Here is a 57,671-nt window from a genome sequence, read left to right on the forward strand (position 1 = left end):
GCACTGCGTCAGATAGACCTGAGACAGCGGGCAACATGATCATCAACCTGTTACCCATGTCTCCCGACAGGTGTTTACCATGTCCCCCGGCTGAACATTACGCGCACCAGACGGTTTCTCTCGAGGCCGCAACGGTGCGCATAGCACACCCTACCAGGAGCGTTTTAAGCACCTTGAGTCATATAGGTGCATTAGAAAAGCCGTAAATGATTTAAAAACAGCCCTTTACAGCACAATGATCTGACTATGCTTCAACAGGAGCGGCTAACCCTGCTCCCGGTGGGGCCTTTTCGAAATTCTCCGTTTACCCGCTGCCAGGCGCCAAGGCCCCCACCGGTTACCTATTTCGAGGTTTCTATGGGCATCGCCGCCAGTGAGTTATGCCAACACGTTATCCGCCCTACCCTCCTCTACCTGGATCGTCATAGCCCCTGCGCCGAGTCTTTTCTGCTCTGTGCTGCCGCTTGTCAGTCCGCACTCGGCTCAGCGCTGGATGACCAAAGCGGTCACGGCCTGTACCGAATCGCCGATTTGCGTCACCAAATGTTCTGGGACCAGCATTTGGCGCTCGACCCGGAACTGGCCAGCCGGGTTCGGGGGTTGGCCAGCCAGCATGCGTTTTTGGCCGCGCCGCACATCGAGTTGACCGTCAACCTGCGCTACGCCACCGCTATTGCCTGGCTCATGGTGGAGGCGCAACGCCCCGATTTGCCTGAGGTTGAGGACATAATGGGCATGGCCCAGGTGTGGCAGCAGGTGTTCCAACCTCAGGGGCGCCTTCGCGATTTCAGCCGTGCCTGGCATCACTACGTCGGCAAAGCCCAACAAGCCGCTTAAGATTTTTCCTGAACCAAAGCGGCACAGTACGCTCGTACAAGTTTGCCGACGTTGCCATCATTTTGCTCAAAATTGTCCGACAATTGCCTGCAAAATAGCGTTCCTGAGCAACTGGCCAGGTTATTCAAATACTGATAATTTCCGCCCCCCGTACAAAAATACAACAGGACTTTCCGATGAAACACGCCTGGTTCAAGACTACCCTAGCCCTGACTATTTCTGCCGCCTCCAGCTACTCCGTAGCTGGCGGTTTTGCCCTCAACGAACAAAGCATCAGCGGCATGGGTTCTTCCTACGCTGGGCGTTCGTCGTCGGCCGATGATGCCACCACCCTGTTCGGCAACCCGGCCGGCATGTCGCGCTTGAAACGCTCCGAAGTCAGCGTGGGCGCAGCTGCCATCGTCGCGAAAACCGATATCAGCCACACCAGCGGCTCCACCGCCGGCAGCAACGATGGCGACATGGTGCCGTTCACCGCCGTGCCGATGGGCTACTACGTAAACCCGGTAAATGATCAGTGGACGTTCGGCGTCGGCGTGTACGCACCCTTCGGCCTGATCACCGATTACGAAGGTGGCTTCCAGGGCCGCAAGTTCGGCGACTACAGCGAAGTGAAAGTGGTCACCGTGCAGCCAACTGTCAGCTTCCGCGTCAACGATCAACTCTCGATCGGTGGTGGCCCGACCATCAACCGTATCGACGGCAAGCTGGAAAGCGCCCTTGGCAGCCTGAACCCTGCACTCGGTGACAGCCGCGTAAAAATCAAAGGCGACGACACCGCCATCGGCTACAACATTGGCGCCCTGTACGAATTCACCCCGCACACCCGTGCCGGCGTGACGTACCACTCCAAGGTCAAGTACAAGCTGGACGGCGATACCACCGTTTCTGGCAGCGACCCGATCTACACGGCAATTGGCGCCTACGGCAAATACGATGCCTCGCTGGACCTGACCACCCCGGAATCGGTTGATGCCTCGATTACCCACGACATCGACGACGCCTGGACGGTTTATGCCGGTAGCACCTGGACTCGCTGGAGCCGCCTGAAAGAAATCACCGTTGAGAACGACGGCGTCACTGGCCCGGCTGCTGGTACCCTGTCGAGCATTACCGAAGAGCAGAACTGGCACGACACCTGGGGCTACGCGGTGGGCACGGCCTACAAGCTGAACCAACAGTGGACCCTGCGCGCGGGCCTCGCCTTCGACCAGAGCCCGACTAACAACACCAACCGCTCGCCGCGCATCCCGACTGGCGACCGTACCGCCGTCAGCTTCGGCTTTGGCTGGAACCCGACTGAAGACCTGACCGTTGACGTGGCCTACTCCTACCTGTGGGAAGAAGACACCAAGATCAACGACGTGGACACCGAAGGGAACAAAGGCAGCTACGCAGCCACCTACGAAAACAGCGCACACGGTTTCGGTACTCAGGTTTCGTACCGCTTCTAACCGCTGGCTGTAACACCCGACACCGTCATTCCCTAAACGGGAATGACGGTGTTTTTTATGGGGAGGGTTTTAGGGCCCCATTCACGCCACAAAAGTCGCTTGGCCTTCCCGCGCACCGCTCTATAATCGCCCCCTTGCGTGATGGAGGCCTACATGAGCGCGATTCAAATCAAGTCCCCCGCTCTGACGATCAAAGCCGGCAGCACCGCCCTGGCGCGTATTCGTGAGCGCGGTTTATCGCCTGCTGACGTCGGCATCTTGCCCGGCGCCGCCGGTGGCCCCAAAGCCCTTGGCATTCAGGGCCTGGACCTGGCGCTATTCGGCGACTGGCTTCCCCGTGCGCCACGTCAGCGCTCACTGATCGGTGCTTCCATTGGCTCCTGGCGCTTCGCCAGTGCCTGCCTGCCCGACGCTGCCGCTGGCATCCAGCGCCTGGGCGAGCTGTATACCCAGCAGCGTTTTGCCAAAGGCGTAACCATGGCCGAGGTGTCGCAAAGCTGCGTACGCATGCTCGACGAATTGCTCGAAGGCCAGGACGCCCATGTACTGAACAACCCCCACTACAGCCTGAATATCATGGTGGTCAAAAGCCTCGGCCTGCTCGCCCACGACCGCCGTGGCGCGCTGGGGCTGGGCTTGTCTTCAGTGATCGGCAACAACCTGCTCGGTCGCCCGCGCCTCTCACGGCATTTCGAGCGAGTGATTCTGCACGACGCACGCACCCCGCCGCCGCTCAATGCCCTGAGCGACTTCCCCTCGCGCCTGCTGCACCTGGACGTCGGCAACCTGCGCCACGCGCTGCTGGCGTCCGGCTCCATTCCGATGGTGATGGAAGGTGTGCGCGATATTCCCGGTGCAGGCGTGGGCACTTACCGCGACGGCGGCCTGCTCGACTACCACCTCGACCTGCCCTACAGCGGCGACGACGTGGTGCTTTATCCGCACTTCACCGACAAGGTGATTCCCGGCTGGTTCGACAAGGGCCTGCCGTGGCGCAAAGGCGACAATGGGCGCCTGCAGAACGTGCTGCTGCTGGCGCCCTCCCGCGACTACCTGGCCAAGCTGCCCCACGGCAAGTTGCCCGACCGGAAAGACTTCACCCGCTACCTGGGTGATGACGCCGGTCGCGAGCGCTACTGGCGCACCGCCATGGACGCCAGCCGCCGCCTGGGCGACGAATTTCTCGAGCTGGTCGACAGCAACAAGCTCGGCGAGCGCCTGCAAGCCCTCTAAAAAAGCAATTATCAGGATGTGTGAAAACGTAGCGAGCGAAGGTTAGGCAAGGCAAAAACAGGCGAAAAAGCGGAGATGACACGGAGTCAATGAGCATTTTGAGCTTGTTTTTAACGCCGCCTAACCGAGCGCAGTAGTTTTCACACGGCCTGATCCAAGGATTGGTCATGAAGCTCGCAGTCGCCATCATCCATGGCATTGGCACCCAACCGCTGGAACTCGATGCCGACGGCCATCACCTGTTCGCCCAGAGCCTGATCGCCGCCTTGCGCCAGCGCCTGGGCGCCGAGGTCGATCAGGTGGCGTTTCAAAGCCTGTACTGGGCCAACGTGCTGGACGACCGCGAGTTCGCCTACCTGGAAAAACTCAAGACCGAGCCCGTGACCTGGCGCTGGTTGCGACGCGCCGTCACCCTGTTTCTCGGTGATGCCAGCGGCTACCGCAAAGTCAGCGAAGCCTACGACACCACCTACCAGGAAGTGCACCAGACCGTGCGCCAGGGCCTGCAAGCACTGCGCGCCAAAGTGGACGCCGACACGCCATTGGTGGTGCTTGCCCACTCGCTCGGCGGGCATATCTTTTCCAACTACGCCTGGGACCAGCAGCAGCTAAACGCCACGCCCAGCTGCCCGCTCGACCCGTTTCTGGGGCTGGAAACCCTGGCCGGGCTAATCACCTTTGGCTGCAATATTCCGCTGTTTACCTTCGCCTATAACCCGGTGCTGCCCATCCGTTTCCCCGGCCATTGCCTGAGCCCCGCCGTGCGCGAACAGGCGCGCTGGCTTAACCTCTATGCACCGGCCGACGCCTTGGGTTACCCGCTGCGGCCATTGCCCAACTACGCCGCGGTGGTCAGCGAAGACCGCGCCATGGCCGTGGGCCCCTGGTACAAACGGCACACCCCTTTGAGTCATATGGAGTACTGGAACGATGGTGGTTTTCACACCTATGTGGCGGATTATCTGCATCAGCTGCTGCCTGCTTGCAGCGACTGAAAGCCAGGCCGCGCTGAATCCGCAGAGCCAGGACGAGGTAGGCAAGCTGCTTGCCTTCGTCGAAAACAGCGGCTGCAGCTTTATCCGTAACGGCAGCGCTTACGACGGCAAGGAAGCGCGCATGCACCTGCAGCAAAAGCTCGATTACCTGGAAAACAAAGGCCTGGTGAGTTCAAGCGAAGACTTTATCCAACGCGCCGCCACCGGCAGCAGCATCAGCGGCAAGCCGTACAGCGTCGACTGCAAGGGGCAGCAGCAGCCGTCGGCGGATTGGTTGAATGGGGAATTGCAGCGGATTCGTAAGCCCTAATTTCAAAAGAATCGAGGCTGAAGCCTCTCCTACACAGATCCCTGTAGGAGAGGCTTCAGCCTCGATAAACAGCAGCCCAGACCTCAGCCTTCCAGTTTCCCAGCCGGCCCGAAGAACTCATAAAAACACTGCTCCGCCGGCACCCCCAGCCCACGCAGGCTGCGGTTTACATGCGCCATAAACGGTTGCGGCCCGAGAAAGTAAGCATCCATATCACGCGTCTGCGGCAACCACTGCGCCAGCCGTTCCTCCGTCAAAAAGCCACTTTCGACATGCCCATCTTCCCCGCGTGGCTCGCTGTAGCAGTAAAAGCGTTTGAGCTGCGGGTGCGCTTCGGCCTTGGCCGCCAGCCAGTCCTGAAACCCATGCACGCCGCCATGGCGAGCGCAGTGAATAAAGTGAATGTCGCGGCCACTGTCCAGTGCGTGCTCCAGCATTGCCAGGGCCGGGGTAATGCCTACCCCGGCGGTGATCAATGCCAGCGGCTTGTCTGAGCGGCGCAAGGTAAAGGCCCCGGCCGGCGGGAACAGCTCCACGCTGTCGCCGACCTGCAACTGCTCATGCAGGTACCCCGACACGCGCCCGCCTTTCTCGCGTTTTACGCTGATGCGGTATTCGCGCTGATTCGGCGCGGCCGAAAGCGAGTAGTTACGGCGCAAGTCATCACCATCGATTTCTACCCGCAAGCCAATGTACTGACCCGGCTCGAAATCCATCAGCGCCCCGCCGTCGGCTGGCACAAAGTAGAACGAGGTAATTTCTTCGCTCTCCACCACCTTTTTCGCCAACCGGAACTGCCGACCACCGCGCCAGCCGCCTTCGGCCTGCTCGCGCTCGCTGTACATCGTTTCCTCAATGCCCATCAGCAGATTGGCCAGTTGCTGGTATGCGCCGGCCCAGGCGTCTATGACTTCATCGGTGGCCACTTCGCTGCCCAGCACTTCGCGGATGGCCTGCAGCAGGCAGCTGCCGACGATGGGGTAATGCTCGGGGAGAATCTGCAGGGCCACGTGCTTGTTGACGATCTGGCCTACGAGCGGGCCCAGCGCATCCAGGCGGTCGATAAATTTGGCGTACATCAGCACGGCATTGGCCAGGGCACGAGCCTGGGCCCCGCTGGCCTGGTGGGTCTGGTTGAACAGCGGACGAACTTCGGGGTAGTCGCGCAGCATGGTGCTGTAAAAATGCGAGGTCAGCGCTTCGCCGCCGGACTCCAGCAAGGGCACGGTGGCTTTGATCAAAGCGGTCTGCGGGGCACTGAGCATGTGTTCTCTCCTGGATCGTGGTAGGGTTTCTGCCACGAACTATTCCAGTTTTCATGCCAAGCTTTTATTCGTTTAATTTCAATGACTTAATAATTTATTGAGTCATACAGACACGAGTCATAAGGACTCTAACCCGCCGAAAGAGTGTCGTAATGACAGCAAACGCCCTGCTCAGCGCTTTTCTCCCCTTGGTGGCCGACCTCTCCCGCGAGCTACCCGAGAGCGAACGCTATCGCCGCCTGCTGGATGCCCTGCGCCAGTTATTGCCCTGCGATGCCACCGCGTTGTTGCGCCTGGAAGGCGAGCAACTGGTGCCGCTCGCCGTACACGGCCTGAGCGCCGACACCCTCGGCCGGCGCTTCAAGGTGGCCGAGCACCCGCGCCTCAAAGCCCTGCTGGAAAACCGCGAACCCACCCACTTTGCCGCCGACAGCGACCTTCCCGACCCATACGACGGCTTGGTCGACGGCGTGCACGGCCACCTGGAAGTGCACGATTGCATGGGCTGCTCGCTGTACCTGGACGAACGCCCGTGGGGCGTGCTCACCCTCGATGCCCTGGACGCCGCCTGCTTCAGCCCCGACGATCTCAACACCCTTGCTGCCTTTTCCAACCTGGCCGCCGCCACGGTAAAAGCCGGCGAGCGCATCCATAGCCTGGCCCGCGATGCCCACGACCAGCACCAGCTTGCCGAGGCCTACAAACAGGCTGCCGGACAGGCGCAGGCCAAGGAAATGATCGGCCAGAGCCCAGCGCATAAGCGCCTGGTGGAAGAAATCGCCCTGGTCGGCAACAGCGAACTGAGCGTGCTCATCAGCGGCGAAACCGGCGTCGGCAAGGAGCTGGTCGCCCAGGCCATTCACGCTCAATCACCACGGGCCAAGGCGCCGATGATCAGCCTCAACTGCGCGGCACTGCCGGAAACCCTGGTGGAAAGCGAGCTGTTCGGCCATGTACGCGGCGCATTCTCCGGCGCGGTAAACGAGCGGCGCGGCAAGTTCGAATTGGCCGATGGCGGCACCCTCTTTCTCGACGAGTTGGGCGAGTTGCCGCTGCCGGTGCAGGCCAAATTGCTGCGCGTGCTGCAAAGCGGGCAACTGCAGCGCGTGGGCTCGGACAAGGAGCACCACGTAAACGTACGGGTGCTGGCCGCCACCAACCGCGACCTGGCCGAAGAAGTGCGCGCCGGCCGTTTTCGCGCCGACCTCTACCACCGCCTGAGCGTGTACCCCCTGCGCGTGCCACCGCTGCGCGAACGCGGCCGCGATGTTTTGCTGCTGGCTGGTTTTTTCCTCGAAGACAACCGCCCGCGCCTGGGCCTGCGCAGCTTGCGTTTAGCCAGCGATGCCCAGGCGGCCCTGCTCGCCTACGACTGGCCAGGTAATGTGCGCGAACTGGAACACCTGATCGGCCGCGCCTCACTTAAAGCACTGGCAGCGTGCAGCGAGCGGCCGCGCATTCTCAGTGTGCAGGCGGTGGATCTGGCACTGCCCGATAGCCAGCGCATGCTAGCCATGGCCGCCGCTGAACCACCGCAGGTGAAAGGCGCCGTCGGCGATCTGCGCCAGCACCTGGACGATTACCAGCGGCAACTGATTGGTGCTTGCCTTGAGCGTCACCAAGGTAATTGGGCGAGCGCGGCCCGGGAGTTGGGGCTGGACAGGGCCAACCTGAGTCGCTTGGCCAAGCGCTTGAACCTCAAGGCCTGAACTGCCGCCGGGCGCTTTCTGACCCTCAGGACAAACGCGCGACGGGCAAAGCCACAGGCGAACTGGTAGACTCGCCGGCCATTTTTTGATCACCGTCTTCTCAGAGCGTTAGTCGTGGAACTGTTTAAAGAATTCATCTTCGAAGCCGCACACCGTCTGCCCCACGTGCCTGCCGGGCACAAATGCGGGCGCCTGCATGGTCACTCGTTCCGGGTGGCGATTTATATCGAGGGTGAAGTGGATCCGTATACCGGCTGGATCCGCGATTTTTCCGAGATCAAGGCGATCTTCAAGCCGCTGTATGAGCAACTGGACCACAACTACCTGAACGATATTCCTGGCCTGGAAAACCCGACCAGTGAAGTGTTGAGCAAGTGGATCTGGCAGCAACTCAAGCCGCTGCTGCCGGAGTTGTCACGGGTGCGGATTCACGAGACGTGCACCAGCGGGTGTGAATACCGCGGGGATTGAAATCAGCCATGTAGGGTGTGTTCCGCGCACCAAGCGGTTTCGCAGGAGATCGCAACGGTGCGCGGAGCAGACCCTATGAGCCTGTTTCAAGGCACGCGTATGACTTACGCCACTACCTGATTGCGCCCAAACGCCTTCGCCTCATAAAGCGCCCGATCGGCCCGTTCATACAGCTGATCCATCGCTCCTTCCTCGGCTGGCAACATGCACGCCACGCCAACCGACATGGTCACCATCGCCGCCGTGTCCGAGCGCTCATGGCGAATGCCGAGTTTCTCCAGCGCCCCGCGCAGCGCCTCGGCCCGCTCCCGCGCTTGCTCGTCGGTGATGTCATACAGCAACACCGCAAACTCTTCGCCACCCAAGCGCACCGACATATCCAACGGCCGGCGCGCCGCATCGGCCAGCACGCTGCCGACTCGCTGCAGCACGTTGTCGCCGGCCTGGTGGCCGTAACAGTCGTTATAGGCTTTGAAGTGGTCGATATCGCAGAGCAGCAGCGCCAGCGACTGACTCTCACGCTGGGCCTGACGCCACAAGCGCTCCAGTTGGCGATTGAAACTGCGTCGATTGTGCAGCCCCGTCAAGCTGTCGTGGTCAGCCAGAACCCGCATCAAGCGGCTCACCAGAAAATGCTCACGGGATTTGAATTCCAGCAGGTAGCAACCTAATGCACCCATCAGGTTGCCAAACAGCAGAAACAGCACGTTGTTGATCAACCGAGGAATCGGTAGGCCAGCGAGCAGTTCAAGGAACACATAGGCCATCAACACCAGCAGGGACGTGGCAATGGCTTCGGACAACCGCAGCCCCACCAGAAAATAACCGGCCATGCACACCAGCAGCAGGCCCTCATACGGGTAAGTGGTGTCGACGGTGTGGGCAATCGCCACTACCGCCGCCGCACCCAGCCCCAGGCCGCCGATACAGGTGAGGCTCAGCGGCACCAGTAGGTGCACATGCTTGCGCTGGGCCATCAGAAAACCGCATACCAGCAGCAAGGCCAGCACGCTGAAACGCACGCCCTGCATCCACCACAATTGCTGCCCCTGAATCAGGGAGAAGTCGAGCATAGCGAACGCCAGCCACAGCACCATGCCCACGCTTAGGGCGATGCGCTTGAGGTCGAAGCTGTCTTCGCTCATGTACTGACGGTATTCGGCCTCCAGCGGGCGCACAAAACGCAGCAGGCGAAAACCTGAGGACAGTTGGTCGGCGTAAGGATTGGGGCGGACATCGTCCAGCCAGGCGTGATGGAGCGGCACCCGTTACCTCTTCTCTTGGTGGGGAGGCTTTTTGACACCATAGCCGCAGTCAGTTCCGCGAACAAGGTCGGCGAGTTTTTGGCGCCAGCTGGACGTCACCGTTGATCAGGGCGGTGTTTGAGCGATTTATCGAGGCCTAAGCCTCTCCTACGAAAAACGCAGCGCCGGTAGGAGAGGCTTGAGCCTCGATACTTTTAAACCTCGAATTCAGCCTGCAACGCCGCACGCACGCAGTACAGAACGCCCTCCGGCACCCGCCCGGCGAACTGCTCGACGATGGCGGCTACCGCCGGTAATTCACCGTCGGCGTCGAGGAAGGCGTCCTGAATTTCACCGAGCAATTCCATCGGCAGATCCAGCGCCTGCTCCAACGATAGCTGCTGCCGGCCAATTGCCTCGGCCAGCAGGCTGTAAACGTTTTTCTCGGTGCACTTGAGCTGACCGGCGATCTGCTGCGGCGTCATGCCGGCCCGAGCCAGGCTCACCAGTTCGTGGCGGATATCGACCACCACCGGCACGATTTCCGCCGCGCCGCTGAGCACTTCCAGGAAGGCCGCGCCATAGCGCTCCAGTTTGCGTGCGCCCACGCCGCTGACTTCGCCCATTTCGGCCATGGAGCCTGGCTGGCTGCGGAGCATTTCCAGCAGGGTGGAGTCGGGGAAGATGACGTACGGCGGCACCGCATGCTCTTCGGCCAGCTTGCGCCGCAGGGCGCGCAGCGCTTCCCACTGTTCGCGCTCGTCCGGGCGTACCAGTTGGCTCGCTGAGCTGCCACCGGACGACGAGCTTTTCGCCGCCAGTTGGGGTTTCAGGTCGCGGCGCAGTTCCAGGGTCACTTCACCGCGCAGCAGAGGTCGGCACGCTTCGCTCAGGCGCAGGCCGCCATAGCCCTCAAGGTCGACGTCGGCCAGGCCGCGCGCCACCAGTTGGCGGAACAGCGAGCGCCATTCGCCTTCGCTCAGGGCCTTGCCCATGCCGAACACGGACAAGTGCTGATGGCCGCTGCTGCGCACTTTGTCGTTGTCTTTGCCCAGCAACACGTCCACCAGATGACCCACGCCATAGCGCTGGCCGCTGCGGAAAATCGCCGACAAGGCCTGGCGCGCCGGCTCGGTGGCGTCCCAGGTCTGCACGTTGTCCACGCAGTTGTCGCAGTGCCCGCAGGGCTTGGGCAGCTCTTCATCGAAATACTGCAACAGGGCCTGACGGCGGCAGCGAATTTGCTCACACAGCGCCAGCATGGCGTCGAGCTTGTGCTGCTCCAGGCGCTTGTGACGCTCATCGCCCTCGGAGCTTTGCAGCATCTGCTTGAGAGTAATCACGTCCTGCAGGCCGTAGGCCATCCAGGCATCCGCCGGCAAGCCATCACGGCCGGCGCGACCGGTTTCCTGGTAGTAGGCTTCGAGGGATTTGGGCAGATCCAGGTGGGCTACAAAACGCACGTTGGGCTTGTCGATGCCCATGCCGAACGCGATGGTCGCCACCATGATCAGGCCTTCCTCGTTGAGGAAGCGCTTCTGGTTGCCCGCCCGCACGTCATACGCCAGCCCGGCGTGGTACGGCAGCGCGGGGAAACCTTCGGCGCTAAGGAAGGTGGCGACCTCTTCGACCTTTTTGCGCGACAGGCAGTACACGATACCGGCATCGCCCTTGCGTTCCTTGAGGAAGGCCAGCAACTGCTTGCGCGGCTGTTCCTTGGGCACGATGCGGTAGAAAATATTTGGCCGGTCGAAGCTCGACAGAAAGCGCTCGGCGTTTTGCAGGTGCAGGCGCGTCACGATTTCTTCGCGGGTACGCATGTCCGCCGTGGCGGTCAGGGCAATGCGTGGCACATGGGGGAACAGCTCGGCGAGCTGGCCCAATTGCAGGTATTCCGGGCGGAAGTCGTGGCCCCATTGCGACACGCAGTGCGCTTCGTCAATGGCAAACAGGGCGATATCCAGGTCCTGCAGAAACTCCAGCATGCGTGGCTGCACCAGGCGTTCCGGGGCCACGTACAGCAGCTTGATTTCATTGCGACGAATGCGGTCGGCAATCTGCCGTTGCTCGGCGGCGCTCAAGGTCGAGTTCAGCGCCACGGCGGCCACACCGAGCTCGTCGAGGGTGGCCACCTGGTCTTCCATCAACGCAATCAGCGGTGAAACCACCACGGCCAGACCGGGGCGCAGCAAGGCCGGCACCTGAAAGCACAGCGACTTGCCGCCACCGGTGGGCATCAATACCAGGGCGTCACCGCCATTGGCCACGCGCTCGATGATTGCACCCTGACGGCCACGAAAACTGTCGTAGCCAAAGACGTCTTTAAGGATGCGCAGAGCCGGTTCGAGCATATAAACCCCAAGCTGTTGCAGAAGGTGCAGGCGGAAAAGCGCCGCAGTATACGTCAGCACCCATGGCCGTTGGACGTCGCCCATCGGTGATTGCCGGCCGAAAAGTCGTACGCCGGCTGCGCCACGGCGAAAAAAAATCGGCCATCAGCGCCGCGCCCGCAGGCTATACAGGCTAAAATCCTGCGCATTCAGTCCTATTAGGTAGTGCCGTAATGTCCTTCGCCGCGCAATTGACCCGCCTGCAAGCCTTCCTCGACGCCGATGAGCTGCATGAAGAAGCCCTGGACTATGTGGCCGCACACGGCTTTCTGACCGCGCTGTCGATCTGCACCGTGGAGGTGGCCGAGCGCGAATGGATCGACGCCCTGTTCTCCGAAGCGCCGCACTACCGCGACGACGCCGAGCGCGACGAAATCGAAGCCACCCTTATCCAGCTCAAAGCCCATATCGGCCGCATGCTTGCCGCCGATGACGACCTCGAATTGCCGTGCGACCTGGACCTGGGTGACGAGCCAGACGATTCCGATATCCGCGGCTGGTGCATCGGTTTTATGGAAGGCGTGTTTATGCGCGAAGCGGCCTGGTTCGAAACCGCCGAAGAAGAAGTCAGCGAGCTGCTGCTGCCGATCATGGTCGGCTCCGGTCTGTTCGATGAAGAAGCCGAGTTCGCCGACATCGCCAAAGACGCCGACCTGATGGACGACATGGTCGAGCAGATTCCAGAAGCCCTCACCGCCCTCTTCCTGCTCTGCCAGGCACCCGACGAAAAACCTGCGCTGCTCAAGCCCCGCCACCACTGATTTGCCGAAACGATAAGGGCTGAGCGTGACGCGCCACGTCCACGAAAACCGCAACCCCGCCATTCGCTACGCCTTGCTGACCGTCGGTTGGCTCAGCGTAGTGTTGGGCGTGGTCGGGATTTTTCTGCCGGTGTTGCCCACCACGCCGTTTCTGCTGCTGGCCGCGGCGTGTTTTGCGCGCAGCTCCGAGCGGTTTTACAACTGGCTGGTGAACCACCCCAAGCTTGGGCCGTGGATTCGCGACTACCTGGAAGGCAACGGCATTCCGCTCAAGGGCAAGGTGTACGCCATTGGACTTATGTGGGTGAGCATCAGTTTTTCCTGCTACCTGGTGCCGATGTTCTGGGCGCGGACGTTCATGCTCACCAGTGCGGTGTGCGTGACGATCTACATCTTGCGGCAGAAGACGTTACATCGCTGATCTGCGGCAGAGGCGTAGGGCGAATATCGCCCGCGGCGATATCCGCCGATTCGCGATTGTGGCGACGGCGGATATCCGCGTTGCGGATATTCGCCCTACACCCTCGCAAGATTTCCCAGTAAAGCCTGCGCGTGGACGATGGTGTTGGGGATAAGAATACTCAGCAAAATTCCCGTTTTGCGTAAAGCAAATTCCCCCTCAACTGCCTAGAATCACTCCATCTTCGGCGGAGACGCGACATGTACCTGCGGCAGCGCATTCAAGGACGACTCAGGCGCCTGCCCCTGGCACGTGCCGGGCTGTCTTTGCTACTTGCCCTGCTGGTCAGCATCGCCAGCGTCTACGCCAACTGGGACTTTGCCGTCGTTCTGAAAAACGCCGAAGCGCGTTACGGCAATCTGGGCGAGGCGAAAGAACGTATCGTCGCCTGGAGCGACCTGATCAACGCCAGCGGCGAACTGCCGGAAAACGAAAAACTCAGCGTGGTAAACAAATTCTTCAACCGCGAGCTGCGCTTTGTCGATGACCTGCGCAACTGGCGCCAGGAAGACTACTGGGCCACGCCCCTCGAAGCCCTGGTAAAAGGCGCCGGCGATTGCGAGGACTACTCCATCGCCAAGTACTTCACCCTGCGTCGCCTGGGTATTCCCAGCGAAAAGCTGCGTATCACTTACGTTAAAGCGCTGAACTACAACCAGGCACACATGGTGCTCACCTACTACTCCAGCCCCACCTCGCAGCCGCTGGTTCTGGATAATCTGATCGGCGATATTCGCCCCGCATCGCAACGTAAAGATCTGTTACCGGTGTATTCCTTCAATGCCGAAGGTCTGTACCTGCCGGGCTCAACCGGCAAACGCAGTGACACCAAAAAGCTTTCGCGCTGGCAGGACTTGTTGAAGAAAATGAATGCCGAAGGCTTTGCCGTTGGTGAGGGTTAGGAGAACCTTATGTCGTTACTCAAACAGCTGTTTCTCGCCATCTGCCTGTTTCTGGTGGTGGCCTTTACCGGCAGTTTCATCACCAGCGTGGAAAGCTCGCGCGAGCAATTGCTCAGCCAGTTGCGCTCCCATGCCCAGGACGCCGCCACCGCCCTGGCGCTGTCGATGACCCCGCATATCGACGACCCGGCGATGATCGAGCTGATGGTCAGCTCCGTGTTCGACAGCGGCTACTACGCCACCATCCGCGTGGTACGCGTGGACAACGGCGAAACCCTGGTGGAACGGCGCACCACCACAACCGTCGACAAGGTGCCGAGCTGGTTCGTCAAACTGATCAACCTGCAACCCGAAGGCGGCGACGCCATGATCATGCGCGGCTGGGACCAGGCCGCCCGCGTGGAAGTGCTCAGCCATCCACAATTTGCCCTGGCCAAACTCTGGGACAGCGCCGTGGGCAGCGCCATCTGGTTGCTGCTGTGCGGGCTTGTCAGCTCCATCCTCGGCGGCTGGCTGCTGCGCACCCAACTCAAGCCGCTGGACAATATGGTGCAGCAAGCCCACGCCATCAGCCGCCGCGAGTTCTTCACCCTGCCCCGCGTGCCGCGCACCCCTGAATTGAAACGGGTGGTGTTGGCGATGAACCAGATGGTGGAGAAACTCAAAACCCTGTTCGCCGAAGAAGCTGCGCGCAGCGAAAAGCTGCGTGAAGAAGCCTACCAGGACAACCTCACGGGCCTGGCCAACCGCCGCCTGTTCGATATCCACCTGGTCAACCAGCTCAGCGCCCACGAGCAGAACGCCGAGGGCTACCTGATCATGCTGCGGGTCAACGACCTTGGCGGCCTCAACCAACGCCTGGGCGGCCAGCGCACCGACACCCTGATTGCCGCCATTGGCGAGCTGCTCAAACGCCTACTGGAGCACCCCGACCGCAGCAACTGGCTGGCCTCGCGCAGCCGTGGCGGCGAATTCACCCTGCTGGCTCCGGGGCTGTCAGGCGAGGACGCCGACCGCCTGGCCCTGCAACTGATCGACAGCCTGGAAAGCCTGCGCCAGACCGGCGCCAGCGACTGCACGCCGGTCGCCCACCTGGGTATTGCCGCCTTCCGCCCCGGCGAAGACGTGCCCGCAGTTATCAACCGTGGCGACCAGGCCCTGGCGCAGGCGCAAAGCAACAGCGCCAAGTTCTGGGAACGCCTGGACGACTTCAACGCGGCGCCCAGCCAGAGCCTCAACGACTGGCGCGGCTGGATCGACGAAGCGCTGAACAAAGGCAAGCTGGAGCTGTACTTCCAGCCCGTGGTGGACTGTTCCGACACGCGCCGCATCCTGCACCACAAAGTGCTGGCGCGGCTGATCGACCCGCAAGGCGAAGCCATCGCTGCCGGGCGTTTCCTGCCCTGGATCGAGCGGCTGGGCTGGACGGCGCGGTTTGACATCGCGATGGTCAAACACGCCCTCGCCCACCTGGCGGCGCACCAGCAACCGATTGCCCTGAGCCTGTCGGCCGCCACCTTGCGCGAGGCGCAAGCGCAGGCGCAGTTGATTGCCCTGCTCAAGGAAAACCCTGCCCATGCAGCGTTGATGACCCTGGAAGTGGACGAACGCCATTTGCCGCCACCGGCGGAGCTGGAACGTTTGAGTCAGGCGGTACATACCGCCGGGTTCAACCTCGGGCTGCAGCATTTTGGTGGTCGGTTCAGTTTGATCGGCAACCTCACGCACCTGGGGTTGGCTTATTTGAAGGTGGATGGCACGTATATTCGGGCTATCGATCTGGAGAGCGATAAGCGCATGTTTATCGAGGCGATGTTTCGCGCGACCAACAGTATTGATTTGCCGTTGATTGCGGAGATGGTGGAGACCGAGGGTGAGTTGCAGGCGCTCAAGGAGCTTGGCATCAAGGGGGCCATGGGGCGGTTGATTGGGGCGCCGGCGCCTTGGGGGATGTAACGGTTAATTTTGGCGGTGGTGGAGGTATTCATTACCGCGTGTGGTGGGCATTTTTGTTTCGCGCCTTACGCGCGAGTTTCTTTTTCCAGTCGATGAAAAAGAAACCAAAAAATCTTGCCCCTACCTGGGCCCTACGCTGCGCTGCGGGTCCCCTCCCTCCGTCGTTGCTCCAGGGGCCGGGCTGAAGGGCCATCCATGGCCCTCATCCCTCTCCGCGGCTCCCGGCCGCTACGACCCCCTACGCAACGACTCCACTCGGCCTGGCGCTAAAGGGGCGGGTAGATCACAAGCGGTAGATCAAAAGCCAGATCAACTGCCCCTCTCCCCCGGCCCCTCTCCCGCACGCGGGCGAGGGGTGACTTATGGCGACGATCGCATTTGATTTTGTAGGAGCCAGCTTGCTGGCGAACCCTGCAAACACAACTCTCGAATACCTTTTCCAGGATTCGCCAGCAAGCAGGCTCCTACGAAAAGCGCCCCCTCTACCGCCTGCGGGAGAGGGTTGGGGTGAGGGGCCTTTGATCTGCTTTTGATCTTGATCTGCCCGCCCCTTGAGCGCAGGCCGAGTGGAGTCGCCGTGGAAGGGGTTGAGCGGCAGGAGCCGCGAAAGGCAAAGACGGGCCATGGATGGCCGCGTTTTGCCGGCCCCTGGAGCGGCGACGTAGCGAGGGAAGTTTTCACGCAGTGAAAACCCAAGGTGGGGCGAGATTTTTTGGTTTCTTTTTCATCGACTGGAAAAAGAAACTCGCGCGTAAGGCGCGAAACAAAACGCTCAGCGCACGCGGTAACGAATACCACCGCCATAAAAAAAGCCCGCCATAAAGGCGGGCCCAAGTCAGGAACAACCGTCTAAACCGTATCAGTCTTCAACGTATGGTCATTAAGCATCCCATTGATCACCGTCGCCGCATCCGGCCCACCATAGGCCGCCGCCAGATCCACCCCGGTCAACACCACACTCTGCGCCACGCCACCGCCAGGTGTCGTACTGATATTCACCGTCGTGGTACTGCCAAAGTTGAAGCTCAGGTAGTCATCCAGCGCCGTACCGGTCTGCGTAACCCCGGACAGCAGTTGCGACAGATCGAGCACATCCGAGTTGGCACCGGTGAGGGTGAAGTCACTGATAGTGTCGGTGCCGCCCAGCCCGCCTTTTTCCCAGATAAAGGTGTCGTGGCCATTGCCGCCATTCAGGGCGTCGTTGCCCACACCGCCCACCAGGAAGTCAGCCCCACTGCCACCGCTTAGGCTGTCAGCACCCTTGCCGCCATACAGGTAGTTGCTGCTGCTGTTGCCGGTCAGGGTGTCGTTGTAGTCCGAGCCGATCAGGTTCTCGATGCTGCTGAAGGTGTCCACGCCACCGCCGCCGCTGGAGGTACCGGTAGCAAGGTTGACGACCACCGCCGAGTTGGCGTCGATGTAGCTGGCCGTATCCACCCCGTTGCCGCCGTTGAGCGCGTCATTACCGGCACCACCAGCCAAGATGTCATTGCCGTTGCCACCGTTCAGCGTGTCAGTGCCACCCAGGCCAATCAGAATGTCATTGCCATCGTTGCCGTTGAGGGTGTCGTTGCCGCCGTCACGACCGAGCAGTATCTCGTCGCGGAAGGTGCCGTCCAGGGTGCTTTCACCACTCTGACCGCGATCCACGGTAACCACGGACGTATCCAACGCCGTGCTGCCATCGATAGAGGCGGTGTAGGTGAAGCTGCCGCCATCGCGAGCGTTGTTGCTTTCCTCGTTGAATACCGGCGCGGTGGCGTTATGGGTGACGGTGCCGTCTACCGCATTACCCGAAGCGATAAGCGACAACAGGTTGTGGCTGGGGCCGGTGTCGTTGGCGAGCAGGGCCCAGGCTGGAATTGAGATCTGGTCAATGCCTGATTGCGCCTCGCCGTTGGTCAGCACCAGATCATCGCGCACCACCATCGGTGCCTGCCCGGCGCTGATGGCGATGTTCAACGCGGCACTGGCGGTGTCGCCGTCCAGGTCGATCAGGGTGAACAGAATGCTCGCCGCAATCGCCGTGCTCACCACACTCGGTGGCGTGTACGAGTACGCGCCGCTCGCCACGTTCACCGCCAGGCTGCCACCGGCACTCAAACCGAACGAGAGTACGCCTGAGCTGTAGGTGAAGCTGGCGCCAGAGGTGGCTGTCACGACGTTGGAGGTTTTGTCGTAGGTGTAGGTTTTGCCGTCCACGGTCAATGACCGGACATAACCACCATCAGCGCCAAAGCTGCCGCCTGCCGTGAGGTTACCGTTAAGTGGCGAGGCCTGGGCGGTGCTGACCAGCACCTGTGTAAGGGTGTTGAGGTCAGTCACCACGGTGCCGTTGGTGTTGCCGCCGCCCGCGGTGCCGTTATAGGCGATGGGGTTGAGCTCCGTCACGCTCACGCCGGTGCCCATGCCCAAGGCGTAGGCCCGCACGTTGTTGCTTGAGAGGAAGTTGATCCAGGCCTGTTCTTCGGAAATCCCCGCACCACCGGTTGGCCAGTTGCCGGAGCTATTGGGGTCATTGGAAATGCCCGCGTCGTTGCTTGGCTCGTTAGGCTCACCGTCGGAGAGGAAGTACGCCACGTTCTGCACGTTGCCGGTCGCCACCTTGCCGCCATCGCTACCAGTCTGGCCGTAGGCGGCAATCGCCTTGATCAGCGCATCGTCGTAGTTGGTGGTGTTGGTCGGTTGCAGCGCCAGCACAGCCGCTTTCGCATCGGCAATGCTCACCCACACTTCTTCAACGGTGGCGGTGGTGGAGAACGACACCACGCTCACTTTCACATCGCCCAGTGCGTCGTACTGCTCGAACAGTTCCAGCAGCGCGTTCTTCGCTATATCCATACGGCTCATATTGCCGACCCCGGAGCCGTCACCCATGCTGCCGGAGTTATCCAGCACAATCATCAGGTTGGTGTTCAGCGCCGCAGAAGCCTGGCCGCTCTGGGTGATATTCGCCGCGCTCGGTGCGTCGTCACGGAAGCTGATGGCGTTGCCCAGGTTCAGGGTAGTGCTGGCCGAGTCGCCGTCGGTGTCCTTGACCGTTGCCACCAGTTGCAGCAGATCGGCCGCCGCCAGACCCGTGGCTTGATCCGGCCCGGCATTGGGCAGGTGCAAGATGGCACGGGCCTGGTCGAGCGTGACCTGGCCGGTGGCGCTATCAACCGAGACGGTGAACACCGTGGTGCCACCCACGCGGCCAACCACGTCGTTGCCCACTTTGTACATCAGCACATCGCTGCCGGTAGCGCTGTCTTTAAGGCCACTGTTAACCCCGGCAGCACTGACATTCAGGCTGTAGGTAGTAGAGGCAAGCCCGTCTGCGCCGCCCGAGGCCGTAAAGGCGCCGGCGAAGTTACCCTGGGCGTTGGCGGCCAGGTTGGTTTCGTCCACTTGCAGAGTCAGCGGCGTGGCGTTGCTCAGGCTGATGCTCGGGCCGTCATCCTTGAAGCTGATGGCGCTGCCCAGGTTGAGGCTAGCGCTGGAGCTGTCGCCGTCCTTGTCCGTTACGGTGGCCACCAGTTGCACCAGGTTGGCAGCGCTCAGGCTAACTTCCTGATCGACTCCGGTGTTGGGGGAATGCAGCACAGCGCGCGCCTGGTCGAGGGTCACCGCACCGGTGGTGCTGTTGACCGACACGCTAAACACCAACTCATTGCTGCTGGCGGTACGGCCGACAATCACCCCGCCCTCGTTGCTTAGCAGCACATTCTGGCCGGTGGCCGAATCATCCAAGCCACTGTCCACACCCGCCGCGCTGACTTTAAGGCTGTAGCTGGTGCTGGCAATGCCGTCGGCGCCGCCTGCGGCTGTAAACGAGCTGGCGAAATTCGCTGTCGCGTTGCTAGCCAGGTTGCTTTCATCCACTTGCAGGGAATCGGCGACCGCCGTACCGGCGCTTATGCTTGGCGCATCGTCTTTGAAGCTGATGGCGCCGCCCAGATTGAGGGTCGAGGTGGCGGTGTCACCGTCCTTGTCGGTTACCGTGGCAGTCAGTTGCACCAGGTTACTGGCGGCCAGGCCAATGGCCTGATCCGGGCCGGTATCCGGGCTATGCAAGATGGAACGCACCTGATCCAGTGTCACCGCACCGGTGCTGCTGTTGACCGACACACTGAACACCAGCTCGTTGCTACCCGCTGTGCGCCCGACAATCACCCCGCCCTCGTTGCTCAGCAGAATGTTCTGGCCAGTGGCTGAATCATCCAGGCCGCTGTCCACACCCGCCGCGCTCACCTTCAAGCTGTAGCTGGTACTGGCCACCCCATCGGCGCCACCTGAGGCGCTGAAGGAGCTGGCGAAGTTGGCAGTGGCGTTGCCGGCCAGGTTGGTTTCATCTACCTGCAAGCTGCCCAGCGTGGCATTGGTCAGGCTGATGCTCGGGGCGTCATCTTTGAAGCTGATGGCGCTACCCAGATTGAGGGTCGCACTGCTGTGGTCGCCGTCATAGTCTGTGCGGGTGGCGGTGAGTTGAATAATGCTGGCGCCGCCCAGCCCGGCGACCTGGTCTGGCCCACTGTCAGGGCTGTGGGAAATCGCCAGGCGCTGGTCGAGCGTCACGTTGCCTGAGGCATCCACCGACACCACAAAGGAGGTCGCACCGCTGGTGCCCACCCGTCCGACAATATCGTTGCCCACTTTGTAGAGCAGGATGTCGTTGCCCGTGGCGGTGTCTTTCAGGCCACTGCTGACCCCGGCTGCACTGACAGTGAGGCTGTATGTGGTGGCTCCGCCGACATCGGCGCCGGAACCGCCGGTGAAGGCGTTGGCGAAGCTCGCGGTGGCATTGCCGGCCAGGTTGGTTTCGTCCACCTGCAGAGTAGGAACCGGCGTGGTGGCCAGGCCAACCACTGGTACGTCGTCTTCGACTTGAATCAGGAACCCGCCGGCCAGGGCCAAAGGATTACTGGCGCCGTCGGTGGCCTTGAGAATACTGGCGAAGTTCAGCGTCAGCAGTTCGTTGTCGTCGCCATTGCCGGTTGGGTGATCCAGCGGCCCCTTCAGGGTAAAGGTGTAATCGCCGTCGCTTTCCACCTTCAGCGTAAACACCTCAGGTCCGCTGGCGCCCGCTTTGGCTGTCAGTGTGTCACCCGACACGCTGTATACCAGCGCCGTGCCGTGGGAAGTGGCCGCCGTCAGGCCGCTGGTGTTGGTCAGCAGGCTGAACTGCGCGGTCGCCGGGCCAGACACCAGGTCACCGACATTGCCGGTGGCGATGGTGTTCACCGTATCGCCATCGGTGATGCCGTTGGCCACTTCGTCTTCGTCCACCCGACCGATGACTGGGCTGGCGTCTTCGACGTACACGGTCAGTGTGGCCGATGACGGGTCGCCGTCATGGTCGATGATGGTGTAGGTAAAACTTTCCACCTGGTCACCGGTAACCGAAGGTGGCGCGGTGTAAGTCCAGCCGCCGGTGCTGAAGTTGAACGACAGCGTGCCGCCCAGCGCGGTGGTGATATTGCTCAGCGAGTTGCCGCTGATGTTTGCGCCGGCGCCACTTGGGTCGATGGTGTTTACCCCGTCCCAGGTGTAGGTCACGCCATCGACCTGAATCGACTGGATATGACCAGGGCCGTCAGCGCCATAGCCGTCGTCATCGCCACCGCCCACCGCATTGTTGTTGCCCAGCAGCACATTGCCGTTCACCACACCGGCCACCTGCCCCACCAAGGTGTCCACCAGATCGGCAAAGTCGCCCACCAGAATCGGTGCACCGCTACCGTCCAGATCCACCTGTTGCAGGTGCGCGGTATCGATGCCATTGCCGACACCGATGGTGGTGACGTTGATGTGGTTGCTGTCGACGAAGTTGTTCCACTCGATGGCGCCGGCATCGCTCAGAGAATTGCCGCCGCTACCGGTGTTCTGGTTGGGGTTGCCGTCACTGATAAAGAACACTTGGTTGCTAGCCCCGGGAATCGGGGTGAAATCAGTAACGACCTGGTGCACCGCATCGGTGAAGTCGGTGTTGCCGTCAAACGGCCGTGTGCCGCCGGTGGCCGGGTTGAGGGCGTCGATCTTGGCCGCGAAGTCGGCGTAGTTGTCGAAGGTCGGGTAGGACTGCGCGTCGCTGGAGAACACCACGATCTGCGCGTGCACGTCGCCCGTGGTGGCAGCAAACAGTGCCTGGGCCGCCGCTTTCACCGCCACCAGCATCTGGTTCAGCTCGCCGTTGTCGATGCTGCCGCTGAAGTCGAGCACAAACGCGGTGTTAAAGCTCTGCGCTGGCGCCACCTGCACATAGGCCTGGTCGCCTTTGGCCAGCGGGGTGTCGTCGTCAACGTTGATGCTCAGCGTGCCGATGGCCTTGTCGCCGTCCTTGTCGCTCACCTGATAGCCCAGGATGAATGACTGGTTGTTTTCCGCTCCGCCATCGGGGTGATCAATCGGCGCGTTCTGCGTCACGGTGTAGGCGCCGGTGCTGTTGTTCAGCGCTACGGTGACCACCGTTGTGCCGCCCTGCTTGATCAGCAGTGCGCCGCTGGGTGAGGTGTCGTAGGTGAAACCGCTCGGTGCACCCGTGGTTAGCCACTGGATAGACCCGGCGCCGTCGGCACCATAGCTGTGGGCCAGGGTACCGGTGGTATTTACCCCGTCGGCATCATCACCAATGCCGCTGGCGTTGCCATTGGGCAAGGTATCGTCATCGATGAACGCCGTACTGTTGCTGGTAACACTGGGGCCGTCGTCTTTGAAGCTGATGGCGTTGCCCAGGTTCAGCGTGGCGCTGCTGTGGTCGCCGTCGTAGTCGGTGATGGTGGCGGTCAGTTGCACCAGATTGGCGGCGCTGAGGGAGGCCGCCTGATCGACGCCTGTATCCGGGCTGTGCAGGATCGGGCGTTGCTGATCCAGGGTAACCACGCCATCGCCATCCACACTCAGGGTGAACACGGTCAGGCCGCCCGCCTTGCCGACTACGGTATTGCCCTCTTTGTACAGCAGGATATCCGCGCCGGTGCCGCTGTCTTTCAGGCCGCTGTTGGCGCCTGCGCTGCTGACATTCAGGCTGTAGGTGGTGGTGCCTGCAGCGTCGGCGCCGTGCTGGCCGGTGAACGAGCCGGAGAAGTCATGGCTGGCGTTGACCAGCAGATTGGTCTCATCCACCTGCAGCGCAGCCGGGGTCGCATTGCCGGCGGCAATGGTCGGTACGTCGTCTTCGATATTGACCAGGAAGCCACCGGCCAGTGGTAGCGGATTAACGCCATTGGTGGCTTGCAGAATGCTGGCGAAATCCAGGGTCAGCTGTTCGTTGTCATCGCCATTGCTCACCGGGTGATCCAGCGGGCCTTTGAGGGTAAAGGTGTAATCGCCGTTGCTTTCAACCTGCAGGGTGAATACCTGCGGGCCGCTCGGGCCGGCTGTGGCGGTGAGGGTATCGCCCACTACGCTGTACACCAGCGCCACGCCATGGGAGGTGGCGGCCGGCAGGCTGCCGGTGTTGGTGCTGAGGCTGAACTGCGCGCCGCTGCCGGCCGCACTCAGGTCGCTGACGCTGCCAGTAGCGATGGTGGTGAACGCGTCGTTATCGGTGATGCCGCCGGCCAGTTCATCTTCATCGACGGTGGCCACCACCGGCGAGGTGTCTTCCACGTACACCGTGAGGGTGGCCGAGGATGGGTCGCCGTCGTGGTCGACGATGGTGTACTGGAAGGTTTCCACCTTGTCGCCGTTCACCGAATCCGGGGCGCTGTAGCTCCATGCACCGGTGGCGAAGTTGAACGAGAAGCTACCGCCGCCGGGGGTGGTGATGCTGTTCAACTGGCTGCCGCTGAAGTTGGCGCCACTGCTCGGGTCGATGGTGTTCACGCCGTCCCAGACATAGGTCACGCCGCCCACCTGAATGGACTGGATATGTCCTGCGCCGTCCGCGCCATAACCGTCATCGTCGCTGGTGCCCGCCACGCCATCGCTGCCGTTGAGCACGTTGCCGTTGACGAAACCGCTTACCTGATCCAGCAGGGTATCCACCAGATCGCCAAAGTCGTCCACCAGAATCGGCGTGCCGCTGCCGTCCAGATCCACCTGTTGCAGGTGGGTGGTGTCGACGCCATTGCCGACACCAATGGTGGTGACGTTGATGTGGTTGCTATCGATGAAATTGTTCCACTCGATGGCGCCGGCATCACTCAGCGAATTGCCGCCGGTGCCGGTGTTCTCGTTGGGGTTACCGTCACTGATAAAGAACACCTGATTACTGGCCCCGGCAATCGGGGTGAAATCGGTGACCACCTGGTGCACGGCCTCGGTGAAATCGGTATTGCCTTCGTACGGCCGGATGCCACCGGTGCTGGGATTGATGGCGTCGATCTGCGCGGCAAAGTCGGCGTAGTTATCGAAGGTCGGGTACGACTGCGCATCGCCGGAGAACAGCACGATCTGCGCATGCACATCGCCGGTGGTGCCGGTGAACAGCGCCTGGGCCGCGGCTTTCACGCCCACCAGCATCTGGTTCAGTTCGCTGTTGCTGATGCTGCCGCTGAAATCCAGCACAAACACGGTGTTGAAGCTTTGCCCCTGGCCCACTTGCAGGTTGGCCACATCGTTTTGCGCGACCGGGGTGTCGTCGTCCACATTCACTTGCAAGGTGCCATTGGCCTCGTCGCCGTCCTTGTCGGTCACCTGGTAGTTGAAGGTAAATTCCTGGTTGTTTTCGTTGTCGGCGTTGGCGTGGTCAATGGGCGCGTTCTGCACCACGTTGTACTCGCCGGTACTGCTGTTGAGGCTCACGGTCATCACCGTGGTGCCGCCCTGTTGCACCAGCAGGTCGGTGCCCGAAGTCTGGTAGGTAAAGCCGGCCGGCGCACCGGTGGTGAGCCACTGGATGGAGCCTTCACCATCGGCGCCATAGTTATGCGCCAGGGTGCCGCTGACATTCTGAGCATCGGCATCGTCGTTCACGCCACCGGCAATGCCGTTGGCCAGGGCGTCGTCATCGAGTAGTACCAAGGCATTGCCGGAGGTACTGGGGCCGTCATCGTGGAAGCTGATGGCGTTACCCAGGTCGAGGCTGGCGCTGCTGCTATCGCCGTCGCTGTCGGTGATGGTGGCAGTGACCTTGATCAGATCGCCCGCCAGGCCCGTGGCCTGATCCGGTCCGGTATCGGGGCTATGGATAATCGCCAGTTGCTGGTCGAGGGTCACCTCGCCCGTGGCGCTGTTGATGGACACCACAAACGAGGTGGCGCCGGCGGCGCCGCCCACCTTGCCGACGATGTCATCGCCCACTTTGTACAGGAAGATATCGTTGCCGCTGGCCGAGTCTTTCAAGCCGCTGTTGGTGCCATCGGCCGCCGAGGTCAGGCGGTAGGTGGTGCTGCCGGCGCCATCGGCACCAAAGTTAACGGTGAAGTTGCTGCTGTAGTTGGCGTGGCCATCGACGCCCAGGTTGCTGTCATCCACTACCAGGCTGCCCACGGCGCTATTGCTGACGCTGATGGTCGGGCTGTCATCGTTGATGTTGACGGTCAGGGTGCCGCTGGCCTGGTCGTTGTCGCCATCGGTGACGGTAATGCCAACGTTGAGGGTGATGTCGTCTTCGGTATCCAACGCTTCATGAATCAGCGGTTGCAACAGGGTGACGGTGTAAGCGCCGGTAGCGGGGTTGGTGAGCTCTACTGTCACCAGCGAGCCGCGGGCGGAGCTGATGGTAAGGGTGTTGGTGCTGGCATCCCAGGTCGAGGTGACGCTTTCGCCACCCAGAGTGGTGGGGCCGCTCAAGGCAACGCTTTGCAGGCCATCGCCGCCGGCGGCGTAGTCGAGGTTGCCGCTCACGGAGGTAGCGGCGCCATCGGCATCGCCGGGGCCGCCGGGGATGCCACCAGAGAGGCCGTCTTCATCCAGCCCGCTGACCTTGGTATTACCCACGCTGGGCACATCGTCTTCAACATCGATGGTGAACAGGCCAGTGGCCTGGCCGAAACCTACCACCGGGTCGCCGTCGAAATCGGTGGCGGTCAGCAGGTGGGTAAAGTCGATACCCACCACCTCGCCGTTGCCTAGCAGTTCACCGTCGTTGCCATCGGCATTCAAGTGATCAAGCGGGCCTTGCAAGGTGAAACTGAAGCTGCCATCGGCCCCTACTTGCAGGGTGAACACGTCATAGCCGGGGCCGCTGGCGGTCAGTGTGGTGTAGCTGCCGTCGGCGGCGGCCTCCACGGTATAGGTGAGTGCCACGCCGCCCGAGGTCAGGCCCTGGGCCTGCATCAGGGCGTTGGCATCCTCGGTTCCCACCAGGCCAAACGAGCCGATGCCATCGGCACCGAAATTCACCAGGCTGGTCAGCGAGCCAGGGCCGGCTTCAATGCCCGCATGCACGGTTTGCGCCGGGTCGTTGTCGGCGCCTTGCGGGTCGCTGTCTTCGTTGTTGCCCTCGTAGGGGGCATTCAGGGGTGGCTGAGCAGGCAGCGCCGCGAGAGTCGGGCCCTCGCCTGACGGTGCCTGGGTAAGCGCATCTTCGTGCACGGTGCCGCCCACATGGGGGAAGGCCTGCACGGCCGGGCCGTCGCCATTGCCTTCGCCCTCGAAGGTCACCAGCTCGGGGCTGTCGTCGTTGACGTTGACCGTCAGGGTGCCGCCCGATGGCGTGCCGTTTCCGTCGGTGATGGTGTAGCCAAGTTGCAGATTCAGGGTGTCTTCGGCGCCCGCCACGGGGTGATCCAGCGGCAGTTGAACTTCAAAACTGAAATCGCCGGTCAGCGGATTGGTGTTGGTGGCGGTAAACACCACGGGACCATCTGCGCTGCCCTGGTGGGCTGTAAGAGTGGTGCCGTCGGCGCTGATCACCGCGACCAGCGCCAGACCGTGTGAGGTGAGGCCGGACAAATCCACGGCATTCCAGGAAAACCCGCCAGGGCCATCGGCGCCAAAGCTGTAGCCGAGGTTGCCGGTCAGCGAGGCTGGCACGCCGGGCTGGTCATCGCCGTACGGGCTGCCTTCGAGGCTGCCCGGCAAGTCGCTGTCTTCGTCCAGGTCAATGGTGACATTGCCGGCATCCGGCGCAGGGTCGGCGGCCGCCACGTTGATATCGGGCCGACCGGCTTCGGGTTCAGGAAATTCAGGGCCGCGAATCAGGCCTTCGGTGGGGAAACCGATTTCCGGCGCAACAGAACCGGCTGTTTCCGACAGCAGCACAAATGAGCGGCCACCCCCGGCGCCGCCTGGGCCGCCACCGGTGCCGGCACCTGGGCCTGCGGCAGTCGCTTCACCGGCTTGGGTTGGGTCGGCACCGGCCTCGATGGCGGCTTGCAGTTGTTCGACATCAGTCAGTTGCTGGTCGGTGGGCGCGGCTTCGTTGCCGTTGGCCGGGGGAGTGTCGGTCGCGTCGGGCGGCGCACTTTCGCCGCTGCCGGTCTGGGCCAGCATCGAGCCGTCGAGGGTCAAGCTGCTTTCACGGCCAAGGGTCAATTCCTGGCCATTGGTCAAGGCGACCGCCACTGCACCCTCATGACCGGTTACCAGCTGATCGCCGGCAAACACTCGATCACCTTCGGTGAGTTGACGTCGCGATCCATCGCTCGCTACCGCAAAGACCTCGCCGATAGTTTTACTGACGACACCAATCAACGTAGCCATGATTCCTTCCTCGGTACTGCTGCCAACGACCGTCGACACGCATTTTCAAAAGGGCCAACAGCCTTTCAAAACCTGAGGAATACCGTAAACACGCCGAAAGTTAGGCAGTGATGAATTACATCAAAAAGCCATGACGTCAAAAAAATATCGCCCTAGCCTGCTCAAACTGCACAGCAGTATTCACCCCGTTCCAAACGCTCTAAAACAGCAATTGGCCATACTTGACAAGCCCCGTCGAAGCCAAAGACCCCGCGAAACGTGACTTGTAGGCAAAAACAATGTGCCCGTTCTCACATCTTGCATAAGATTGTTTATTCATAAGACTTGTTCCAAAAATTTCTTAGGTCTGTCAAAAGATGTTCTTAGCTGGAATGTTACAAGCCTGAAACGGTCTAGTAGGCGCATAAGCCAATTTATTGGCATACCAACACAACGTACACACACCTGGAGAAGTACCCATGCCTGCACTATCGCCCCTATGGAGTAGCGTGCTGCTGGCCTTGTTCTGCGCCCAAGCGCAGGCAATGAGCCTGTCCGAAGCCATCCAAAGCACCATCGACACCCACCCAGAGCTGCAAGCCAGCATCAACGACCGCCGCGCCAGTAAAGAGCAGGTGGGCGTTGCCCACGGCGGCTATTTCCCGGTGGTTGATCTGATCGGCGGTTATGGCCGTGAAGAAACCGACAGCCCGACTACCCGCGCACGCGGCAACGGCAGTCATGACAAAGAGCAGCTGGACTACGGCACCTCTCAGTTACGACTGCGGCAAATGATCTTCGACGGTTTTAATACGCCCAACGAAGTGGCGCGCACCGAAGCGGTGGTCAACTCGCGTTCGTATTACATTCAGGGAACCGGTGAAGACCTGGCGCTGCGCACCGTCGAGGTGTACCTGGAAGTGCTGAAGCGTCGGGAGATGGTGGCGCTGGCGAAAAACAACCTGCAGGCCCACCAACGTATGGGCGACCAGATCAACCTGCGCAGCCAGCGCGGTGTGGGCAGCAACGCTGACTCCGACCAGTCCGCCGCGCGTCTGGCCCTGGCGGCCAACAACCTGTACACCGAAGAAGTGAACCTGCAGGACGCTGAAGCCAACTTCCTCAGCGCCGTCGGCCGTCCGGCCGATGAGCTGGAAGCGCCGGCGTCGATCAAGGGGCAGATTCCCGAAGACGTCAACGAAGCTCGCCAGCGTGTGGTCGATAACAACCCGCTACTGAAATCGGCGCAAGCCGACGTGATCGCCGCCGAGAAACAATATGAGGTGGCCAAGTCGCCCTTCTACCCGCGCCTGGATGCAGAGTTGGCCGCCAACGCCAACAACAACACCGCCGGCGAAGAAGGCCACGACAACAACTGGCGCGCCGGTGTGGTGATGACCTACAACCTGCTCAACGGCGGCCGCGACAAAGCCAACTTGCAGTCCACCGCCTACCAGATCAACCAGGCCATGGACATCCGCAACAACGCCCTGCGCCAGATTAACGAGAACGTCACCCTGGCCTGGAACGCCCTGCGCAACGCCCGCCTGCAAACGCCGATGGCACGTGATTACGCCGACTACACCAAGCGCGTACGCATGGCCTACCAAGACCAGTTCGGCCTCGGCCAACGCACCCTGCTCGATTTGCTCGACAGCGAAAACGAGCTGTTCACCGCCAACCGCCGCTACACCGAGGTGCGCTACACCGAAGAATTTTCGATGTACCGCCTGCAATCGGCCATGGGCGAGCTGTTGCGTCAGCAAGGCACCGTGCTGCCCATCGAAGCCACTGCCCTGAGCGAAGTGAAAAGTGCTGCACAGCTGCCGTCGATGAAGTAGTGAAAGCAGGTGCGCACACCTCCCGACGAAGCGGGTACGCACGCGCAGAATTGGATTCCGATTTGTCGGACCACCGCCTTGGCGCAGATAACGGGGTCGTTTAGGACTTCCTATTCATCTGCGCCAAGGTGGGATCCAGAATGGCGTGGCGTACACCTGTTTCCGCCAGCGGCGTATGGAGCGCATCGAGCGGTATCAGCCCCGACGTAGAAGTCCGGCAAAAAGATTGTGTGAACGCGTCCACAAAGGCGTGTTCACACAGCAGTCAGCCGAGTTCTCAAGGTCTGAATCAGGAGTAGCGAGACTGTGACCACCATGGAAAGGACCGGGCCCACCGGCGACCCGCGCTTAGACCACGACGACCCGTTGCTCGACGGGTTGCTGATTCTCTGCAGTTTGCATAACACCTCCGCCAGCCGAGGCAGCCTGAGTGCTGGCCTGCCGCTGCCCGAACAACGTTTGAGCCCCGATTTGCTGCCACGCGCCGCCGCCCGTGCCGGCCTGCAAGCACGTTTGCTGCGCCGTGACCTCAATGCCATTTCCGCACTCAACCTGCCGGTGCTGCTGCTGTTCAAAGGCGGGCGCTGCGCCGTGCTGCGCGAGTGGGGCCCCGACAACAAAGCGCTGATTTTGCCCAGCGAAGCCGAAGGCGGCGAGCAATGGGTCAGCCGCGAACAACTGCAAAACGAATACGCCGGCCAGGCGCTGTTCGCCCGCCCCCGCCACGAACTCGAAGACCTGCGCACGCCGCTGGTGCCCAGGGTTGAGGCCTGGTTTCGCGACACCCTGAAGCTGTCGCGCTGGCTGTACGCAGACGCGGTGCTCGCCAGCCTGCTGATCAACCTGCTGGGCATGATGGTGCCGCTGTTTGTGATGCAAACCTACGACCGCGTGGTGCCCAACCAGGCCACCGCCACCTTGTGGGTACTGTCCATCGGCCTGCTGCTGGGCACCCTCTTCGAGTTGCTGCTGCGGGTACTGCGCTCGCACCTGCTGGATGTGGCCGGTAAAAAAACCGACGTGGTGCTTTCGGCCACCTTGTTCGAACGGATCACCGGCATGTCCATGGTCGCCCGGCCAGCGAGCATCGGCGGCTTTGCCCAGAGCATTCACGACTTCCAGGGCCTGCGTGAATTTCTCACCGCCGTGACCCTCACCAGCATCATCGACCTGCCCTTTGCCTTGCTGATGATTGTGGTCATCGGTTTGCTGGGCGGCTGGATCGTGGTCATCCCGCTGCTGGCCTTTCCCATTACCATCGGCTTTGCCTTTATCATCCAGTCACGGCTGCGCGACACCGTGCAGAAAAGCCTGGCCCTTGGCGCCGAACGCCAGGCCCTGCTGATCGAAACCCTGAGCGGCCTGGAAACCCTGAAAGCCTGCGGCGCCGAAAGCGAGCGCCAGCACAAATGGGAAACCACCCACGGCGCCCTTACCCGCCTTGACGCCCATGCGCGCAACCTGTCGGCGCTGGCCACCAACGGCACGCTGTTTCTGCAGCAGTTCTCCGGCATGGCCACCATCATTGCCGGCGTGTACCTCATCATCGACGGCAACCTCAGTGTCGGCGCCCTGGTGGCCTCGTACATGCTGGGCAGCCGGGTGATGGCACCGCTGGGGCAGATCGCCGGGCTGATCACCCGCTACCAACAAGCGCAGATCACCATGCGCAGCACCGACGCCATGATGGCCATGCCCCAGGAACGCCAAGCCAGACAGCGTCCCTTGGAGCGCACCCAGCTCAAAGGCGCGCTGGACATGCACAAGGTCAGCTTTACCTACCCCGGCGCCAGCGGGCCGGCGTTGGTGGGTGCGAGCCTGCATATGCAGGCCGGTGAACGCATCGGCATCATCGGCCGCAGCGGCTCGGGTAAAAGCACCCTGGCGCGGCTGATCATGGGTTTTTACACCCCCGAAGAAGGCCAGCTGCTGCTCGACGGGCTGGACCTGCGGCAACTCGATGTAGCCGACCTGCGCCACCAGATCGGCTACGTCGCCCACGACCTGCCACTGCTCTCGGGCAGCCTGCGCGACAACCTGACCCTGGGCGCACGTTACGTCAGCGATGCGCGCATGCTTGAAGTGGCCGAAATGACAGGTGTCAGCGAGCTGGCCCGCCAGCACCCGCAAGGCTTCGAACGCCCGGTGGGCGAGCGCGGCCAACTGCTCTCCGGCGGGCAACGGCAAGCCGTGCTGCTGGCCCGAGCGCTGCTGCTGGACCCACCGATACTGGTGCTCGACGAGCCCACCAGCGCCATGGACAACGCCAGCGAAGAAGCCCTCAAAGCCAAGCTGCAACCCTGGATTCAGGGCAAGACCGTGCTGCTGATTACCCACCGCACGTCCATGCTCAGCCTGGTAGACCGCCTGATCGTGCTCGACAACGGCCAGGTGATGGCCGACGGGCCCAAAGATGCCGTCATCGACGCCCTGCGCAAAGGCCGCATTGGCCAGGCCTCGGTGTGATGTTCACGTAACGACTGTTCAACGGAAAAACCATGGACCTGAGCCAACCCCCACGCGGCTACTTCCAAAGCCTGCGGCAGAAAAAACAAGACACCGAGTTTATGCCCGAGGTCGAAGGCACCGTGCGCGAAGACTCGCCCTGGCTCTCGCGCATTACCTTGTGGGTGACCTGTGCCCTGCTGCTCACGGCGCTTGGTTGGGCCAACTTTGCCGTGCTCGATGAAGTGACCACCGGCGAGGGCAAAGCCATTCCGTCGAGCAAAGTGCAGGTGATTCAAAACCTGGAAGGCGGCATCGTCACCGAGATCTTCGTGCGTGAAGGGCAGATGGTGAACAAGGGCGACAAACTGATGCGCCTGGACGACACCCGTTTTCTCTCCAACCGCGGCGAAACCGAAGCCGACCGCACCGCCCTGGTGGCACGGGTAGAACGCCTGTCAGCCGAAGCCGAAGGGCGGCCCATGCAGCTCTCCCCCGACATTCTGGAAAAGGCCCCGCAACTGGCCGCTGACGAACTGGCCCTGTACAGCTCGCGCAAAAAACACCTGGAAAGCGAGCAGCGCACCCTCAACGAACAGCTGCGGCAAAAGACCCAGGAACTGGCGGAGTTCCGCTCCAAGGTCGAGCAGTACCGCTCCAGCCTGGGGTTGCTGCAACAAGAGCTGAATATGTCCGAACCGCTGGTGGGCACTGGCGCCATTTCCCCGGTGGAAATCCTCCGTTTGCGCCGCAGTGCCGTGGAAATTCGTGGCTCGTTGAACTCCACCACCCTGGCGATTCCGCGCGCCGAAGCGGCCATCGACGAAATCAAAAGCAAAATGCAGGAATCGGACCTGGCGTTTCGTTCCGACGCTTCGAAAGAGCTAAACGAAAAACGCACCGAGCTGCAGAAAATTACCGCCACCAGCGTGGCCATTGATGACCGCGTAAGCCGTACCACGGTGACCTCTCCCGTGCACGGCATTATCAAGACCCTGAAGATCAACACCATCGGCGGCGTGGTGCAGCCGGGCAGCGACATGCTAGAAATTGTGCCACTGGAAGACAACCTGCTGATCGAAGCCAAAGTGCGCCCGCAAGACGTGGCGTTCCTGCACCCAGGGCAAAGCGCGATGGTGAAATTCACCGCGTACGACTACACGATTTACGGTGGGCTAAAGGCCAAGCTGGAGCTGATTTCGGCGGATACGGTAACCGACGACAAGGGCAACAGTTTTTACCTGATTCAGGTGCGGACCGACCGAAATCACCTGGGCACTGATGAGCATCCATTGCTGATCATTCCGGGGATGGTGGCCAACGTCGGCATTGTGACCGGGCACAAGAGCGTGCTGGACTACCTGCTCAAGCCCGTACTGAAAGCGCGCTCCGAAGCCATGCGCGAACGCTGATTTACTTTCATACGTGTGCTCACCCCGCGCACGCAACGGTGCGCTTGATCTGGCTTTCGTAGGGTGTGCTCCGCGCACCAGCGATCACCCCGCTTACGCAACGGTGCGCACAGCACACCCTACAAGAGCAAAACCGCGCTTGATCCGGCTTTCGTAGGGTGTGCTCCGCGCACCAGCGATCACCCCGCGTACGCAACGGTGCGCACAGCACACCCTACAAGAGCAAAACCGCGCTTGATCCGGCTTTCGTAGGGTGTGCTCCGCGCACCAGCGATCACCCCGCGTACGCAACGGTGCGCACAGCACACCCTACAAGAGCAAAACCGCGCTTGATCCGGCTTTCGTAGGGTGTGCTCCGCGCACCCGGCGATCACCCGGCATACGCAACGGTGTGCAAAGCCCAGGCAGTTCTGCCTAGGATTTCAGCCGGTAGCCGACACCCGCCTCGGTGGTGATAAACCTCGGCTGCGACGGATCGTCGCCCAACTTGCCGCGCAAGTGCCCTACCACCACCCGCAGATAGTGGGTGTCCTCCACATGCGTCGGCCCCCAGATATCCTTGAGCAGTTGCTGCTGCGTGACCACGCGCCCGGCATGCTGTGCCAGTTGCGCCAGCACCGCGTATTCCTTGCGCGTCAGGCTTACGTCCTGGCCGTCCACCGTCACGCGCCGGAAGGCAAAATCGACGGTCAACGCCCCAACACTCACCGAGGCCGGAGCGCTCTCCCCTACCTGGCCCTGGCGTAACAACGCCCGCACCCGCGCGAGGAATTCCTGAATGCCAAAGGGCTTGGTGACATAGTCGTTGGCGCCGTTATCCAACGCCTTGACCTTCTCCCCTTCACCGGCACGCACCGACAGCACCAGCACCGGCACCTGCGACCACTCACGCACCTCGGCGAGCACCTGCTGGCCGTCCATGTCCGGCAACCCCAGGTCGAGCACCAGCAAGTCCGGCTTGGCCAGCGCGGCCTGCGCCAGGCCCTCACTGCCGGTGGCGGCCTCAAGCACTTTGTAGCCTTGCGCGGCGAGGCTGATGCGCAGGAATTTGCGAATCTGCGGCTCGTCGTCGATCAGTAAAATGGTGGCGGCGTTGCTGGTCATAGCGGGTCGGTATCGGCTGGCGGTTGCGGGTGCAGGGGCAAGTGTAGAGTCAAGCTGGCGCCGCGCCCATCCAGACCTTCGCCCACGGTCACGCGGCCACCATGGGCACCGAGCATGCCCTGGCAGATGGCCAGGCCCAGACCGGTGCCATGCCCGCCCCGGTCGCCGCGAGCGGCGGTGTAAAACATATCGAAAATCTTCGCCCGCTCGGCCTCGGGAATACCGGGGCCCTGGTCGCTGACGACAATGCGCAACTCAGCGTCGTCACTCTCCACCGCCACCCGCAAGCGCCCCTGGGCCGGCGAGAAACGCGCGGCGTTTTCCAATACGTTGATCAGCGCCTGCTCGATCAGCGCGGCATGTACGTAAAGCAACGGCAGCTCACTCGGCACCCGGGTTTCCACATTCAGCGGCGCCAGCAACGGGCGCAGGCGTTGCAGGGCGCTGGCGACGATGTCCACCGGCGCCACCCAGTCGCGCGCCAGCTTGAGGCCGCCGTGGCCAAGGCGGGTCATGTCCAGCAGGTTCTGGATATAGCGGTCCAGCCGCTCGGCCTCGTCGCGGGTGCTTTCCAGCAATTCAATGCGGTCGGCGTGGGGCAGTTGACCATCGAGGGTCAACAGGCTGTCGATAGCGCCACGCATGGCGGTCAGTGGCGTGCGCAGGTCATGGGACACGGAGGCCAGCAAGGCGCTGCGCAGTTGCTCGGTTTCGCCGTGCAGGCGCGCTGCTTCCAGGTCTTGTGCCAGTTGCGCGCGGGCCAGGGCCTGGGCCAATGGCTGGCCGAGGGCGGCGAGCAAACGGCGGCGTTCGACGCTCAAGGGTTGCTCGTCGTTGGGGCTGACACCGAGCAACAGCAGCGGCCCCTCTTCACCCGACAACGGCCACCACCACCAACGCCCGCTGGGCAGTGTGTCAGTCCCCAGCCCCGCCGCCTGCTCATGTTGCCAGGCCCATTCGGCGGCCATGCGTTCGGCATCGCTCAGGGGCCGCGCCACGCCACCCTCGACATTCCACTGGCCGTCGGCGCCGCGCCCCAGCAGGCACACCTGCACATCGCTCCAGCTCGCCAACTGCTGACTGGCGGCCAATACCACGGCCTGGCGGTCGGTGGCGGCGGTGAGTTTGCGCGACAGCTCCAGCAACGCGGCGGTCTCGCTCTGGGTGTCGCGCAGCACCCGCAATTGCCGCCGTTGGCGCGCCGCCAGGTTGCCGGTAAGCGCGGCCATCAGCAGAAAAAACAGCAGCGTCAGCACGTCCTCGTGGCGGTGAATGGCCAGGGAAAAATGCGGCGGAATAAACAGAAAGTCATAGGCCAGAAACGACAGCACCGCACACAGCAACGCCGGCCCGGAACTGGTGCGCACCGCCACCAGAAGCACGGCAGCAAGCAGCACCAGCGAGATATTGGGCAGCGGCAACACCTTGGCCACCGCCCAGGCAATGCCCGTGGCCACCACGGTGGCGGCAATGGCCAGCAGGTAGTCCCCGCGCACCAGCGGATGGTGCGCTCGGGGTACACGCGGGCGGCGTTCGGCTTCGCTGTCGAGCACGCTGATTTCCAGGCCGGCGCCATGGCGCAACAAGCGCTGCGCCACGCCGGCACCCAACCAGCGCTGGCGGCTGCGGCCCACCAGAATCAGACTGGCGCGGCGCTCGTTGGCATGTTGAATCAGGGTTTTGGCCACCTCGCCGGCGCGCAGGCTGACTACCTCGCCGCCCAGGCGCTCGGCCAACTGCTGTGCCGCCTGCAAACACGCACGGGCGTGCTGGTCGCGGGCAGCGCCGGTGTCGATATGCACCAGGCTCCAGGGCAAATGCCGGCGCTCGGCCACCCGACTGGCGTGGCGCACCAGGCGTTCGGCCTGGGCGTCGGCATCCACGCCCACCAGCAACCGACCGCGCACGGCGGGCGCGTCCTGGCCCAGTTGGCGGTACCCCAGGTTAAGGTCGGCATCCACCCGCGCGGCAGCGGTTTGCATGGCCAGTTCGCGCAAGGCGGTGAGGTTGGTCTGGCTGAAAAAGGCATCGATGGCGGCACGGGCCTGCTCGGGCACATACACCTTGCCGTCGCGCAGACGTTCCAGCAGTTCGCGCGGCGGCAGGTCGATCAGCAGCAGCTCGAAAGCCTCCTGCAACACCCAGTCGGGCACGGTTTCACGCACCTGCACGCCAGTGATGGCCTGCACCTGGTCGTTGAGGCTTTCGAGGTGTTGCACGTTGACGGTGGTGTAAACGTCGATGCCAGCGGCCAGCAGGTCTTGCACATCCTGCCAGCGCTTGGCGTGACGGCTGCCCGGGGCGTTGGTGTGGGCCAGCTCGTCCACCAGCACCAGCTTGGGCGGCTTGGCCAGCAGGCCGTCGAGATCCATCTCGGTGAGCTGCATGCCACGGTAATCGAGGCGTTTGAGCGGCTGTTGCGGCAGGCCGACCAGCAACGCTTCGGTCTCGGCGCGCGAATGGGTTTCCACCACCCCGGCGCGCAGGTCCACCCCTTGGCGCAACTGCGCCTGGGCAGCCTGAAGCATGGCGTAGGTTTTGCCGACGCCGGGCGCGGCGCCCAAAAACACCTTGAGCCGGCCCCGGCCATTACGGGTATCCACGTGCGCCAGTAAGGCGTCGGCGCGTTCGCTATTGCTCATGTTGCTCCATAGATTTGCGCCCTGACGCCGTCATCCCCGCGCAGGCGGGGATGACGGCGAGGGATTGGCGATATCGCGCACCCTACGGTTATTGCGGCTGTTCTGCCAGCGCGAGATTAAGGGCCAGCACGTTGACCACTTCCGGACCAATCAATGGCCGTTGGGTGTTCTGCTCGATCAACCGTTGCAACGCTGCCCCATCAATATTGCGCGCCGCCGCAATCCGGCTGATCTGGTATTGCGCCGCCGCCACCGGCAGGTCCGGGTCCAGGCCGCTGCCGGAGGTGGTCACCAGCGCCATCGGCACCGCGCCCTGCCCGGCTACCGCGAGTTTTTCGCTGTCGCCAGCTATCCGTTCGCGCAGCGCCGGGTTGCTCGGGGCCAGGTTGCTGGCGCCGCTGGAAACGGTGGCAAAGCTACCGGCCGAGGGTCGCGATTGAAACCACTGCGCGCCGTCAAAAGGTTGGGCAATCAGGCTGGAGCCACGCAGGTGGCCCTGGTTGTCGTGAATCAGGCTGCCATTGGCCTGGTCGTTGAACGCCAACTGGGCGACGCCGGTAATGGCCAGTGGGTAAGCCACACCGGTGAGTACGGTCATTAAAGCAATCAGGCTGACCGCAGGACGCAAGTAACTGTTCATGTGCAACTCCTCACGCCAGCCCAAGGCTGGTCAGTAACAGGTCGATCAACTTGATGCCGATAAAGGGCGCCACCAGACCGCCAAGGCCGTAAATCAGCAGGTTGCGGCGCAACAGGCTGGCTGCATCCACTGCTTCCACACGCACACCGCGCAACGCCAAAGGCACCAGGGCGATGATGATCAGGGCATTGAAGACAATGGCCGAGAGAATCGCGCTCTGCGGGCTCTGCAGGTGCATCACGTTGAGCACGCCCAGTTGCGGGTAAATGCTGGTGAACAGCGCCGGCAGAATGGCGAAGTATTTGGCCACGTCGTTGGCGATGGAAAAGGTGGTGAGCGCGCCACGGGTCACCAGCAGTTCCTTGCCCACTTGCACCACGTCCAGCAGCTTGGTGGGGTCCGAATCCAGGTCCACCAGGTTGGCCGCTTCACGCGCGGCCTGGGTGCCGTCGTTCATGGCCATGCCGACATCAGCCTGGGCCAGTGCCGGAGCATCGTTGGCGCCGTCGCCACACATGGCGACCATCTTGCCGTCAGCCTGTTCGGCACGGATGCGCGCCAGTTTTTTCTCCGGTGTGGCTTCGGCAATCACGTCGTCCACGCCCGCTTCGGCGGCAATGGCGGCGGCAGTCAGCGGGTTGTCGCCGGTGACCATCACAGTGCGAATACCCAGTTGACGCAGCTCGGCAAAGCGTTCGCGGATGCCGGGTTTGACCACGTCTTTCAAGTGAATGGCGCCGAGCAATTTGCCGTCGGCACAGACCAACAACGGTGTACCGCCGCTCTGGGCGATCTTGTCGATTTCGCGCGACAACACCGCCGGCATTTCCCGGCGTTGCATGCCGATAAAGGCGAGCAAGGCATCCACCGCGCCCTTGCGGTAGATACGGCCGTTGTAGTCGACGCCGGACAAGCGGGTTTCAGCGCTGAAGGGAATGGCTACCACGGCATCGCGCGCTGGTTCCTGCATGGGGTGCAGGCCTCGCAGGTACTCGACGATGGATTTGCCTTCGGGCGTGTCATCGGCGAGCGAGGCCAGCAACGCGCCTTCGGCCAAGTCCTTGCCGGTGACGCCTGGCGCTGCGAACAGCGCACTGCAGCGACGGTTGCCGAAGGTGATGGTGCCGGTCTTGTCCAGCAGCAGCACATGCACATCGCCCGCCGCTTCCACGGCGCGGCCCGATTTGGCAATCACGTTCAGGCGCACCAGACGGTCCATGCCGGCGATGCCGATGGCCGACAGCAAGCCGCCGATGGTGGTGGGAATCAGGGTCACCAGCAGCGCCACCAGAAACACCAGGGGCAACGCACCGCCGGAGTAAATGGCAAACGGCTGCAAGGTAACGACCACCAGCAAGAAGATCAGGGTCAGGCCGATCAGCAGAATATCCAGCGCCACTTCGTTGGGCGTTTTCTGCCGTTTGGCGCCTTCGACCAGGGCGATCATGCGGTCCAGCGTGGACTCGCCAGGGTTGACACTGATGCGCACCAGCAGCCAGTCCGAGACCACGCGGGTGTTGCCGGTGACAGCCGAACGGTCGCCGCCGGACTCGCGAATCACCGGTGCCGATTCCCCGGTAATCGCCGCCTCGTTTACGGCGGCAATACCCTCGATCACCTCGCCGTCGCCAGGAATCAACTCGCCCACTTCCACCCGCACCACTTCGCCTTTGCGCAAGCTGGCCGCCGGTACGGTTTCGAAGGTGCCGTTATGCAAGCGACGGCGGGCGAACAAGCCCTGGGTGCCGGCGCGCAGGCTGTCGGCGCGGGCCTTGCCACGGCCCTCGGCCAGGGCCTCGGCGAAGTTGGCAAAGAGCACGGTAAACCACAACCACAGGGCAATTTGCACCGCGATAAAGGTCGGCACCGGTTGGCCTGGCAAGCCGCAGAGCACGGTGGTGAAGATGGCGGTGAGTTCCACCACCAGCATCACCGGCGAGCGCACCAGTTGGCGCGGGTCGAGTTTGACGAAAGCTTGAATCAGTGCCGCCTGCCACTGGCTCCGAGGCTTGGTTGGCGCGGCCGGAATTTCGGTTTTAGCGTTCATGACAAATCCTTCTTAATGACCGAGCAGGCTGAGGTGTTCGGCCACAGGCCCAAGGGCCAATACCGGCAGAAAGGTCAAACCACCCACCAGCAAGATGGTGATGGTCAGCAGGCTGACAAACAGCGGGCCGTGGGTGGGGAAGCTGTTCTGCCCCACCGGCACCCGGCGTTTGGCCGCCAGGCTGCCGGCAATGGCCAGCACCGGCAGGATGTAGCCGAAGCGGCCGAGCAACATGGCCAGCGCGATCATCAGGTTGTGGTACGGCGTATTGGAGCTGAAGCCGCCAAAGCCCGAGCCGTTGTTGGCGGTGCCGGAGGTGTAGTTGTAGAGAATCTGGCTCAGGCCGTGGGCGCCGGGGTTACTCACCGAGGCATTGGCGAACGGCATGGCGGCGGTGAGCGCACCGAGCACCAGCACCCCGAGCGGCATGACCAAAAGGGTCAGCACCAGCAGGCGCACTTCGCGGGCCTCGAGTTTTTTGCCGAGGTATTCCGGCGTACGGCCGACCATCAGGCCGCAGAGGAATACAGCGATCAGCACGAACAACAACATGCCGTAGAGTCCGGCGCCAACGCCGCCGAAAATCACCTCACCGACCATCATGTTGAACATCGGCACCAGGCCACCGAGGGCGCTGAAGCTGTCGTGCATAGCGTTTACCGAACCGCTAGAGGCCGCCGTGGTGGCCACCGCCCACAGCGCCGAGGCGCCGATACCGAAGCGGCTTTCCTTGCCTTCGAGCGAACCGCTCTGCTCGATGTTCAGGCCGGCCAGCGCCGGGTTGGGTTGCAGCTCGCTGTACAGCGTCACGCCCACGCCCAGCACCAGCAGAATCAGCATGCAGGCGAGAATGGCACGGCTCTGGCGCAGGTCTTTGACGTAATGGCCGAAGGTGAATACCAGCGCTGCTGGAATCAGCAGGATGGACGCCATTTCGAACAGGTTGCTCCACACCGTCGGGTTTTCGAACGGGTGCGCCGAGTTCAGGCCGAAGAAACCGCCGCCGTTGGTGCCCAGTTGCTTGATCGCAATCTGGCTGGCAGCCGGGCCCAGCGGCAGGCTTTGTTCGCCGCCTTGCAGGGTGAGCGCGTCCAGGTAATGGCTGAAGGTTTGCGGTACGCCCTGCCACACCAGAAACAGCGCCAGACCAATGCACAGTGGCAGCAGGCCGTAGAGGGTGCCGCGGGTGAGGTCGACCCAGAAGTTGCCGAGGGTCTGGCTGGAGCGCCGGGAAATGCCGCGGCACAGCGCGACCAGAACCGCGAGGCCAGTGGCGGCGCTGACAAAGTTCTGCACACCCAGGCCAACCATCTGGCTGAAGTAGCTCAGGCTGGCTTCGCCGCTGTAGGCCTGCCAGTTGGTGTTGGTGACAAAACTGACGGCGGTGTTAAGCGCCAGCGTCCACTCCAGGCCCGGCATATTCTGCGGGTTGAGCGGCAGTACGCCTTGCAGCATCAGAATCGCGAACAACAGCACCAGACCGGCGAAGTTGAACGCCAGCAGCGCCAGGGTGTAACTTTTCCAATCCTGTTCTTGCTGGGCATCCACCCCGGCAAATCGATAGCTGAACCGCTCCACCGGCTGCAGCAGCGGCGAAAGCCAAGTACGCTCGCCCTCCATCACCCGGTAATAAAAACGCCCAAGCCAGGGTGCCGGTAACAGCACCAAGGCAAAGAAGGCCACCAGCAATAGCACCACATGACTGTCCATTACCGGCTCCTCAGCCACGACCGGCGCGCAGCAGCGCGACCAGCAGGTAAATGAACAGTCCACTGGCCAACAGCAGGGACAACCCGTCCAGAAGATGCATGGGGTATTTCTCCGTCATACGGCACGCGCCGCTTTGGGAGAATTGTCGGGATGGGGGGCGTAAAGGGGCGAGATGCAGAGCGCAGGGTTGGCGTAAAGAAGGTGTAAAAAACCAAACAAACTCAGCGGCTTTTCACCCCTCTCCCGCTAGGTCGGCGGACAGGCGAGAGGGGCCGGGCAAACTAACTCAACTGCTCTGCACCCCTCTCCCGCGTGCGGGAGAGGGGCCGGGGGTGAGGGCTGGGGCCACCGCCGTCCCAATCCCCCTCACCCCAACCCTCTCCCTCAGGGAGAGGGAGTTGACCGATAATTTCCCGCCACTGCGCTTTTGTACCAAGCTGGATACATTAACGACATGTTGTCGATACGCCCGCCCCTCAGCATGGCGGCCGCTTTGCCAATGCCCCACGAATTACGGAGCCTACGCCCGATGGAAGCCCTTAACGAACGGGACGTCCGCTCAAGAACTACACGCGCGCTGATCGTCGACGACAATATCGAGCTGCGCGAACTGCTGAGCGGTTACCTGACGCGTTTCAACATCGCCAGCGAAGCCGTTGGCGATGGCACCGGCATGCGCAAGGCGCTGGCCGCCAGCCGTTTCGATGTGATCATTCTCGACCTTATGCTGCCCGGCGAAGATGGCCTGGAGCTGTGCCGTGAGCTGCGCAGCAATTCGGATATTCCGATTCTGATGCTCACCGCGCGCTGCGAGCCCACCGACCGCATCATCGGTCTGGAACTGGGCGCCGATGATTACATGGCCAAGCCTTTCGAACCCCGCGAGCTGGTGGCGCGGATTCAGAGCATCCTGCGCCGGGTGCGCGATGACCGCGATGCGCCGCGCACCGATGAGCGGTCGAGCATTCGTTTCGACGACTGGCATCTGAACGGCGTATTGCGCCAGCTGCAGGCCCCCGACGGCTTGGTGGTGCCGTTGTCCAACGCTGAATTCCGCTTGCTCTGGGTATTTCTCGAACGCCCGCGCCGGGTGCTGAACCGCGAGCAATTGCTGGACGCCGCCCGCGGCCGTTCCATCGAAGCGTTCGACCGCAGCATCGACTTGCTGGTGTCACGCCTGCGGCAGAAACTGGGCGATGACCCCAAGTCGCCGCGCCTGATCAAGACCGTGCGCGGCGAGGGCTATCTGTTCGACGCACGTGAGATTGGTTGATGCGGTCTGCTGACACCCTGTTTGCCCGCCTGTTCGGCATGTTGCTGCTCTCGATCGTGTTGGCGCACCTGCTCGCGTTTGCCTGGTTTAGCCAGTACGGCGGCCCGCGCCCGATGCCGCCGGAGGGTGGGCCACCACCGGCACAGGAAATGCCCGGCCCACGGCCCGAAGGCCAGCAGATGCGCCCAGACCAGCCGCCCATGGAAGGCCGCCAACCGCCACGCCCAGGCCCAGGCCCAGGGCCGTTGAGTGGCCCGTTGGTGCCGCTGATGTTCCAGATGTTCACCCTGGTGATTGCCGGCTGGTTCGGCGCCAAGCTGCTGAGCCGGCCGATACAGCGGCTGTCCGAAGCCGCCGAGCGCCTTAGCGAAAACCTCGATGCCCCGCCCCTGCCCGAAGAAGGCCCACTGGAGGCGCGCAAAGCCGCACGCACCTTCAATACCATGCAGCAGCGCATCCGCGAGCAGGTGAAACAACGTGGGCGCATGCTGGCCGCCGTTTCCCACGACCTGCGCACGCCGTTGTCGCGGCTTAAATTGCGCCTGGAGCAAGTGCCCAACGCTCACCTGCGTGAACGCATGGGCCAGGACCTGGCTGAAATGATCGACATGCTCGACGCCACCCTGCGCTACCTGCACGAGCAGCGCGCCACCGAGGCCTTGCAATGGTTCGACGTGCAGGCGCTGGTGGAGTCGCTGACCGAAAACGCCCAGGACCAGGGCGCCGATGTCACCTTGCAAGGCCACTGCGCGCCGCTGCGGGTACAGCCGCTGGCCCTGCGTTCGGCCATCAGCAACCTGCTGAACAACGCCCTGCGCTATGCCGGCCATGCGCGCATCGAAATGCACGACCACCACGACTTTATTGAAGTGCACGTGTGCGACCACGGCCCCGGCATTGCTGCGGAACAACGTGAAAGCGTGTTCGAACCTTTCTTCCGCGTCGAAGGCTCGCGCAACCGCAACTCCGGCGGCGTCGGCCTGGGGCTGACCATTGCCCGCGAGGCGGCGCAGCGTCAGGGCGGCGATATTTCCCTGCGCGAGACCAAGGGGGGTGGTCTTACCTGCGTGCTGCGTTTGCCGCGCCAATAGCGCTTTTCTGGCGTACTAGCACTGCATCTGCGTACCTGGATCCCAGCCTTCGCTGGGATGACGGGAGTTTTGCACAGACATCCGTCATCCCCGCGCAGGCGGGGATCCAGAATCGTCGGTGCATACGCCGATACCAACCATCACGTTTGTACGTGTAGAGATACAAACTGCACACACCCTCGACATACAGTCCCCGGAATCTGGCATCACCGAAGAAACCCTCTTCGGGTTCCAACTTCACAGGAGCGACTCCCATGATAAGTGGTGTCAGCGGTTACTCGAGCTACTCCTATAGCTCGACGGCCAGCTCACGTAGCAGCAGTTCGAGTAGCAGCAGTGCTACCAGTTGCGTGGGTGGGTCGACGGATGCTCAGGAGAAACTGTTCAAGCTGCTCGATAGCAACAGCGATGGCAGCGTAGACAAAGACGAACTGACGACGGCGTTGAGCAAGGCCACGGAAAGTGATTCCAGCCTGGGCGAGATCGATATTGACGATCTGTTCGCGCAACTGGATGCCAACAGCGACGGCAGCATCGACGAAGATGAAACCGCCGCCCTCGCCCCGCCCCCGCCTCCGCCAGGCGGCCCCGGTGGCCCCAACCCCGAAGAGTTGTTTGCCAGCCTGGACAGCGACAGTGACGGCACCGTCACCCAGGACGAGCTGACCAGCGCCATCGGCGACAGCATGAGCAGCGACGATATTTCGACCCTGTTCGCCTCGCTCGACAGCGACGAAGACGGCAGCCTCAGCCTGGACGAAACCAAGTCCCTGGCCGGCCCGCCACCACCGCCACCGTCGGCTAGCGGTAGCGATACCGACGAGCTGTTCAGCCAGCTGGACGCCGACGGCGATGGCAGCATCAGCAAGGACGAACTGAGCACCCTGCTCAGCGCAACCGACAGCTCCAGCAGCTCCACCACCAGCAGTGACAGCGACAAGAACGCACTGTATGCCAGCCTGGTGCAGGCGTTGATGAAGCAGTATGAGACTGGGTCGGGCTACGAAGCATCGAGCGTGGGCTCGCAGATCAGTATCGCGGCTTAAGCTGCGATTCTGACCCGCAAACAACAAGGGCGCCTTCGGGGCGCCCTTGTTGTTTTGGGATTTGCGTTGGGCTGGCCCTCACCCCCGGCCCCTCTCCCGCAAGCGGGCGAGGGGTGAAAAGCCGTTGAGTTTGGTTTGCCCCCTCTCCCAGGGGAGAGGGCTGGGGTGAGGGGAACGCGCCCAGGCGCCGCCACCTCAAGCCTTATCTGGACGCCTTGCGCCGCAACGCCGCCGGGCTGAAGTTCGAATCATCCGGCGACGGCTTGCTGAAGTCCGCCGTGCCCGGTTCTTCGTTATCCAGCCATTGCACGCTATAGCGCCGTGCCTGCAGGTCATGGAAGGTATCCAGCGCGGTCCACACCGCCGGCAGCTCGTAGAAGCTTTTCAGGTAGGCCATCGACACCCGCCACAATTCGCCACGGCCGTCATACTGGTCCACCACCGCAGCGCCCCAGCTGTCTTCGTCGAGGAACAAGGTGCGCTTGGAGTAGATATGCCGTGCGCCGGCCTTCAGCTTGCCTTCCACCACCCACACCCGGTGCAATTCGTAACGGGTGTATTTGGGGTTGATATGGCCAGGCTTGAGCAGGTCTTCGTATTTCACCTCGGGGCTGGTAAGCAGGTAGTTGTTGTAGGGAATGTAGATTTCCTTCTTGCCGACCAGGGTCCAGTCGTAGCGGTCCGGCGCACCGTTGTACATGTCGGTGTCATCGGCGGTTTTCAGGCCATCGGAGGCTTCGATTGGCGTGTCGTAGGCCAGGGTGGGCGCACGGCGGACGCGGCGCTGGCCGGGGTTGTAGCCCCAGGCTTGGCGCGGTTCTTTCACCTGGTCGAGCATCTCTTGCACCAGCGCACCGTTACCGGCCAGACGCGCCGGCGCCGTGGTGAAGGTCATGTAATAGAACAGCGTGTTGTTCAGTTCGCTGTAGTTGCTCTTGGGGTTGTAGAAGCGAAACAGGGCTTCGTCTTGCGAGGTCACCAGCGAGTATTGGCCGTTGCGCTGCACGCCGGCCTCGGCGGAGCGGCGGATCACGTAGGTGCCGCGGTAGCGCACGATATGGTTCCACACCGCTTCCACGCCGCTTTGCGGAATGGGAAAGGGAATGCCGCCATAGGCATCGGCAAAACCGTTACCGCCGTCGAGCACCTTGGCGGAGGTGGCGTTGTTGAAGGTGTTGTCGTAGATCCATTGCGGTGCAGAGCCGGTGCGGTGGCTCGGGTAGACCGGCATCTGGAAGGTTTCCGGGTAGGCATTGAACAACGCGATCTGCCCCGCCGTGAGGTTGGCTTTGTATTGCTCCAGATTGGCCTTGGTAATGGTGAATTGCGGCTTCTCGCCGGCAAACGGATCGACGTGGTGCGCGCCCGGGCCTTTGTAGCCAGCAGGCGCCTGGGTCATGCCGCCGGTCCAGGCTGGAATGGTGCCGGCGGCGTTGCCGGCCTTCTCGGCGCCAAAGGGCGTCAGGGTGGTTTTCAGCGTGGCGGCTTGCTGCGCGGAAACGCCGGCCAGGCTATCGGTGGTGCCCAGGGCCAGCACAATGGCCGCGAGCAGCAGTGAGCTCTTATTCAACATGCACGGTTCTCCAGAATTCTGTCAGGCATCAAAACGAGTACTTGGCGCTTAACGACACGTTGTCGCGGTCGCGCATCGAGTTGTTCTGGCCGGCGCCGTAGTACTCGGTGTACTGCAGCCCTACTTCGAAAGCGTTCAGGTAGCTGGCATCCATCCCCAGGGTGTACGCCTTGCGCCCTTCGATAAAGTTGCCGGTACGGTCGGAGTTGCCTTGGAAGTCGTCCTGGTACACCACGTACGGGGACAATTTCACCCCGGCGTACACATCGTTCCAGCTACCGGAGAGCAGCAAGGTGTAGCCGTAGCTGTCGCGGCTGATCTGGTCGGAGTCGCTGTTGCCGCCGACATAGGCCTTGTCGGTGGTGCTGGCGAATTTGCGCGTGCTGCCATCAAACGCGGTGTAGCTCAGGCTGCTGCCACGGATATGTTGTGAGGCGATTTCCGCCACGCCCATCACCGAGTCGAAGCTCACCAGCGGCCCGAAGTTGTAGATGGTGGAAAGCGAGATGTTGTAGGTCTCGGCGCGCTCGTAGTTTTCGAACAGCGAAGAGCGGCACAGTTGTTTGCCGGACACGGCGGCGCACGCCTGGTCGCCAGCGACGTTGCTGTCCAGCAGCGGCGAGCCGAGCACGCCCTGGGTAAGCAGGTCGCCTAGCAGGTCGTCGGTGGCGGAAATGCTGATGGGCGCGTTCGGCCGGTAGGCCACTTCACCGGAGAACGAGGCATCACCGACCGTGGTGTTGAAGCTGAAGCCGTACATGCGGATATCTTCCACATAGTCGCGGCGTGCTTCGGCGTTACTGGCCAGGTCGAGGGTGGCAATCGCTCCGGCGCCCGGCCCGGCAATACCGCCCAGGGTGGTCAAATCCACACCGTTGTAGCGGGTCAGGTCGATGGCGATCTGCGGTTCCTTGGCATGGTAGTTAACGAAGTAAAAACCGAACTCGGTGGAGTTCAGCTCCTCGGCGATGTAGCGGAATGACACGCCGAACTGGCCGCTGTCATCGGCTTCGATGTCTTTGCCGATATTGGCCACTTTAAACACGCCAGTGGCTGGATTCAGGTAAGCGTTTGCGCCTTTGGGACCCTGGCCCAGCAGGCCGGGCGCGAGGCCAAGAATGGCGTTGTAGCCAACCATGGCCGGCGCCAGTGCCGCTTCGGTTGTGTAAGCCGTATTGCCGCCTTCGGCGAACAGGTCGGTATCACCGAAATAGGTGCCGGCCGGGTCCAGTTGGGTTTCTTTCCATTTCCACTGGTAGAAGGCTTCCATGGACAGGTCGTCGGTGAGGCCGACGTTGAAGCTGAACGCTTCCATGGGCACCAGCACTTCTTTGAGCTCGGAGCCCGGCAGGTGGAATTTGGCCGCATCCACCGGGTTTACGGTGTTCACGCCACCGCGGTAGAACACGCCCTCGCCCCAGCTGATGACCTGGCGACCGACCTTGGCGGCCAGCGGTTTTTCGTAGATATCCCAATTGCCGTACAGATACGCGTCGAGAATCTGCGCCTTGCGACCGGCGTTATGGCGGGTGTCTTCGGTGAATTCGTTGTCGTTGGGGAAGTTCTGGCTGGGGCGCTCGACACCGTCGGTGGTGCCGTAATAGTCGTTGCGCTTGTCCATGATCTGCGTGTCGTAGAACGCGGTGCCGCGCACGAACAGGCCGTAATTCTGGTACTTGGCCGACAGGTCGGAGGTGGCTTTGTAGACTTCGGAAACCAGGCCCGTGTCGAAGTTGCGGTTGCCGTCATCGGCGTTGATATCGGTGATATTGCTCTTGTCGCGGCCTTGCACGCGCCACATCGAGCCATAAGAAAGGGTGGTATCCAACGAGCCGGTTACCTCGTTGTCGGCGAAGCTGAATTCAGCCCCTTGCACCGTCCCTGCCACCAACAATGGCAGCAGCGCCAATGCCGCTCCTGCCTGCCATGGGCGCACTTTCAACCTGGAAAAGCACACACGTGTGTTCATCGACAACGCTCCTTATCGGCCAAGATTATTCGGGCAGCTGCTTACGGCCACCCTGTTTTTATTCGTCTCTCGGCTGCTGTGGGCAGGCGTGCACATCGCCTTGTGTTGCCCGCAGCAGAAACTCCATCGCCCCCATGCAGCATCACCGTGGTGGATGAGCACCTATGGTCAATTGGTACGATAGTGCAGGCAAAGTAACAAAGTGTTGCCTCGCTGCCAACCGGTGCAAGGAAATTAGCAGGCGCGAGGGAATCGGCGAGGCCTTGGCTTAACGCGCACCGTAGGATGGGTAGAGCCCGTCGATCGCGTAACGATGGGTTTCGCTGCGCTCTACCCATCCTACGAATACAAAAAAGCCCGAGGCGCGTGGCGGCTCGGGCTGGGTGGAGCGCAAGGGTTTACTGCACCGTAAAGGATTTTTGCGCCAGCAGGCGGTCCCCCTGAAACACCATAAAGCGCCACTCGCCTTTGGCCATTTCGCTGTACTCGCTGAATTCGTAGGCCATCACGTCTTGCGGCGCGCCGACCACCAGTTTCTGCTCGACCACCAGCTTGTCATGACGGCCATCGGCCGACTGAATGCCAGGGGTGAGGTACAGCAGGGTCAGCGGGGTGTCGTCGGCTTTCTTGTTCACCAGGGTATAGCGAATGCCGAACTTGGTGCCTAGCTTGGCCGGAATCACATCCGTGTTATGGATGGTTTGCTGAGCTCGGGTAAGTACGCGCTCGCCAGGTTGCAGGTCTTTGGCCGAGGTTTCGAAAATACCGAATTCCACCGGGCCATCCACGCGCACTTCGGCTACGGCCACTTGGCTCAAACCACACAGCAGCAGTGCCGCCAGCGAACTCATACGGATGACTTGCATATCGCGCTCCTTGATTGGGGATCGCGAGAGCTTATGACGCAGCAATGACAGTCTGATGACAGGTTTTCAGCAAGGCTGAGCGAAGGCTTATTTCAGCTTACGCGGCAGCACATTCAAAAAATTATCCCGCGCAACGTTCTGCGCCACATCCGCTGGCAAGGCGTCCAGAAACGGGTCGAAGCCATGCATCTGCTCGCCAATGCTGCCGAACTTGCCGACCACATCGGAGCCCAGCATAAAGCGGTCGGGAAAACGTTTCACCAACGCCAGCCACTCGCCGTCCGGCTTGCCATTGTCGTCGAGCAAGTACGGCTTCAGCACGCTCCAGGACAGATCGATATACAAGTTGGGGTACGCCTCAAGCATGCGTTCCAGCGTCGGCCGTACGAAGTCCAGCTGGGTTTGATGGCGGTGCAACTCCAGGCTCGTGCCGGCGTGGGCCCAGATGAAGCGAGTGTGTGGATGGTTGCGCAGCGGCCCTTCCACCTCGGCCAGGTACAACGGGTTTTTCTCGCGCTTGGAGGTGATGTTGCTATGCAGCAGCACCGGCATATCGTGTTCGGCCGCCAGGTGGTAGACGCGCGCCATGGCCTCGTTGTTGGCCCGTGGCGTGTCGCCGGAGGTGATGGCGGTCAGGTCGTCGTGGCGGGTGAAGACCTCGCCAATGCCTTGCCATAAACCGGGGTAGAGTTTGAGCAGGCGTTCGATATGGGCGTCGGCATTCTTGTCCACCGGGTTGAAGCCGGAAATAAATGGGTGAAAGCGCGCGCGCTCTTTGTCGTTCAAATCGCCGAGCGCGGCTGCGACATAAAAATCAGTGGCGCTGTACCAATAGGCGTCGGCATCGTCGCCAGCGTAGTAGCGCGGGCGCTTGGGTTCGTCTTCGTGCCATTTCTTGGCCAGCGGAATGCCGGTGATCATCACGTGGTCGACGCGGTTGGCGTCCATCTGCTTGATCAGCTCGGCCATGCCTTCGGTTTCCTGAAAGAAATCGACGTAGTGCAGGTGGCCATCGGTGTAGTGGTAGTTGCGGGCCTGGCCGCTGGTGGCGAGGGTCAGGCCGGTGAGGAGTATGGCAATGCGCGTGAGGAAAATGGACAACGGTTCGCTCCCTGAAAATGCCTGCCAAGCATAGACCCTAAGCTAGTCTTGCAGGTTCAGGTAAGCCCTATCAGGATGTCTGCTTCGCCACTCTCAGAGAGCCGTCATGACCATCACCGTCACCAGTCAGTCCGCCACCAGCTATCGCCATACCATCCAGATCGCCGAATTGGCGCCGCTGTTGACCGATATGCCGACCGAACTTGGCGGCGAAAGTGCGGCGCCCGATCCCCACGATTATTTCGACACCGCCCTCGGCGCCTGTAAGGCCCTGACCGTCACCCAATACGCCCGCGCCCGTGGCATGCCGCTCAGCGGTATTGAGGTGGCCGTCAGCCGCGATAACAGCAAGGAACGCGAAGGCCACTACACGCTCAACGTAACCCTGACCTTGCAAGGCGAGCTCAGCGAGGAACAGCGGGCCAAGTTACTGACGATTGCCGACAAATGCCCGGTGCACAAGCTGATGACCAGCACCGAAGTCCACGTTGAAACGCAGCTTGGGTAACGCGCCATGGCCAGCCCGATTCTGATTCGCCCGCGCCCGGAAGATGTCGAAGGGCAACCCATTCTGCGGCCCCTGCCCTCGGCCCAATGCCGCAGCGTCGGGCCCTTTGTATTCTTCGACCATATTCTCAGCAACCGCTATACGCCGGGCACCGGCATGAACGTACGCCAGCATCCGCATATCGGCCTGTCGACCTTGAGCTACCTGTTCGAAGGCGCGCTGATCCACAAGGACAGCCTGGGCTCCGACCAGCAGGTGGCGGCCGGCGACGTGAGCTATATGACTGCAGGCTCAGGCGTCGCTCACGTGGAGCGCACTCCGGCCGAGCTGTGGCAGAGCGGCTCGCAGTTGCATGGTTTGCAGCTGTGGTTGGCGCTGCCCAAACACCTGGAACAGGGCAGCCCCAGCTACAGCCACCACACAGCAGCCGAGCTGCCGGAAAGCGAGGCCTTGGGCGTGCGTATCCGCTTGGTGGCAGGTGAAGGGTTCTGCCTGAAATCGCCGGTGCCGGTGCCCACCCCTACCCTGCTCGCGGATATCCATATGAGCACCGGCGCGGCGCAGTTTATTGCCGCTGAACACGAGCAGCGGGCGCTGTACCTTGTCAGTGGCGAAGCGCGCTTGGAGGACGAACCCTTGGCGGTGCAGAGCATGCTGGTATTGCCGGCAGGTGTTACTTACACGCTGTTCGCCGAGAGCGATTGCCACGTAATCATGGTGGGCGGTGAAGCGCTGGATGGGCCACGGCGGATGAATTGGAATTTTGTTGCCAGCGACTCGGCGTTGATCGACAAGGCGCGGGAGAAATGGGCGGCGCGGGATTGGCCGACGGTGGCGGGGGAAACGGAGCGGATTGAGTTGCCGCGTTAGGTAGGCAGACGTAGGGCGAATATCGGCGCAGACGATATCCGCGATGCGGATATTCGCCCTACGACCGTCGGTCGTTACAGCACTTCTTTGAGCAAATGCGCCATGGTGTTGAACGCCCGCTCGCTAACCACGGGGTTGTATTTCATCATCGGCATATTGTCGGCCTTGGGGTCGGTGAACGAGTGCACCGCGCCGCCGTAGCTCACCAGTTGCCAGTCCACACCGGCTGCGTCCATCTCGGCTTCGAAGGCCGGCAGTTGCTCTTTGGGTACCAGCGGATCAGCCGCGCCGTGCAGTACCAGCACCTTGCCTTGGATGTTGTTGGCATCGGCGGTGTTAGGGGTGTCGAGGGTGCCGTGGAAAGAGACGGCGGCTTTAACCGGCGCGCCATCGCGGGCCAGTTCCAGGGCGCAGCAGCCGCCAAAGCAGAAACCGAACACCGCCAGTTTGTCGCTGGCTACTGCCGCATGTGTCTGGCTTTGCAGGGTGGCGAGGCTGGCCTGCATGCGTTTGCGCAACAGCGCGCGGTCGTTTTTCAACGGCATCATGGCGGCAGCGGCTTGTTCGTTGCCGTTGGGGCGTACTTCGGCGCCGTAGATGTCGGCGACCAGCACCACGTAATCCTTGCCCGCGGCTTTCTTGGCCAGGTCGATGGCGCCGCCGGTGACGCCCATCCAGTTCGGTGCCAATAACAGGCCCGGGCGGGCGCTGGTGACGCTGGCATCGAACACCAGTTGGCCTTCGTAGGCTTGGCCGTCAACGCTGTACGCCACGGGAATAACGGTGAAATCGCTCATTACTCACTCCTATTGGTTGGGGATTTTGTAGGAGCCAGCTTGCTGGCGAACTGTGCAAACTTCGATTGCGACGTTTGCAGGATTCGCGACCAAGGTCGCTCCTACGGGCAATGCGTGGTGGTGAAAGCGCAAAAGACAAAACCCGCCGAAGCGGGTTTTGTTTTCACTCTAGTCGTTAAACCGACAACTCGACGAGCAGCTTGTTAAGGCGGCGCACGTACGCGGCCGGGTCTTTCAGGCTGTCGCCAGCGGCCAGGGCCGCCTGGTCGAAGAGGATGTGCGACAGGTCACCAAACCGCTCTTCGCTCTGCTCGTTGTCGAGCTTCTCGATCAACGGGTGCGCTGGGTTGAATTCGAAAATCGGCTTGGAGTCCGGCACTGTCTGCCCGCTGGCTTCGAGGATCTGGCGCATTTGCAGGCCCAGGTCTTGTTCACCGATGGCGAGAATCGCCGGCGAGTCGGTCAGGCGGTGGGAAACCCGCACTTCACTCACCGAGCTACCCAGCGCAGCTTTCAGACGCTCAACCAGACCTTCTTTGGCCTTGGCGGCTTCTTCCTGGGTTTTCTTGTCTTCGTCCGAATCCAGGCTGCCGAGGTCGAGGTCGCCACGGGCCACGTCGACGAATTGCTTGCCGTCGAAGTCGGTGAGGTAGCTCATCAGCCACTCATCGATACGGTCGGTGAGCAGCAGCACTTCGATGCCTTTCTTGCGGAACACTTCCAGGTGCGGGCTGTTTTTCACCTGGGCGTAGCTTTCGCCGGTGAGGTAGTAAATCTTGTCCTGGCCTTCTTTGACGCGGCCCAGGTAGTCGGCCAGGCCAACGCTCTGCTCGCCGCTGTCATCGCTGGTGGAGGCAAAGCGCAGCAGGCCGGCGATTTTCTCTTTGTTGGCGAAGTCTTCGGCCGGGCCTTCCTTGATCACCTGACCAAAGTTTTTCCAGAAGCCTTTGTATTGCTCAGGCTCGTTCTTGGCCAGTTTTTCCAGCATGTCGAGAACGCGCTTGGTGAGCGCCGATTTCATCGAGTCGATGATCGGGTCTTTCTGCAGAATTTCACGCGAGACGTTCAGCGACAGGTCGTTGGAGTCGACCACACCTTTGACAAAACGCAGGTACAGCGGCAGGAACTCGTCGGCCTGGTCCATCACGAACACGCGCTGCACGTAGAGCTTCAGGCCCTTGGGGGCTTCGCGGTGGTAGAGGTCGAACGGCGCACGGCCCGGTACATACAACAGCGAGGTGTATTCCAGCTTGCCTTCGACCTTGTTGTGGCTCCAGCTCAGCGGGTTTTCGAAGTCGTGGGCAACGTGTTTGTAGAACGCCTGGTATTCCTCGTCCTTCACTTCGGTGCGTGGGCGAGTCCACAGCGCACTGGCGCGGTTGACGGTTTCCCACTCCAGCTCGGCCGGCGCGTCTTCGCCCTCGTGCGCTTTGGGCAACTCGATTGGCAGGGCGATATGGTCGGAGTACTTGGTGATGATATTGCGCAGGCGCCAGCCGTCAGCGAACTCGCTTTCAGCGGCTTTGAGATGCAGCACGATGCGGGTGCCGCGCTCGGCTTTCTCGACGGTAGCGACTTCGAATTCGCCCTCGCCTTTGGAAGTCCAGTGCACGCCTTCGCTGGCCAGTGCGCCGGCACGACGGCTGAATACTTCCACCTGGTCGGCAACGATAAAGGCCGAGTAGAAGCCCACACCGAACTGGCCGATCAGGTGCGAATCTTTTTTCGCATCACCGGACAATTGCTTCATGAAGTCGGCGGTGCCGGACTTGGCAATGGTGCCCAAGTGGGTGATGGCGTCTTCGCGGCTCATGCCGATACCGTTGTCCTCGAGGGTAACGGTGTTGGCGGCCTTGTCGAAGCTCACGCGAATACGCAGGGCGTCGCCACCTTCCAGCAGGGCTGGATTGGCCAGCGCTTCGAAGCGCAGTTTGTCGGCGGCGTCGGAGGCGTTGGAGATCAATTCGCGAAGGAAGATTTCCTTGTTGGAATACAGCGAATGGATCATGAGGTGCAGCAGTTGCTTCACCTCGGTCTGGAAGCCCAGGGTTTCTTTTTGAGTTTCCACACTCATGGTCGTTTAACTCCAAGCTGATGGCAGATGCCGCAAACGCGGCGATGACCAACAGATGGGGGCATGGAGTTGGATTTCAAGGGGTTAGGATCGATGCACAGCGGGCCATTCTGGATCCCAGCCTACGCTGGGATGACGGAGGAACCGCCCACATCCCCGTCATCCCAGCGCAGGCTGGGATCCAGGTTCGAAGATATTGGAAGTTAGGTGCGCTAAGGCTCCAGCAACTCAATGGAGGTGATCTGCGCCGGCACCACCGCAAACGTCGCCCCGCCCTGCCCGTTGAGGTTGCGTTGCACCACGATCTGGCCGTCGGCGTCGATGCCGTTGAAGCGCCCTTCCACCATGCTGCCGCGCTCGGTAAGGATGCGCATTTTCAGGTTCTGGTAACGGCTGGGATTGCCTTGCAGGCGCTCCAGGCTGAAACGCACGCGCCGGTCCAGCGAGCTGTTGGGCACTGCCGTAGCGTTGGCGGTCAGCGGTTTTTCGCCGGTGGCTGGCGCGCTGGTTTTGGGTTTTTCTTCTACCTGATAACGGTCGCCTACCACCACCCAACCGCGGGTCGGGCTTTTGCGCAGAACAACGGGCAGATGCTCGTTGCGGCCATCAATGCGCGCGTCGATATCCAGGCTCATGGTGCTGGCAGGAAAATTCACCACCGGCAGAATGCCCAGCTCCACACGCTCTGTGGCGTAACGCCGCTTGAGGTAGTCGTCGATCACGTATTCCAGGGTTTCGCGCGAGTCGTAGCGGGTGTCAACCTTCTCGTCGACATAGCGCAGGTGGTTGGTAAATACCTCGATGGTGCCGCTCAAGGTGGTTTTGAACGGTGGTGGCAGCACCAGATGGAAGTCACCGGCCAGCTTGTTCGGCCCTAGCGGATCGAGTTTCAGGTGCAGGGTGTAGCCGTGGTTCAGACGACGCGCTTCGGGCAGTTCTTGTTCGGGCAGCAACCAGCTCAGTTGCACCTCGGGCTGGTTGCCGGTGTCCTGGGGCAGCACATCCACACGCACCGGGCCGTTGCCGGAGTTAGCCAGGCTGGGCATGCGAATGGTGACCTCGCGGCGGGCAAACACATCTTCGCCTTCGCGCAGGGTCAGCACGCCATCGATAAGCTCGGCTTGCTGCGGCGCAAACGGCTGGGCGTTGAGCTTGCCGCGCAGGTGGATCTCCAGCTCGGCCGGCGCCTGCACCACAGGGCGTGCCCAGTCGAGGCTGAGAATGGCCTGCAGGCGCTGGGCGTCCTGATTGGCCAGCATGGTCATGCCGACTATCAGCGGAATAAACCCCAGGCCGCTGAGCACCACGGCTTTGCGCGCCACGCGCCAATGGCGCAGCACGTACACCAGGGTGAGTGGCGGCAGCAAGCTGCCCAGGCCCCAGAGCAAGCTGGTGTCGAACGCCAACATGACCAACCAGACCAGACCGACCAGAATCAGCAGCAAGCCGCCGAGGATCAGCAAAGCATCCATTTCACTTTCCTATTGGTGCACAGCGGCGTCTGAGCGATGCAATTTACGACTCATCTACTTTGAAATGCGCCCGCGCGGTCGCTATCGGTTCACTGCGGGTGGTTTGCCAGGCGGTGATTGCCACGTTGGCCACGCGCCGCCCCTGGCGCCAGACCTGGCACGAGGCGAAGGTGTCACGATAGTGGCCGGCGCGCAGGTAATCTATCGAGAAGTCGATGATTTTGGGAAAGTGCGGCGCGCCCATAAACATCAACAAATGGAGCATGGCGCTGTGCTCCATAAAGCCGGCGATCACGCCGCCATGGATGGCCGGCAGAATCGGGTTGCCGATGTTGTCTTTGTTGGCCGCAATGCGAAACACCATGTCATCGCCCAGGCGCAGGCATTCAATGCCCAGCAGCTTGGCGTACGGGGTCAGTTCCAGCAGCTCGTCGTAGTTGTTTTTTTCGTGCGCGGCCTGCACCAGTTGGTTCAGGTTCAGGGGTGGCTGAATGAGGTCGCTCATGCCTTGCCTCCGTCGATGGCGCCTTTGAATTGATCGGGTTTGACCGCCGTGCTCTTGAGCTCGGTGTCGCCCTGCGCGCCTTTGCCCATGCGCATAAAGGTGCCGACCACATTGGCAATCGGCTGCTCGGGATCGTCCTGGTAGGCGTAGCCGCGGGTGAAGATGATGTTCGGGGTTACGCGGTAGCACTCGGCCACGCCGAACACGTCTTTGTTGGGCTCGGCCGGGCGCATGTAGTCGATGCGCAGGTCCAGGGTCGGGCAGATTTCGAAGTCCGGCAGCACGCAGAGGGTGGAGATGCCGCAGGTGGTGTCCATCAGGGTGGTGATGGCGCCGCCGTGAATCACGCCGGTTTCCGGGTTGCCGATAATCTGCCGGCTGTAGGGCAGGCGCAGGGTCAGGCGCTGGCTGTCGATGGCGTGTACGGTCAACCCCAATACCTGACAGTGGCGCAATGCCGACAGGAAGCGCTGGGCGCGCTCTAGAATCAGGCTATCGCTCATGTTCAAGGCCTATCTTGTTGATCCATAAGGGCCGCATCATACCTGCCCGGCCAGCGGTTGGGTGCCGTTCGCCGACGGCAACAACGACTTTGCTTGGAACTTCGCGCAACAGGTCACGCTCCAAAAGCGCAGCGATGAGAAAAATCGCCCCTATAAAGCGAAAAAGGACCAAGCCCATGAAAAACCCAATTGCCTATGCCCTGCTGCTTGCCGCGACCATGACCATGGCCGCCTGCGATAAAACCCCGGAAGACAAGATGGAGTCCGCCAAGGAGTCCGCCCAGGATTCGGCAGAATCGGCTCAAGACGCCGCACAGAAAACCGGCGAAGCCATTCAGCAGAAAGCCGAAGAAACCCACGACGAAGCCACCAAGTAATTCGTTGCGGTGTTACACACAAAGGCCCACAGATGTGGGCCTTTGTTGTTTCTGGAGCGCCACCCCCGCGTAGGCGGGGATCCAGAAGGTTGGATTTAGCGCAAATCTTTGCCTCACGCAAAAGTCTGGATTCCCGCCTGCGCGGGAATGACGGGTTAAGGCAACCTCAGCCGATCGGCTTCAGCGTAGCGTCGGGCTCAGCATAATGAGCAACGTGCACACCAACCCGACGATCCAAACCAGCGAGCGCTGCCAATGCAGGTCGCCC

40 protein-coding genes (1 of these 40 running past the window's edge) are annotated in these 57,671 nt (G+C 61.9%); 20 read left to right on the plus strand and 20 right to left on the minus strand.

Going from position 1 to position 57,671, the window contains the following annotated elements; translation table 11 throughout:
* Positions 1 to 357: 357 nt before the first annotated feature.
* The 5 genes from PKE98_RS18195 to PKE98_RS18215 all read left to right on the plus strand — a co-directional run bounded on the left by PKE98_RS18195 (position 358) and on the right by PKE98_RS18215 (position 4,829).
* Positions 358 to 837, plus strand: a complete 480-nt coding sequence (locus PKE98_RS18195) for a hypothetical protein (protein WP_271196745.1) — start codon at positions 358 to 360, stop codon at positions 835 to 837.
* A 176-nt stretch (positions 838 to 1,013) separates the two neighbouring features.
* Positions 1,014 to 2,291 carry an OmpP1/FadL family transporter gene (locus PKE98_RS18200; protein ID WP_271196746.1) on the plus strand — a complete coding sequence of 426 codons (1,278 nt, stop codon included), beginning with the start codon at positions 1,014 to 1,016 and terminating at the stop codon, positions 2,289 to 2,291.
* A 153-nt stretch (positions 2,292 to 2,444) separates the two neighbouring features.
* Positions 2,445 to 3,524 carry a patatin-like phospholipase domain-containing protein gene (locus PKE98_RS18205; RefSeq protein WP_271196747.1) on the plus strand — a complete coding sequence of 360 codons (1,080 nt, stop codon included), beginning with the start codon at positions 2,445 to 2,447 and terminating at the stop codon, positions 3,522 to 3,524.
* A 167-nt stretch (positions 3,525 to 3,691) separates the two neighbouring features.
* A complete protein-coding gene (locus PKE98_RS18210) occupies positions 3,692 to 4,519 on the plus strand; it encodes a hypothetical protein (protein ID WP_271196748.1) in 828 nt (275 codons plus the stop codon).
* Complete coding sequence (locus tag PKE98_RS18215; protein ID WP_271196749.1) at positions 4,473 to 4,829, plus strand: YfeK family protein; 357 nt, start codon at positions 4,473 to 4,475, stop codon at positions 4,827 to 4,829. The genes PKE98_RS18210 and PKE98_RS18215 overlap by 47 nt, the downstream gene beginning before the upstream one ends.
* 83 nt (positions 4,830 to 4,912) lie before the next feature.
* Here PKE98_RS18215 and hmpA read toward each other — a convergent pair whose 3' ends face one another.
* Positions 4,913 to 6,094 (minus strand): NO-inducible flavohemoprotein, encoded by a 1,182-nt coding sequence (hmpA, locus tag PKE98_RS18220; protein WP_271196750.1) that lies wholly within the window; start codon positions 6,092 to 6,094, stop codon positions 4,913 to 4,915.
* 152 nt (positions 6,095 to 6,246) lie between these two features.
* On the opposite strand from hmpA, the gene norR reads away from it, so the two are divergent.
* Entirely contained in the window at positions 6,247 to 7,803 is a 1,557-nt protein-coding gene (gene norR, locus PKE98_RS18225; RefSeq protein WP_271196751.1) for a nitric oxide reductase transcriptional regulator NorR, read from the plus strand.
* A 114-nt stretch (positions 7,804 to 7,917) separates the two neighbouring features.
* Positions 7,918 to 8,274 (plus strand): 6-carboxytetrahydropterin synthase QueD, encoded by a 357-nt coding sequence (queD, locus tag PKE98_RS18230; RefSeq protein WP_110617600.1) that lies wholly within the window; start codon positions 7,918 to 7,920, stop codon positions 8,272 to 8,274.
* 104 nt (positions 8,275 to 8,378) lie between these two features.
* Here the strand turns inward: queD and PKE98_RS18235 are convergent, their stop codons facing one another.
* Both PKE98_RS18235 and recQ read right to left on the minus strand, forming a co-directional pair.
* On the minus strand, positions 8,379 to 9,539 hold the full coding sequence (locus PKE98_RS18235; protein ID WP_271196752.1) for a GGDEF domain-containing protein: 1,161 nt from the start codon (positions 9,537 to 9,539) through the stop codon (positions 8,379 to 8,381).
* A 194-nt stretch (positions 9,540 to 9,733) separates the two neighbouring features.
* Positions 9,734 to 11,869 carry a DNA helicase RecQ gene (recQ, locus tag PKE98_RS18240; RefSeq protein ID WP_271196857.1) on the minus strand — a complete coding sequence of 712 codons (2,136 nt, stop codon included), beginning with the start codon at positions 11,867 to 11,869 and terminating at the stop codon, positions 9,734 to 9,736.
* A 212-nt stretch (positions 11,870 to 12,081) separates the two neighbouring features.
* On the opposite strand from recQ, the gene PKE98_RS18245 reads away from it, so the two are divergent.
* From PKE98_RS18245 to lapD, 4 genes are all read left to right on the plus strand, one after another.
* On the plus strand, positions 12,082 to 12,669 hold the full coding sequence (locus PKE98_RS18245) for a UPF0149 family protein (RefSeq protein ID WP_271196753.1): 588 nt from the start codon (positions 12,082 to 12,084) through the stop codon (positions 12,667 to 12,669).
* A 25-nt stretch (positions 12,670 to 12,694) separates the two neighbouring features.
* Positions 12,695 to 13,090, plus strand: a complete 396-nt coding sequence (locus tag PKE98_RS18250) for a YbaN family protein (RefSeq protein WP_271196754.1) — start codon at positions 12,695 to 12,697, stop codon at positions 13,088 to 13,090.
* Positions 13,091 to 13,329: 239 nt separating this feature from the next.
* Positions 13,330 to 14,031, plus strand: coding sequence for a cysteine protease LapG (lapG, locus tag PKE98_RS18255; protein WP_271196755.1), 702 nt, complete (start codon positions 13,330 to 13,332; stop codon positions 14,029 to 14,031).
* A 9-nt stretch (positions 14,032 to 14,040) separates the two neighbouring features.
* Positions 14,041 to 15,987 (plus strand): cyclic di-GMP receptor LapD, encoded by a 1,947-nt coding sequence (lapD, locus tag PKE98_RS18260; protein WP_271196756.1) that lies wholly within the window; start codon positions 14,041 to 14,043, stop codon positions 15,985 to 15,987.
* Positions 15,988 to 16,836: 849 nt separating this feature from the next.
* Here lapD and PKE98_RS18265 read toward each other — a convergent pair.
* A complete protein-coding gene (locus PKE98_RS18265; RefSeq protein WP_271196757.1) occupies positions 16,837 to 27,558 on the minus strand; it encodes a retention module-containing protein in 10,722 nt (3,573 codons plus the stop codon).
* 458 nt (positions 27,559 to 28,016) lie between these two features.
* Between PKE98_RS18265 and PKE98_RS18270 the strand changes: the two genes are divergently transcribed.
* The 3 genes from PKE98_RS18270 (at position 28,017) to PKE98_RS18280 (ending at position 33,235) form a co-directional block, all read left to right on the plus strand.
* Positions 28,017 to 29,378, plus strand: coding sequence for a TolC family outer membrane protein (locus PKE98_RS18270; RefSeq protein ID WP_271196758.1), 1,362 nt, complete (start codon positions 28,017 to 28,019; stop codon positions 29,376 to 29,378).
* A 306-nt stretch (positions 29,379 to 29,684) separates the two neighbouring features.
* Entirely contained in the window at positions 29,685 to 31,844 is a 2,160-nt protein-coding gene (locus PKE98_RS18275; RefSeq protein WP_271196759.1) for a type I secretion system permease/ATPase, read from the plus strand.
* A gap of 32 nt (positions 31,845 to 31,876) precedes the next feature.
* On the plus strand, positions 31,877 to 33,235 hold the full coding sequence (locus tag PKE98_RS18280) for an HlyD family type I secretion periplasmic adaptor subunit (RefSeq protein ID WP_271196760.1): 1,359 nt from the start codon (positions 31,877 to 31,879) through the stop codon (positions 33,233 to 33,235).
* A 414-nt stretch (positions 33,236 to 33,649) separates the two neighbouring features.
* Here PKE98_RS18280 and PKE98_RS18285 read toward each other — a convergent pair whose 3' ends face one another.
* The 6 genes from PKE98_RS18285 to kdpF all read right to left on the minus strand — a co-directional run bounded on the left by PKE98_RS18285 (position 33,650) and on the right by kdpF (position 41,478).
* Positions 33,650 to 34,339, minus strand: coding sequence for a response regulator (locus PKE98_RS18285; protein WP_271196761.1), 690 nt, complete (start codon positions 34,337 to 34,339; stop codon positions 33,650 to 33,652).
* Complete coding sequence (locus PKE98_RS18290; RefSeq protein ID WP_271196762.1) at positions 34,336 to 36,981, minus strand: DUF4118 domain-containing protein; 2,646 nt, start codon at positions 36,979 to 36,981, stop codon at positions 34,336 to 34,338. Before PKE98_RS18290 ends, PKE98_RS18285 begins: the two co-directional genes overlap by 4 nt.
* 88 nt (positions 36,982 to 37,069) lie before the next feature.
* On the minus strand, positions 37,070 to 37,621 hold the full coding sequence (gene kdpC, locus PKE98_RS18295; protein WP_271196763.1) for a potassium-transporting ATPase subunit KdpC: 552 nt from the start codon (positions 37,619 to 37,621) through the stop codon (positions 37,070 to 37,072).
* Positions 37,622 to 37,631: 10 nt separating this feature from the next.
* Positions 37,632 to 39,668, minus strand: coding sequence for a potassium-transporting ATPase subunit KdpB (kdpB, locus tag PKE98_RS18300; RefSeq protein WP_271196764.1), 2,037 nt, complete (start codon positions 39,666 to 39,668; stop codon positions 37,632 to 37,634).
* A gap of 12 nt (positions 39,669 to 39,680) precedes the next feature.
* On the minus strand, positions 39,681 to 41,378 hold the full coding sequence (gene kdpA / locus PKE98_RS18305) for a potassium-transporting ATPase subunit KdpA (protein WP_271196765.1): 1,698 nt from the start codon (positions 41,376 to 41,378) through the stop codon (positions 39,681 to 39,683).
* 10 nt (positions 41,379 to 41,388) lie between these two features.
* Entirely contained in the window at positions 41,389 to 41,478 is a 90-nt protein-coding gene (gene kdpF / locus PKE98_RS18310) for a K(+)-transporting ATPase subunit F (protein WP_271196766.1), read from the minus strand.
* A gap of 429 nt (positions 41,479 to 41,907) precedes the next feature.
* On the opposite strand from kdpF, the gene PKE98_RS18315 reads away from it, so the two are divergent.
* The 3 genes from PKE98_RS18315 (at position 41,908) to xopAW (ending at position 44,788) form a co-directional block, all read left to right on the plus strand.
* Positions 41,908 to 42,651, plus strand: a complete 744-nt coding sequence (locus PKE98_RS18315; protein ID WP_271196767.1) for a response regulator — start codon at positions 41,908 to 41,910, stop codon at positions 42,649 to 42,651.
* The gene (locus tag PKE98_RS18320) at positions 42,651 to 43,742 is read left to right on the plus strand and encodes a sensor histidine kinase (RefSeq protein ID WP_271196768.1); all 1,092 of its coding nucleotides are present in this window, start codon (positions 42,651 to 42,653) and stop codon (positions 43,740 to 43,742) included. The genes PKE98_RS18315 and PKE98_RS18320 overlap by 1 nt, the downstream gene beginning before the upstream one ends.
* A gap of 254 nt (positions 43,743 to 43,996) precedes the next feature.
* A complete protein-coding gene (gene xopAW / locus PKE98_RS18325) occupies positions 43,997 to 44,788 on the plus strand; it encodes an EF-hand domain-containing protein (RefSeq protein WP_271196769.1) in 792 nt (263 codons plus the stop codon).
* A 202-nt stretch (positions 44,789 to 44,990) separates the two neighbouring features.
* On the opposite strand, the gene PKE98_RS18330 is transcribed toward xopAW, so the two are convergent.
* The 4 genes from PKE98_RS18330 to PKE98_RS18345 form a co-directional block, all read right to left on the minus strand.
* On the minus strand, positions 44,991 to 46,361 hold the full coding sequence (locus PKE98_RS18330; protein ID WP_271196770.1) for a DUF1329 domain-containing protein: 1,371 nt from the start codon (positions 46,359 to 46,361) through the stop codon (positions 44,991 to 44,993).
* A gap of 28 nt (positions 46,362 to 46,389) precedes the next feature.
* Positions 46,390 to 48,330 carry a DUF1302 domain-containing protein gene (locus PKE98_RS18335; RefSeq protein WP_271196771.1) on the minus strand — a complete coding sequence of 647 codons (1,941 nt, stop codon included), beginning with the start codon at positions 48,328 to 48,330 and terminating at the stop codon, positions 46,390 to 46,392.
* A gap of 398 nt (positions 48,331 to 48,728) precedes the next feature.
* Positions 48,729 to 49,196, minus strand: coding sequence for a DUF3859 domain-containing protein (locus PKE98_RS18340; RefSeq protein ID WP_271196772.1), 468 nt, complete (start codon positions 49,194 to 49,196; stop codon positions 48,729 to 48,731).
* 87 nt (positions 49,197 to 49,283) lie between these two features.
* Positions 49,284 to 50,291, minus strand: a complete 1,008-nt coding sequence (locus PKE98_RS18345) for an amidohydrolase family protein (protein WP_271196858.1) — start codon at positions 50,289 to 50,291, stop codon at positions 49,284 to 49,286.
* A 112-nt stretch (positions 50,292 to 50,403) separates the two neighbouring features.
* On the opposite strand from PKE98_RS18345, the gene PKE98_RS18350 reads away from it, so the two are divergent.
* On the plus strand, positions 50,404 to 50,805 hold the full coding sequence (locus tag PKE98_RS18350) for an OsmC family protein (protein WP_271196773.1): 402 nt from the start codon (positions 50,404 to 50,406) through the stop codon (positions 50,803 to 50,805).
* A gap of 6 nt (positions 50,806 to 50,811) precedes the next feature.
* Positions 50,812 to 51,675 (plus strand): pirin family protein, encoded by an 864-nt coding sequence (locus PKE98_RS18355; RefSeq protein WP_271196774.1) that lies wholly within the window; start codon positions 50,812 to 50,814, stop codon positions 51,673 to 51,675.
* A gap of 74 nt (positions 51,676 to 51,749) precedes the next feature.
* Here the strand turns inward: PKE98_RS18355 and PKE98_RS18360 are convergent, their stop codons facing one another.
* The 5 genes from PKE98_RS18360 to PKE98_RS18380 all read right to left on the minus strand — a co-directional run bounded on the left by PKE98_RS18360 (position 51,750) and on the right by PKE98_RS18380 (position 57,026).
* The gene (locus tag PKE98_RS18360) at positions 51,750 to 52,472 is read right to left on the minus strand and encodes a dienelactone hydrolase family protein (protein ID WP_271196775.1); all 723 of its coding nucleotides are present in this window, start codon (positions 52,470 to 52,472) and stop codon (positions 51,750 to 51,752) included.
* Between the two features lie 175 nt (positions 52,473 to 52,647).
* The gene (gene htpG / locus PKE98_RS18365) at positions 52,648 to 54,546 is read right to left on the minus strand and encodes a molecular chaperone HtpG (protein WP_271196776.1); all 1,899 of its coding nucleotides are present in this window, start codon (positions 54,544 to 54,546) and stop codon (positions 52,648 to 52,650) included.
* Between the two features lie 212 nt (positions 54,547 to 54,758).
* Entirely contained in the window at positions 54,759 to 56,018 is a 1,260-nt protein-coding gene (locus PKE98_RS18370; RefSeq protein WP_271196777.1) for an MFS transporter, read from the minus strand.
* A 43-nt stretch (positions 56,019 to 56,061) separates the two neighbouring features.
* Positions 56,062 to 56,523 carry a PaaI family thioesterase gene (locus PKE98_RS18375; RefSeq protein ID WP_271196778.1) on the minus strand — a complete coding sequence of 154 codons (462 nt, stop codon included), beginning with the start codon at positions 56,521 to 56,523 and terminating at the stop codon, positions 56,062 to 56,064.
* Positions 56,520 to 57,026 carry a PaaI family thioesterase gene (locus PKE98_RS18380; RefSeq protein ID WP_271196779.1) on the minus strand — a complete coding sequence of 169 codons (507 nt, stop codon included), beginning with the start codon at positions 57,024 to 57,026 and terminating at the stop codon, positions 56,520 to 56,522. The genes PKE98_RS18375 and PKE98_RS18380 overlap by 4 nt, the downstream gene beginning before the upstream one ends.
* A gap of 176 nt (positions 57,027 to 57,202) precedes the next feature.
* Here PKE98_RS18380 and PKE98_RS18385 point away from each other — a divergent pair, with 176 nt between their 5' ends.
* Positions 57,203 to 57,403 (plus strand): hypothetical protein, encoded by a 201-nt coding sequence (locus tag PKE98_RS18385; protein WP_271196780.1) that lies wholly within the window; start codon positions 57,203 to 57,205, stop codon positions 57,401 to 57,403.
* Positions 57,404 to 57,583: 180 nt separating this feature from the next.
* On the opposite strand, the gene PKE98_RS18390 is transcribed toward PKE98_RS18385, so the two are convergent.
* On the minus strand, positions 57,584 to 57,671 hold the 3' end of the coding sequence (locus PKE98_RS18390) for an MAPEG family protein (protein ID WP_271196781.1). It continues 305 nt past the right edge of the window; the window shows 88 of its 393 coding nt (coding positions 306-393); its start codon lies beyond the right edge, outside the window; the stop codon is at positions 57,584 to 57,586.

Source organism: Pseudomonas turukhanskensis (assembly GCF_027922365.1).
In the GTDB taxonomy this organism is placed as follows: Bacteria; Pseudomonadota; Gammaproteobacteria; order Pseudomonadales; family Pseudomonadaceae; genus Aquipseudomonas; species Aquipseudomonas turukhanskensis.

Bases quoted from the DNA above. Each gene is read 5' to 3' on its own strand.
- PKE98_RS18195 (WP_271196745.1), top strand. From the start codon at position 358: ATGGGCATCGCCGCCAGTGAGTTATGCCAACACGTTATCCGCCCTACC.
- PKE98_RS18200 (WP_271196746.1), top strand. From the start codon at position 1,014: ATGAAACACGCCTGGTTCAAGACTACCCTAGCCCTGACTATTTCTGCC.
- PKE98_RS18205 (WP_271196747.1), top strand. From the start codon at position 2,445: ATGAGCGCGATTCAAATCAAGTCCCCCGCTCTGACGATCAAAGCCGGC.
- PKE98_RS18210 (WP_271196748.1), top strand. From the start codon at position 3,692: ATGAAGCTCGCAGTCGCCATCATCCATGGCATTGGCACCCAACCGCTG.
- PKE98_RS18215 (WP_271196749.1), top strand. From the start codon at position 4,473: ATGTGGCGGATTATCTGCATCAGCTGCTGCCTGCTTGCAGCGACTGAA.
- hmpA (WP_271196750.1), bottom strand. From the start codon at position 6,094: ATGCTCAGTGCCCCGCAGACCGCTTTGATCAAAGCCACCGTGCCCTTG.
- norR (WP_271196751.1), top strand. From the start codon at position 6,247: ATGACAGCAAACGCCCTGCTCAGCGCTTTTCTCCCCTTGGTGGCCGAC.
- recQ (WP_271196857.1), bottom strand. From the start codon at position 11,869: ATGCTCGAACCGGCTCTGCGCATCCTTAAAGACGTCTTTGGCTACGAC.
- PKE98_RS18245 (WP_271196753.1), top strand. From the start codon at position 12,082: ATGTCCTTCGCCGCGCAATTGACCCGCCTGCAAGCCTTCCTCGACGCC.
- lapG (WP_271196755.1), top strand. From the start codon at position 13,330: ATGTACCTGCGGCAGCGCATTCAAGGACGACTCAGGCGCCTGCCCCTG.
- lapD (WP_271196756.1), top strand. From the start codon at position 14,041: ATGTCGTTACTCAAACAGCTGTTTCTCGCCATCTGCCTGTTTCTGGTG.
- PKE98_RS18265 (WP_271196757.1), bottom strand. From the start codon at position 27,558: ATGGCTACGTTGATTGGTGTCGTCAGTAAAACTATCGGCGAGGTCTTT.
- PKE98_RS18270 (WP_271196758.1), top strand. From the start codon at position 28,017: ATGCCTGCACTATCGCCCCTATGGAGTAGCGTGCTGCTGGCCTTGTTC.
- PKE98_RS18280 (WP_271196760.1), top strand. From the start codon at position 31,877: ATGGACCTGAGCCAACCCCCACGCGGCTACTTCCAAAGCCTGCGGCAG.
- PKE98_RS18285 (WP_271196761.1), bottom strand. From the start codon at position 34,339: ATGACCAGCAACGCCGCCACCATTTTACTGATCGACGACGAGCCGCAG.
- PKE98_RS18290 (WP_271196762.1), bottom strand. From the start codon at position 36,981: ATGAGCAATAGCGAACGCGCCGACGCCTTACTGGCGCACGTGGATACC.
- kdpC (WP_271196763.1), bottom strand. From the start codon at position 37,621: ATGAACAGTTACTTGCGTCCTGCGGTCAGCCTGATTGCTTTAATGACC.
- kdpB (WP_271196764.1), bottom strand. From the start codon at position 39,668: ATGAACGCTAAAACCGAAATTCCGGCCGCGCCAACCAAGCCTCGGAGC.
- kdpA (WP_271196765.1), bottom strand. From the start codon at position 41,378: ATGGACAGTCATGTGGTGCTATTGCTGGTGGCCTTCTTTGCCTTGGTG.
- kdpF (WP_271196766.1), bottom strand. From the start codon at position 41,478: ATGCATCTTCTGGACGGGTTGTCCCTGCTGTTGGCCAGTGGACTGTTC.
- PKE98_RS18315 (WP_271196767.1), top strand. From the start codon at position 41,908: ATGGAAGCCCTTAACGAACGGGACGTCCGCTCAAGAACTACACGCGCG.
- PKE98_RS18320 (WP_271196768.1), top strand. From the start codon at position 42,651: ATGCGGTCTGCTGACACCCTGTTTGCCCGCCTGTTCGGCATGTTGCTG.
- xopAW (WP_271196769.1), top strand. From the start codon at position 43,997: ATGATAAGTGGTGTCAGCGGTTACTCGAGCTACTCCTATAGCTCGACG.
- PKE98_RS18330 (WP_271196770.1), bottom strand. From the start codon at position 46,361: ATGTTGAATAAGAGCTCACTGCTGCTCGCGGCCATTGTGCTGGCCCTG.
- PKE98_RS18335 (WP_271196771.1), bottom strand. From the start codon at position 48,330: ATGAACACACGTGTGTGCTTTTCCAGGTTGAAAGTGCGCCCATGGCAG.
- PKE98_RS18340 (WP_271196772.1), bottom strand. From the start codon at position 49,196: ATGCAAGTCATCCGTATGAGTTCGCTGGCGGCACTGCTGCTGTGTGGT.
- PKE98_RS18350 (WP_271196773.1), top strand. From the start codon at position 50,404: ATGACCATCACCGTCACCAGTCAGTCCGCCACCAGCTATCGCCATACC.
- PKE98_RS18355 (WP_271196774.1), top strand. From the start codon at position 50,812: ATGGCCAGCCCGATTCTGATTCGCCCGCGCCCGGAAGATGTCGAAGGG.
- PKE98_RS18360 (WP_271196775.1), bottom strand. From the start codon at position 52,472: ATGAGCGATTTCACCGTTATTCCCGTGGCGTACAGCGTTGACGGCCAA.
- htpG (WP_271196776.1), bottom strand. From the start codon at position 54,546: ATGAGTGTGGAAACTCAAAAAGAAACCCTGGGCTTCCAGACCGAGGTG.
- PKE98_RS18370 (WP_271196777.1), bottom strand. From the start codon at position 56,018: ATGGATGCTTTGCTGATCCTCGGCGGCTTGCTGCTGATTCTGGTCGGT.
- PKE98_RS18375 (WP_271196778.1), bottom strand. From the start codon at position 56,523: ATGAGCGACCTCATTCAGCCACCCCTGAACCTGAACCAACTGGTGCAG.
- PKE98_RS18380 (WP_271196779.1), bottom strand. From the start codon at position 57,026: ATGAGCGATAGCCTGATTCTAGAGCGCGCCCAGCGCTTCCTGTCGGCA.
- PKE98_RS18385 (WP_271196780.1), top strand. From the start codon at position 57,203: ATGAAAAACCCAATTGCCTATGCCCTGCTGCTTGCCGCGACCATGACC.